Origin of the sequence: Cohnella boryungensis (genome assembly GCF_042651945.1) — a bacterium.
Taxonomy (GTDB): Bacteria; Bacillota; Bacilli; order Paenibacillales; family Paenibacillaceae; genus Cohnella; species Cohnella boryungensis.
This window is the reverse complement of record NZ_JBHSED010000018.1, coordinates 1-43596: the sequence shown is the minus strand read 5'-3', so window position 1 is coordinate 43596 and position 43596 is coordinate 1. Positions and strand designations below refer to the sequence as shown.

Below are 43596 nucleotides of genomic sequence, written 5' to 3'. Positions count from 1 at the left end.
TGCTGCTTTAAATCTTTAGCTCCCCGAGCTTAATAAGCTCGACAACCGCTTGCGAACGACCTTTGACATTCAGCTTTTGCATCACATTCGAGATGTGGTTGCGAACCGTTTTCTCGCTGATAAACAACTGCTGCGCAATGTCGCGGGTCGTCTTGTCCTGTACCAGCAGTTCAAAGACTTCGCGTTCCCGATTGGTGAGTAGGAATTTGCTTTTATGGTCGCTGCCTTTCAACGTTTGTCACCCCTCCTTGCCCGGGAATGTTGTGATTACAAGGTATAGGGATACAGTCAACTTTATCATATGAAAGGGTTTTTCCTCTGGTGCGGAGGTCCGGCAAAATGGGCACAGAAAGATTCCGCGGGCGAGAATAAGCGGATTTGCAACGAGCAAATGAAGGTTGTGATTTTTAAATAAAAGTGCAATTTCTAAGAAATCAGATTTCAACGGAAAACCGTGACAGACGAATACTGAAGATTCATCTAGATTCTGAAGAATCATAAATTGAGATTAAAAACCGATGCTCATAAAATTAAAAATGTAGCCGTCAAAATGAAGGGGGGAACCGTAATCGAATTCGCCTTAAAGGTTGATGAAACCGTTTACCGTGCCCATGAGATTGCCAGCCGGTCAGAGGAAATGGTGCGGCTGAAGGAATGCCGGTTATCGGAAGGGGGCCGAGTGGCGGCGATGCTTCGCCATCCTGCGGACGTTCTGGCGGCGATCCAATATACGCGGGCAAGCGGCGCATCACTCCTGCTGCTGCATGGAGACACGCCGCTTGCGGCTGCGATAGCGTCGGCCGCAAGCGCCGGGTGCAGCGCGCTCGTGCACGGCTCCCCGCTGCAGGCGCTGCGCCTGAAGGGGGTAAGCCTGGCGGCGCCTTCCCCGCCGTCACTGTGCCAATACAGCTCGGGCACGACGGGGAAGCCGAAGCTGATCGTCCGGCCCTGGACGGAGATCGAGCAAGAGATGGACAGCTACAATCAAAGATTGGACCCGTCGGGCAGCGATACGCCGCTTATTGCGGTGCCGGTGACGCATTCGTTCGGATTAATCGCTGGCATGCTTGCCGGATTGGCCAGGGGTACGGTCCCCCGCGTCATCACCGATAAGAATCCGAAATACGCGATGAAGCTGATTCGGGAGAGCGCCGATTCGATCGTCTACGCCGTTCCGTTCCTCTATCAGCTGTTCGGCGCCTTGGGCAAGGGCGACTTGCGTTATCGCAAGCTCGTCAGCTCGGGAGCCCCGCTTACAGAGGCGCTATTGGCGCAGCTGGTTGAAGCGGCTGACGAGGTATGGCAGCAATACGGCTGCTCCGAGATCGGATGCATCGCGCTGGGGTCGCAGCCGACCTTCCCCGATGACGTAGGAGCTCCACTGCCCCATTTGACGGTGACTCTGGAGAGTCTTCGGAGCGAGGCGGCGGATGACGAGGGGGAAGGGTATGCCGTAGATCGGACAGACCTGTCTGTCCGGGAGATCTTCGTCAGCGATCGGGCCAAGTCCCAGTCCATCAGGACGGGAGATATAGGGATGAGAACGGAAGGGGGAAGATTGCGTATCCAGGGTCGTTTGGACGACCTGATCAACGTTTCGGGACAGAAGGTTATGCCTTCGGAGGTAGAGCGGGTGTTGGCCGGCTTGCCTGGCATCAAGGAGGTCGTCGTATACGGGACGAGACATCCCGTATGGGGAGAAGCGGTCAAAGCGATGATCGTAGCCGATCGCAGCCTCCGGGAGGACGAGCTGCGGACGTTGTGCGGGAAGGAATTGCCTGGCTACAAGGTTCCCGCGTTCATCGAGACCGTAGATGAAATTCCGCGTCCCGCCTCAGGCAAGACCAGTAGAAGATATATTCGAGAGCGAGAGGGTGGTTAAGTGATGGAAAGACAGGAAATGGCGGAGCGGATCAGAAGGATCATCGCCGATAATCTGGATGTCGCCGTGCCGGACGTCTTGAAGGAAGAGGATCGGCTGAGCGAGGATTTGAATCTCGATTCCATTATGGTGCTGCAGCTGGCGGTCTATCTGGAGGAAAGCTTCGGCGTGTCGATTCCGGAGGAAGAGGTCGATCCTTCCGTTTTCTCTACGGTAAGCTCCCTGATCGATTTTATCGGGACGCTTCAAGAGGTCGGAGCTGTTAACGGATGAGCGGGCTGAAGCTGGGAATCGTCGGATTCGGAAGAATCGTGGAGCTGACCCACCTTCCTGTGCTGGCGAAGCAGCCGGACGTCGAGGTGAGCGGAATATATGATCTCACCCCGAAGCGATTGGAGCTGGCCGCAAGAAGAGGCTTTCGGACCTTCGAGCGCTTGGAGGCGCTGTGGGCAAGCGAAGCGCAGGCGGTGCTGATCGCCACCCCTCCGAGCAGCCACTACGCGCTTGCCGCGCAGGCGTTGAGCCACGGCAAGCACGTGCTGATCGAGAAGCCGATCGCGCTCGATTCCGGGGAAGCCGAGCGGCTGTCGCAGCTGGCGCGCGAGAATCGGCTGATCGTATCGGTTGTGCACAACAGACGGTTCGATGATGATTTTCGTCTTGTGCGGCAGGTAATCGAGAGCGGGGAGCTGGGCGAAATTTTGTTCGTCGAAAGACGATGCCATCGGTTCGGCTCCGGCGCCTCCTTCGGCGTTCCGTCCTTCCATCCCGGCTGGAGGAACGAGACGGCTTACGGCGGAGGGGCTTTAATGGATTGGGGCGTGCATCTGGCGGATCAGCTCCTGCAGCTTGGACTCGGAGCTTGGCAATCCGTGGAGGCTTCCATGCAGCAATTGCGATGGAACAAGGGAGAGACGGAGGAATGCGTGCAGGCGCGAATCCGATTGGACAACGGAATCTGGCTGTCGATGGACATTCATTTCGGCTCGCATGCGGCATCGCCGCTATGGATCGTCGGAGGCGACCGGGGAACGCTTCGGGTCGAGGAGAACGGCGAGGCGGCAATATACGGGACTGGGCAGCAGCCCGGTCGAGTCGTGCCGGATTTTCCGGTCGGCGGTTATCGGAAGGATTACGAGGGAACAAGACGCATTCATGCCTCCTTCGCCAGCTGCTTAAGAGGGGAAGGCGAGCTGGAGGTAACACTGGAGCAGGCAATCGAGGGGATGCGTCTGCTGGATGCCATACGCATGGCAGCGGCCGATAAGAGGGAGGTTCGTTATGGGGATATTGTTCGCGGCGCCTCAGTTGGAGTTTGATGAAATTCGCGAGCCCTGGGTCGCATCTGTGCTGGAGCTCGCGGCCAAGGGAGTGTTCGTGGGAGGACAAGCCGTCTCGGACTTCGAAGCGGCCTTCGCGCGTTATTCGGGCACAGTTGGAGCGGTTGGCGTCGGAAACGGAACGGATGCGTTGTTTCTCACGCTTAAGGCGTTGGGCATCGGACCGGGGGACGAAGTCGTCACGGCGGCCAATACGTTCGTGGCGACGGTCGAGGCTATTCACCATACCGGCGCGACGCCCGTCCTTGCGGACTGCGATCCCGACAGCTACCTGATCGATCCGGAGCAGCTGAGGGCATGCCTCACGCCCCGCACGAAGGCGGTGATTCCCGTCCACTTGTACGGACAGATGGCGGACATTGAGCCGTGGCTGTCCGAATTGACGGACCGGGGAATATACGTGATCGAGGACAGCGCTCAGGCTGCCGGGGCCCGGTTAAGGGGCAAACCTGCGGGCAGTCTGGGAACGGCGGCGTGCTTCAGCTTCTATCCGGACAAAAATCTCGGAGCGCTAGGGGACGGGGGCGCCGTCGTTTCCGCATCGCCCAACGTCCTGTCGGAGCTTCGGAGACTTCGCAATCACGGGGGAGAAACAAGATACACGCACGAAATCCCCGGCTTCAACAGCCGTCTGGACGCCTTGCAGGCGATCGCGTTGAGGCTGAAGCTGAGCCGCCTTGACGAATGGTCGGCGCACCGGCGCAAAGTAGCCCAATGGTATGAGCAATATTTGGGCGATCTTGACGGAGTGGTTCTTCCTTCTCACCGGGGAGACGAAAGTCATGTTTTCCATCTCTATGTCATTCGATTGCCCGCATCGGCTCGGGACGAGGTTCGCAAGGCGTTGCAGAAGAAGGGCATTCTCACGGCGGTTCAATATCCGCGTCCGATCCACCTTCTGCCGGCTTTCCGTCATCTGGGCTATGGAAGCGGAGACTTCCCGATTGCCGAGTTTTGCGCGGAGCGAATATTGTCCTTGCCGATGCATATCGGGATGGACGAAGCGGCGGTCGCGTTCGTGTGCGGACAATTGAAGGAGGCGTTAGGCCGGAGCCGATCCGGGTCGCAGGCCATATAAGACGTATGAAATGCGTTCGAGCCGACAGGAGGGAAAGGATGACGCATAGCGATCGCAACGAAATCATGAAGCGGCTGAAAGCCAAAATCGCGGAGCTGGTCGACAGTCCCGAGCTGGCGGAACGGCTGGATGTCCATGGCTCTATTCAAGAAGCGGGCGTGGATTCCATACTGACGATCAATCTGCTTGTCTATATCGAGGAAGCCTTCGATGTGACCTTCTGCGACGAGGAACTGGATATCGACCATTTTGCCACGGTGAGCCAGATCGCGGATTGCATTGCGGGCAAGAAAGCCGTGGGCGCCCGATGATTACGCCGCAGGTGCATTGTTTGCTGGACTGCCTGTCGATCGGCTTGCAGGAGTGCAGGGGCATCGATATCAGACCGGCGTACATCGGAGCCTGGAATGCCCCCTTTGTCGCAGACGAGCATGGATTCTCCTATTTCTCGGACACGATTGATCCCGATCTTGAATTGACGAGATTCGAGCGAATCTACGGAAAATGCATCGACCGATGGCAGAATCCCTTCTGGAGCAAAGAGGAGAAGTTCGCGGCAATGGAACGGGCGGCGGAGGAGGGCGGAGCTCGCACGGTCATGGTTCTGGTCGATCTCTATTACTTGCCCTATTCGGCGATCTGTTACGGATTGAAGCATTTTCCCCACATCGTAATCGTAGAAAGACAAGAAGAGCGGGACTGGCTCTTAAGAGACCCGTTCTTCGAATGGGAAGGACCCGTATCGCACACGGTGCTGCTGCAAGCCCTGACCTGCGAGCAGCTTAGCGCGGGAATCTCGCTGCAAGCCGAGGCTGCTCAAGAGCCGGCGCCGGAGACGGTCTCGGCCCTGTTTCGGGAGCAGTTCGACCGAACCTCCAGAAGTCCGCTCATCGAAGGCGTTGACCGCTACATGAAACAGATTGCCGAAGGAGCTGCGGGCTATTCGGTCGAGGCGTTGTTCGCCACAATCGGACAGGTTGGCATCGTCGCGAAAAGATGGAAGGCTTTCGGCGTAATTGCCGGGTACTTCGCCGAGATGAGCGATGCAAGCCCCGATCCTGCGCTTCGCGCTCTGGAGCTGCTGCTGCTTCGATGGGAAAATTTCGTATTGGCCATCGTGCGGCTCGGGGTATTGAACAGGCCGGAACGGCTGCCGGACGCGCAGGACAAGCTGCTGCGTCTGGAAACGCTGGAGACGGAAGTCAGAGCCGAGCTGTGGAAGCTCTTCGAGCGATGGGAGGCGACGTGTCATGAAGTCCTCGCGTGAGGCGGACGGGCTAAGGATCGGCTACATTACCGGACAGGCAAAACGGCTCAACGAGCGGGTGATCGACAATCAATGGGTCGGTTATCTGGCCAAGCATGCCGAGCTGGTTCCGATTCCGCCCTTGCAGCTCTTCCGCATGTTCGGGGGAACGATCGAGCGGTTTCGCCGCTCGTTTCCCCATAGTCTGGAGCGGCTTTCCTCCGGAATCTCGGAGCTGCGGGACAGGTACGGAATTCGAACCTTATACATGAACGTCCCGTCGCTGCTTCCCTACCTGATGATGGGACGGGCCCAAGCTGGAGCCGATCTCGGATTTCTTGGCATTGCGCACTGCGCGGGCTCGGAATCGTGGATGCGCCAATGGCTTGGCATTGCTCCCTTCCTGAGCGAAAGGGATGTGCTGCTCTGCTCGTCGGAGGCCAGTCTGACGGCTCTTCGGCGAATATCCGACCGCTATCGGACGATGAGCCTTATTCCGCTCTGCACGGCGCTGCGCGATCGGGACGAGGCAGAACGGGCGATAGCGGGGAGAAACGGAACGAGACTGCTCTCCATCGGCCGTCTCGAGGATGTCAAAAACATCGATTCCCTGCTTCGTATATTCGCGAAGCTTAAGAAAGAGTTGCCGCAAGCGATATTAACGATCGCCGGGGAGTATACGGGCATGCGGCCCGGCCAGGCGGAACTTTACAAGGAGAGGCTGCTGGAGATCGTCCGCAGCCTGGAGCTGGAAGCAAGCGTGAGGTTCGCGGGGCCGGTAGACGGCGAGGAGAAGGAGCGGCTATTCCGGGCGGCCGATCTGCTGGTGAACCTGTCGACGGATCCGGGCGAGACGTTCGGCTACAATCTGATCGAAGCGAAGGTCTGGGGCGTTCCCGTTCTCTGCGCCAACTGGAACGGATTCAGGGAGGTCGTCTCTCATGGCGAGGACGGTCTTCTAATCGATTGTGAATGGCCGGACGACGGCGGCCTCCCCCGGCTGAGGGAGGATCAGGCTGCGGAATGGGCGGTCCGATTGCTCAGGGACGAACGGCTTCGCGCAGCGATGTCCGGGTGTGCTGCGGAGCGGGCCGGCCTGTACGATTACGAGACGGTTTTTCCGCGCATCTCTGCGGCCATCGCCCGGGCAGAATCAAGCAAAGCGTCCACGCATCGGGCGCAGACGGGGGAATGGATGCTGGGGACGCTGTCCGAGCTGCCCGACGCTTATCATGTCGACAGCTTGCGGCGGCTGCCGTTCTTCGAGGAGCCCCTGATCGACATTGTGTCCGGGGCTTCGACTCTTCCTCTGAGGGAATGGATGCCTGCCATCCGGCCGATCATCGGACATTATGCGGGGAGGTTCTCCTATGCAGAGCTTTAGACTGTTCATGAGGCTGCTGCCTTACGTCAAGATTCGTTGGCGAAGAACGGCTGCGGCTTATGCTTGCGTCTTCGCGATGCTGACCTTCAATCTGCTTCAGCCGTTCGTGTTTCTGCTGCTCATCGACCGCGTACTGGTCGGTCGGGAGACCGAGCTGCTCGGACCGCTTCTCGCCGTTTCCGGCGGTCTGGCGCTGGCTTCGGCGGCGCTGGGCGTCGTTCGGGCCGGCTTGTTCCGCTACCTGGGCATTCGTCACACGCTTGATTTGCGCGATGTCATCCTGGCTCATCTGCGCCGCATCCCGATGACCGAGATCGAACGGGTAGGCGCAGGCAAGTATACGGCGCTGATGGGGATGGACACCGCGACGATGGGCAACTTCCTGAATCACGTTGTCGTGGAGCTGGCTTCGCAAGCCTATTCGCTGGTCTTCGCGGTAGGGGTTATTTTCTACATGGATTGGCGCTTGGGCACGGCGGCGCTGATCTTCATCCCGATTCTGATGGCGATTCCGCGCCTGTTCCGCGAGGCCATTGCCAGAAATACCGGTCACGTACGCGCTCATAACGAAGAGATCGGCACGTATTTGTATGAAAGCATTGAAGGCTCAAGAGAGATTCGCGTTCACGGCTTGGAGCAGTGGGAGCGCGAGCGGAACGAACGGCAGTATCGGCATTTGGTTCGGGCGAGCGTAATGGATACGCTGTATCGGGTCATGTCCGCCAGCTTCGGATCGCTTGCCGTAAGCGCCGTAATCGTACTGCTCTATGCGTTCGGAAGCGGCCGGGTGCTTGACGGTGCCATGACGCTGGGCGTGCTCGTCGCGCTTGTTCAGTACATGAACAATGCGCTGGCCCCCGTGCAGGCGATGAACGGGTTCGTCGGAGAACTGCAAGCGGGGGAGGTTGCGATGGAGCGAATCGAAGCGTTCCTTCGCTCGCCGACCGAGGCGGCTGCGGACGTGTCCGATGACGGGCCGGAAGCGGACGAATGGAAGCCGGAGGTAGCGGCTGCGGGGCTGGAAGTGACGAAGGAAGGCCACGGGATTCTGCGGGGCGTCGATTTCAACGTCAAGTACGGCGAGTTTGCGGCGTTCGTGGGCCGCAGCGGCGCGGGCAAGAGCACGGTGTTCCGGACGCTGCTCGGCTTCATGGAGCCTACGGGAGGGCATATGCGAATCGGCTCGCTGCCGCACGGATGCTGGTCGCGAGGCTTTCTGAGCCGAAGGCTGGGCGTCGTGTTTCAGGAGAGCTTCCTGTTCGCGGGCACGATCGGAGAGAACATACGGATGGGCCGGCTGAACGCCTCTGACGAGGAGGTCTATGAAGCGGCCTGCCTGGCCGAATTGAAGCCGCTCATCGACAGCCTCCCGGAGGGCTTGAACACCTCGATCGGCTATCGCGGCGCGCAGCTGTCCGGCGGCCAGCGCCAGCGAATCGCCATCGCCAGGGTACTGCTGCAGCAGCCGGACATTCTGATTCTCGACGAGCCGACCTCGGCGCTGGATCGGTCTACCGAGACCCGGATTCTGTCCGCGATCGGCAAGGCAATGGCCGGCAAAACGGTGCTGATGTCCACGCACCGGCTCGATACGGTGGAAAGCGCCGATACGATCTATGTCCTGGAGCAGGGGGAGGTCGCATCGGCCGGGAAGCATGCGGAATTGCTGCGGAGCAGCGCCGAATACGGCGGGCTGATCAAGCGGCAGGAGCAGGCGGGACAGGAGCGGGTGCCGGTATGACGCAGATGACGTTGATCCGGTTGTTCGCGGCAACGGCACGGAAGGATCGGGGCTTTCACTATGGCGGAGGAGCGGAAAGAAGCTATATCAGCTACGCCGAGCTGTACGCCGAATCCTTGGAGATGGCGGCTGAACTGAAGCGCCTGCCGCTCCGCCGACGGTTCGTCGCGCCGATCTGGATGGAGCCGACCCCCGCCTGCTTCCGGGCCTTTATGGCCGTCGTTCTTGCGGACGGCATTCCGGTGCCGCTGCATGGCTTCGCTTCGGCCGCCGAGACTGCGGATCGCTGTCTGGGCTTAGAGGCGGAGGTGCTGCTGGCTTCCGGTCGCGGGCTAGAGGCGCTGCGGGCTGAGGGCGCCGAGGAGAGGCTTGCGGCTGACGGAACGCTGCTCTTGAATGGGGAGACGGGGAGGCTGCTTAGCGGCGACAAGGAATTCGCAAGCCTTCGTGCCGCGTCGCGCGAAGCCCGTCGATATACGCCGCCGGACGAAACGGCCGTCGTGTTCCTGTCCTCGGGGTCGACGGGCCGGCCCAAAGGGATTATGCTGAGCGACCGCAATCTGACGTCGAACCTGGATGCCATCGGACGAAGCCTGACGCTAACGGAGCAGGATGCGGTGCTGCTGACCAAATCGTTCGGCTACTGCTCGACGATTACCGGGGAATGGCTGCTGGCGCTCGATACGGGGATGAATATCCGCCTGGAGCCGGGCCTGCTTCATCCGCTGCAGCTTGTTACCGCCATCAGGAGCTCATCATCCACTTTCGTGTGCACGGTGCCCGCAGTCGCGATGGCGCTGGCCAAATCCGAGACCTGGAAGGCGGAGGACTTGGCCAGCCTGCGCAAGCTGCTTGTCGTAGGCGCTTCAATGCCGTCGGACATGCTGGCTCTGCTCCAGCGGAGACTGCCGGACGTCGACATTCGGACCGGCTACGGCTTAACGGAAGCCTCGCCTCGCGTAACCTGTCTTCCTGCCGGCGGGCTGCTGTATAAACCGGGCTCGGCAGGCTGCGCGATTAACGGAGTAGAGATCGCGATCTACCGGGAGCGGCAGCGGGTGCTGACACCGGGACAGCCGGGGGAGATTGTCGTGAAGGGGCCGAACGTGATGCTCGGCTATTACGACGATCCCGAGCGTACGGCTCATACGCTTGCCTCCTACGGATTGCGCACGTCGGACGTGGGCTATCTCGACGAGGACGGCTGTCTGTACCTGACCGGAAGATTGGACAACGCTTTTAACGTCGCGGGTCATTTGTTTCACCCCGAGATGCTGGAGAATGCGCTTCTGACCCACCCCGAAGTCCGGGAGGCGGCAGTCGCGGGCTTGCCGGACGGCTTGACGGGCTACAGGCCTTTCGCCCTGATCGTTCCCGGCATCATGCCCGAGACCGCAGCTGCGGCAGAGCAATTGAAGCAGCGGCTCAATGCGTTTTGTACGAATAAGCTTTCCGCCCCGGCGCGTCCGAAGGATATTTTCCTCGCTGTCGAGCTTCCCCGCACAAATACGGGGAAGCTCGATCGGCCGGGGCTGCAACGAAAGATAAAGGAGGTACGCGATGCATTCCCATACGGAACGATCGGAGTTGGAGCTGGCGACCATCGGAGTGGTGGCCCGGCTCGTCAAAAGGAGTCCCGATGAGATCGGCCTGGACGACTCCTTGCTGCACGACCTGCATCTGGATTCCTTGCATGTGCTGGAGCTGCTGACGCTGCTGGAGGAGGAGTTCGGCTTCGAGACGAGCGCGGAGGATCTGCGTCCGGAAGTGTTCAATACCGTGTCGTCCCTCGTGACATTCGTGCAAAGCAGGCAATCGGCTTGAGGTCGGCCATGGAGCGGCGTCTGGATCTGCTGGCGAGAGAGGCGGCAGACCGCTATCCGTATTACAAAGCGTGGCGCGGGGAGGATCTGCGATTCGGCGATTTGCCTCTTGTGGACAAAGCGACGCTGAACGGCTGTCGGGCAGAATTCGAGTCTCCGATGCGCGAAGAGGGGATTGTGACTTACACCTCGGGCAGTACGGGCACCCCGTTTCGCTGCATTAAGACGAAGAAGGAGCAATTGGAGCTGGCGATGGGAATCCAGCGGAGCCGGAGAAGGGTAGGCATTCCGCTGGGCTACCGTTCGGTGCTGCTCGGCAATTCTGTGCTGGCCGACGCCAGAATGACGGCCCTTTACGCGAATCAGGTGAGCAAGCAAGCGCCGCATCTGATTCAGGGGAGATGCTCGGGACTATACGAGCTTGCCTTGTATTTTGACAAGACGGGCCTGCCGATTCCCGCTTCCTTGCAGGCGCTGCAAAATTGGGGGGAATACGTGCAGCCGGCCCAACGGACGGAGATAGAGCGGATATTCGGCGTGCCGCTGTTGGATTATTACGGCATGGAGGAAATATGGCTCATCGCCTTCTCGAACGGTAGCGGGCGGCTGGAAATCGACGATCAGCTAGTCTACGTGGAAGCGATCGATCCTGCAACGGGCCGTGCTGCGTCGGAGGGAGAAGCGGGAGAGCTGGTCGTGACCTCCTTCGTCATGAAGAGCCTGCCGTTCCTGCGTTATCGAACGGGGGATATGGGACGCATCCTGCCCGGTCCATCTGGCGGAGGTCCCTTGCTGGAGCTGCTGCCGTTCCGCGTGTCGCAAATCAAACTGCCGGGCAGAGCGGTCAACGCTTCAGTGCTGCGTTATCTGGATCGATTCTATCATTCGCTGGCCGTAGACATGGGCATGACGCAATTCCAGCTTGTGCAGGAATCGCCGGCCCTGTTCCGGCTGCTGATCGTGGCCGAGCCGGTGCAGGCTTCCGAGCTGAGCGAAGCGGCGCGAAGGCTGGAGCTGCTGCTGAAGCAGTGCCTACTACTCTCCGAGCTGGAGATCGAGGTGGAGCGGGTGACGCACATTGAGCCTCATCCGGTCAGCGGCAAGTGCCAGCCCTTCGTCAGCAAAGTGCTTTAGCGCGCGGTGGCTGAGATTTCAACGAAGGAGGTTTATTATGAGGGTCAATATCGTCGAGAAGGACGCTCCGTTCCGGTTGGCGGCGTTGGAATGCGCAGCCTCCTGCATCGTGTCGGCGCTTGACATTCGGGGGCTCGACCGCCGGCTGTTTCTCATGGGCTATTGGCATACCGTCTATTACGAAGGGCTGCTTATGTCCGCCCAAAATATCAAGTGGATCGAGCTGGCGTACGAGTATGGCATTCAAACCCGCATGACTTCCGGGCCGCCGGGCGAGGTTGCCGCACTGCTGGAGCGAGGCGACATGGCGATCGTCCTCTGCAGAGCTTCGGAGCTGCGCTTCTTCCCCGCTTCGATGCTGGGCTTCGAGTCGACAGGGTTCTATCACTGCGTATTGGCGTATGGAAAGGGAGAGGCGGATAATAGCTTCCTCGTCACGGATTCCGTGGCCGGCTTCCGAGGGGCCATGACGACGGAGGAACTGGATCGGGCGGGCGTAAGAAGCCAAGAATGGGTGTATTGTCATTTGAGCTTCAACGCCTCTTATCGTCAGCCCGAGCTGCGTGCCTCCTTCCTGCGGGAAACGAACCGAATCCTGGATGAATACGTAAGCGATGGGAGAAGCGCGATCGACAGCTTCCTCGGCGTGCTCGCCGAAAGCGGACAATGGGACCCGGTCAAGAGGCGAAGCTGGACGGATCGGAACAATATCGCCTTAGCCGCTTTGTCCAAAATGAGAACGATCGTATGGCAAAGCTATCTGGATACCGGACTTCTGGGCGCAGAGGAACGGGAGACAGGCTCCCGGCTTGCGGAGAAGATCGTCCGCGGGTGGACGAACGTAAATCTGCAGCTTGTCCGGTATGGCATCTCCGGCGTCCCGCGATCGTCCGATAGCATTCGTTCGGGAATCGAGGAGGTCGTCGCTGCGGAGCTGCTGCTGCTGAAGCTGCTGGCCGGATCGGAGCGTGAGCCGGAATGAAGCTTAGCCTGTGTACGATTTCGTTCCGTCACGAGCTTGTCTCGTTCGACGAATTGATGAGGCTTGCCCAGACCTCAGGCTTCTCCGGGATCGAGCTGTGGAGCGTGCATGCGGCTTCCCTGTCGAGGAGGCTGCCCTTCGGAGGAGCGGGGATCGCCGGAGACATGAGGAGCAGAGGTCTTGAGCTTCCGATGATCAGCGGATACGTCAAGCTGCTTGGGGATTCCGACCAATTCGCCGCCACGGAGCGGGAATGGGAGGAGATGATCGCCAGGGCGAGATTGTTCGGAACGGACAAGCTGCGCATCTTTGCGGGGGACATAGCCAGCGCGTCCGCCGGGGAGCGGGAATGGGCGACCGTGACGCGGCGCTTGCGCCAGCTGGCGGAGGCCGCCTCACGGCAAGGCGTTCGTACGGTCGTGGAGACGCATCCCGGCTCCTTGGCGGATTGCACGGCGTCGACGCTGCGCGTTCTCGAAGAGACGGAGCATCCTTGGCTGGGCATTAATCTCGATTTTCTCCATCTCTGGGAAGCCGGCGATCGGCCGAAGGAGGCCTATGAGGCGTTGAAGCCTTGGACGGTGCATTACCACTGCAAGAACATTGGCGATCGCCGCTTCTTGAACGTGTTCGAGCCAGGCAACGTGTACGCGCCCGGCGGAAGCCGGGAAGGCATGGTTCCGCTTGCCGAGGGCGCCGTCGATTACGCGGAGATTATACGGATGCTGGCCGAAGAGCAGAAGGAGGCCGCCGTCTCTCTGGAATGGTTCGGCGCAGATCCTGTCGGCTACTTGTCGGCCGAGAAGGATTGGATCGACAGCGTCCTCCGCTCAACCTCCGCCGGGCGCGCCGATTTCTAGCGGCGGATTCGATTGCATGGACCGGGAACGCCGGTCTCTGCGATATTCCATCGGCGTCATGCCGACCTTGAGCTTCACCATGTGGGTGAAGTTCCCGGGATTGCGAATGCCGACGTGCTTGCAGATTTCCTGAATGCGAAGCTCGGTTTCGTCCAAGTACCGAAGCGCCCGAAGAACGCGCATTTCGTTCAAATGCCGAATCGGCGAAACGCCGAAAATCTGGCTGAATTCCTGGCAGAAATAATTGGGGTTGTATCCGACTGCCCCGGCGATTTCCAGCAAGGACAAATCCGGATTGGACAGATGCCTGCGCATGTAACGGACGGCATACACGATCGGTCTTCCGCTTTTCTTGCGCTGCGAAGGGCCGGGAGCGGCCTTCGGCTTCTTTTTCGCCGAATCCTCCGCCGGACGGACCTGCATGAAGCATTCGCTGAGCAAGGAGAAAAGCAGGCAGGAGAGGCGGATTCGCAGGGCGGAGTCGAGCGATTGCTGCTTGCAGGAGAGGACGAGATTCAACAGGCGTTTGCCGTAATCGTTAACGGGCAAGGAAATCGAGGACAGCACGGTGCCCGCCGATTGAAGGAAAGCGGCGTCGAAGTTCAGGCATTGAATGTAGGACAGCAGCGAGGATTCGAGGCGCACCGCCTGCATAGGCCTGACAAGCAGGAAACGGCTGCGGGGAATGGAGCGGCGCTGATCTCCGATGACGCATTCGAAGGATTGCTGCTGCGTCCATAGCAATTGGAAATAAGGAGAGCACCACTCCTTCCCCGAGATGACATCGAATTGCTTGAATGTCACGGGAAGCACGTCCGTAATTTGACGTTCGAGCACGTTTAGACCCCCTTCGCAAATGGCTCAATACTAAAGCTTGAGTCGGTTCTCATGGCTTTCGGGTGAAGGCGCGTTCAGAACATTGCATCTCGGGCGATTCCTTGGCGTCCAATCGCGGGGCGCAACTCTATTATAGTCAAAATCTGACGACAAGAGGTGCTGAGGATGTCGAAAACGGCAGAAAGGGATGAGATTGTCCGCTATATAAGGCAAAAAATTGCGGAAATGCTAGAAAACGAGGCATTGGGGGAAATGGATGTTCACGAAAAAATCCGGGATGCCGGTATGGACTCGCTGAAGGTCGTACAGCTAATCGTCCATATCGAGGAAAGGTTCGAGGTCGCGTTCGGGGACGAGGAACTGGTCATCGATTATTTCGCTACGATCGATCAATTCGCCGAGAATGTGGCCGCCAAGCGCGCCGGCCTTGCGAAGCAAGCCTGATGGAGAGCGGGAAGAGTTGTGAAAATAAGGAGGAATTGCGATGAACGGCAAAGTGCTTCCGGTAAGCCAGCACGACTATCGGACTTATCCGAACGTGGCCAATCTGTTCAGCATCATCTCGGGCCATGAGGAAACGCTGCCTTGGGTGTGCAATCATTTTATCCAGCTGGTCTATTTCTCCTCCCTGCGCAAAATCGACTACACGAACAAAACGGACAGCTTCTTCGACCCGTTGCTCTTTGATTGTCCTTGGCTGAATATACAGTACACGCACAGAGACGCCATTGCGCACGTATGGAGGGGCAACTTCACAAGGTTCGCCATCGATGCAGTCGATATGGGCAACTATTTGTATTTTCTGGCCGACCAGTATTATATTCGCGAATCCGAAGCCTACGGCAAGCATCCTCACCACCACGATATGTTCATCTACGGCTATGATCCGAAGGCGGAAATCTTCTATATTGCGGACAATCTGCGGAACGGCAAGTATGTGCAGACGACCTGCGGATTCGAAGAGATGGAGCAGGCCTACGCCCACGCGGACCCGATGAAGGACTGGTTCGATTGCAGGGTCATGTCGATCTCGTTTAAGCCTCGCACCTATTTCCAGTACGAGAGATACCTTTCGTTCGATACGATAGCGGTTGCGGATGCGCTGTCGAGATACGTGAACGGAGTGAAGCCCGCGACGCGCATGTGCATGGAGAACAGCTACGGTCTGGAAGTATACGAGCGCCTGCAGGAGTATTTGACCGAGCTGAAGGAAGGACGGGAGGTTGCCGACATCCGACTGCTGCACGTTCTGCATGAGCATAAGAAGCTGATGCGCGTTAGAATCCGCTATATGCTGGAGCACGGTTATCTGGAGGACGAGCAATGGCTAAGCCGTTACTCCGCTGTGGAGAAGGAGCATGAAGTCTGCGTCGGCGTGATGCTCAAATACAGTCTGACGGGAGACGGCAAGCTGCTGGACCGGATTCAAACCGGCCTGCGGGAAATCGTTCCTCTGGAGAAGGAGCTGCTGCAAGGCATCATCCGGCAGCTTCGCGAAGGCCGTCATGCCACCGGCTTAACGGTGTAGCTGACCCGGGCGACCGGAGCGAGCCGCCGCTTCATCTCAGCCCCCTCTGCTTTCCTGAACGGAAACGGGAGGGGGTGTTTGACGTTAAGCCGTGTCATGCGAAAGCCACCTTTCTGTAGAGGGAAGGAGTGGCTATGGCCTATATGAATACCGACTTGAGCTATGCGTACAAAATTCATTCGTCCCGTCTGCGCAAGGCGAATTGGAGCCTGGACGGCTACGGCGCCGCGGAGGCGCGCCGCAACGGGGAACTGGTTGCGCTAGGGGATAGCCAGGCGCTGCGCTTTATCCGCGAGCTGAGAGGCATCTCCGAGACGGACAAAGCCGACCGCATCCGTCGGATTCGGACGGAGCTGGCCGAGTTGAAGCGGCAGCCCCGAAGCAAAGGGCGCGGGGAACGGATCGCGAAGCTGTACGAGGAGCTTTATTCCGCAGTGACCGTGCGTGATTATTTGTCCATCGTGATGGACAGCATGGCCGATTTCGACCGGCTGAACCACGCGAAGGGCTTTACCGTGAATGGCGTGCCGTATAGGCGCTGGCTTGCGACTCCGGGCGGCGTCAAGAAAAATACGGTTGTGTATGTAAGCGAGGAGCTTTATCCCGCGTTAGCGAGGAAAGTCGAGAACGGCAGAGACTTGAGCGTTCCGCTTGTCCCCGCGAAGTACGAGGCTTACAAAGCGCTGACCTGCTCCGCTTCGAAGCCGGTTCCCGAACCGGCCGGGGTGCTCGTTGTTCAGGATTGCAAAGTGCCGATTGAGGCGAATGTCGTACTCATCTCCGATGAAGGGGACGAGCCTGAAGTTACGGAAATGCGCAGCTACGCGCTGCTTAACCATAACAGCGACGGTTACGGGCTGATTGCGCCGGAGCTGAGCCGACGATGGGCGGAAGCGCTGGGATTGGACTATGTGCCGGGAGGCTTCTGCATTCGCAATGCCTTCATGAAGGGGATGCTGTATACCTTCGATTACCAGGCTTGGAGCAAAGAAATTGCGCAGACGGATGAGGTTGTCGACATATGGGGAAGCAAACGCTCGGTGACGGATAGCGAGATTGTGCTGACGGAATCGATGCTGAAGCTCTGGAGCTCGTACGACAGCATCGAGCAGTATCTGGCGTGCTGCCGGAGCGGCGGGTATACCTTCAGCGTGACGAAGACGACGCCGAAGCGGCTGGATCACGAGCGGGATTTGAATTATCAGTTCCTTCAGTCGCTGGACCTGACCGATGCCGACATCGAGGAGTTGATCGCGCCCACGATTAACGAAATTAAGGAGGTGCTGGGCGGCGATTACCGCAAAACGCTGCTCTTTCTCAAGGGGATGCATATGGACGAGGCGTCCTTCGGGAAGAGCGATTACGATTATGCCAAGGCGCTGATGATCGATCCGGACCTCGTTAGCGATCCTTACGTACGCAGTCACGTCCACAAGCGGATCAGCCGACGCATTCAAGGCGCGAAGATGGGAGAGCTGAGAGCACGGGGCAATTACGCTTTCCTGTCCGGCGATCCTTACGCCCTGTGCCAGAGCATGTTTGGAATGAAGGTGACGGGTTTGCTGGGCTCGGGGCAATTCTACCATCGCTACTGGAGCGATCGCGGCGTTCAGAGGATAGCGGGCTTCCGGGCGCCGATGACCTGCCATCATAATATTCGGATGCTCCCGCTTGCGGATACGGCAGAGATGAGGCGCTGGTATGCCTATCTGGATACGGTGGTCGTATTTAACGCGTTCGATACGGCGGCTCTCGCCATGAACGGCGCGGACATGGACGGCGATGCCGTATTTACGACGGATAATCCCGCGATTCTGCGCAACATTCGGGAGCTTGATGCCATCGTATGCGTGCAGAGGAGCGCGGCCAAGAAAGTTATTGAAGAGACGGATCTCATAAGAGCCAACAAGCTGAGCTTCGGAGACCGGATCGGCAGCATTACGAACCGGATTACGGCGATGTACGACGTGCTGGCGAGATTCGAGCCCGGCAGCGAGGCGTACAGAACGATGGAATATCGTATTCGCTGCAGCCAGAATTTCCAGCAGAATGCGATCGACCGGACGAAGGGCATAGAAAGCCGCCCGATGCCGAAGAGCTGGTACGACTATCGGGCGAATGCCGACGAAGACGGCGATGATGAGGAGACCCTGGAGGCCAAGCGGAGGAATCGAACGATTACGGCGGATAAAAAGCCCTATTTTATGATCTATCGTTATCCCGAGCTGAAGAAGGATTACGACAAGTTTCGAAGCGGAACGAGAACGAACTGTCTGAATCGGTTCGGCTGCACGGTTGAGCAGCTCGCCGAGAAGTCGGAGAGAACCGAAGCCGAGGAGGAATTCCTGACCTACTATAGGTTGAAAATGCCGGTGTCGACGGAAGGCTCGGTCATGAACCGCATCTGTTGGAAGGTCGAGGCGGCATTGGACGGCATAAGGGTATCGGCGGCCAACAGCAAGGGATACGACCATACGCGATTGAAATCGGATTCCGGCTATCGGCCTGCCCGTTACAAGGAGGTCGCCGAATTGCTGGCCGTCTATCAAGCGGAGACGAAGAACTACGCCGCGTTGCAAAGCGCGGGCCTGCTGAGCGAGGACGAGGAGAATTGGTTGGCGGATAGCCGAACGTTCGTGGAGGACGCCTACCGGATTTGCAATGATGAGGACGAGCTCTGCAGCATTGTCGTCGATCTGTGCTATACCGACAAGCGTTCCAAGCAATTCGCCTGGGACATTGCGGGGAAAACGATGATCCGCAATCTGCTGAGGGTTAGCGACAATCGGATTTCCTATCCCGTGCCGGACCCCGAGGGCGAGCTCTATTATCGAGGAGAACGCTTTACGATGCGAACTTGCGAATTCAAAGGAGTCGATTGGGAATGAAGCTGATGACGAATGAGAAACAGGTGCTGGAGCAGGTATTGGTTGAGGGTCAATTCGGTCGCAAGCCGACAGCGGCAATCCGCGTGTTGATGAAGCATTATTTCTCTCAAGGACTGTCCAAGGAGGAGGTGCGGGAGAAAGTCGAAGGTCATCTGGCGAAGCAGACCGGCTATCAGCCCGCCCGATGGGACAAAACGCTGACTGCAATGGTTCGCACGATCGCGATTCAGAGCCATGAGCTGCATGAGGTCGAAAGCGTCGATATTATGCGGCGAGAGCTGGATAACATCGCAGCCTTGCAGGACCGTAATCTGGAGAAGCTGGCGTTTGTCTTGCTTGTGTATGCCAAAGCCAAAAACAAAATGAACCCTGGCAACAAAGGCTGGGTCAGTCAGCCTGCGAAGCTTCTATTGAAGGAAGCGGAGCTTAGCCGTGTGAGAAATAAGGAGCTTCTGCTGCATGAACTGGTCAATCGAGGCTACATTACTCCTTCCCGCATCGTCGACCGGGAGGACGTGCAGGTGAACTTGGTCCTGGATATCGGAGAGGCCGGCATTGTCATTCGCGATTTAAGGGATGTTGTCGCTTATTATTTGCAATGGAAGGAAGGAGGCACCCGTTACGCGCATTGCGCCGAATGCGGGCTCTTGTTTCGAAGAAAATCAAACAACGGAAAGTATTGCGCATGCTGCAAGAAGCAAAAGGAGCTTGCATGGAAGCGAGAGAACATGAGAAGCCGCAGACGGGCTTGCGTGGAGTAGTTGGAAATCCCCGCAGGCCTTGTCCCGCAAGGTGCGCGGGGGTTGGAGGCGATTTTCCTAATATGAAACTGATCTCTGGAGACAGGCGGGTCCCCCACTCGCCTTCTCTCCGGGAAAGTTCAGAGATGTGAAGGAGGTGTATGGAAATAGCCAGGTTAGGAGAAATCATCGCCTACAAGAACCGAATGACCGATCTGATCTTGTCCGATTCCGACTTGTGCAAAGCGCTCTATTATGGCGAGAACGACTTTCTGGATCAGCCTGAACGATCAGATTCCGCAGCGCTGCTGTACAGCAAAGTGTTTCCGTACCCGTTCGTTCCGGGAACGGAGGCCAGTACGGGGATGTTCCTGACCGTATCGGCGGAAGAGTTCGCGAAAGTCCACGATGTCTACAATTCAGGCCTTCTGAGCGTAAGCCTCTTCGCCCATCGAGATTCGCAAGCGACGGCCTATGGCTGTACCCGAACCGACTATGGAATGGACAGGGTGGATCGCCTGCTGAATCAGGCGAAAGGGTCGGGGCTCGGCGAACTGCAATTCAATGCGATGAATTCGCTGACGGTGAACGAGCAATATTACGGGGTCCGCTTGCAGTACAAGTGCGTGGATTTCCGCTGATCGTATGAACGAGACGATCGAGTTAAAGCTGTTGGCCAACGTCCCGATCGAAATCGGAAAGGGGCTGGCGTTCACCGCGCCGACCTTGAAGCAGCTCATTAGCATAGGGGACAGCGAGTACGACAGGATGATCTCAACGCTGTTGATTAACAAGGACTCTTCCAAGGACATGTCGGAGAGCGGCTTGACGAGCTTTGAGATATTCTATTTGAACTGCGGAGCAAACGCGGAATTCTGGACATTGGCCCGAAAGGGACTTGCCGTATTGCTGAGCCAGGAGCCTCGATTGGGCGAAAGCCGAGACGAGGCTTATCTCTCATTCGGCGACGATCCGGAATGTCGATTGGACAATCGCAATTTCGAATATTTTCAAAGCTTGATTCTGTTCTCTCATCATGTAAGCTTCGCCAAGGAAGAGTACAAGCCTGCCAATGCCAAAGCCAAAGCGCTAATCGAGAAGCTTCAGGTAGGGAAAGACGAAATTCTTCGCAAGAAAGAGCAGATTTACAGCCTCGCGAGCAAAATATCGGGAATCGCCTGGAAGTCGAATGCGGTGAATATATTCAACGTGTTCGATCTGACGATCTTCCAATTCCACGATGCTCTGAACCGACTTGAACAAGTCGACCATTATTTGTTCACGATACAAGGCATCTACGCCGGCAACGTGGACGGTAAGAAAGTAAACCTATCCCATCTGCATTGGAGCAGAAAAATCAAAGGAGATTGATCACTTATGGCAACACCTAACCGTTGGGCAATCCGCGATGCGGGCATCGCAACTTTCTATAGCTTGGCAACCGGCAAACCGGTCACGACGCTTCGCACCTTGAAGACAAGCGGTCTCGAAACGACCGGCGAAACGGTCTATTCCCGGGGCGGCCGGGGCAATCCGAAGCTGATCGGATTTTCGAGCAACCGCGAAGCAAAGCTGACGCTGCAGGACGCAGTATTCGACAACAAGGCATTGGCTATGCTTACCGGCAACAACCTTGTCGAGGGCGCCACAGGCGTCGTTTTCATTGACACGCTGACCGTTAATGCCAACGCAGCGGCGCTCTCCAAGACGCCGATCGGAAGCCTGACGGGCGTATACGAATTGAATGCGGACGGCACCCTGGGCGACGAAGTGAAGCTGGCTGCGGGTACCGCTGCATCGGGCGAATATTCTCTGACCGGCAAGAATCTGTCGTTCTTCAGCGGCGAATTTGCGGACGGACAGAAGCTGGCTGCTTATTATACGGTCACGACCGATGCGACGGCGAAATCCCTCAAGGTAACGTCCGACGCCTTCGGCAAAACGTTCAAGGTCGTGCTGGACTGCGTCGTTCGCGACGAGTACTCGAAGGAGGACTATGCGGCGCAGATTACGGTGCCGAACGCCAAGTTCGAGGACGCCTTTAATCTGGCGATGGCTGCGGAAGGCGACCCGGCCGTTCTGGACCTGAAGCTAGAAGTGCTGAAGGACCCGCTCAGCTCGGACATGTGGTCGATGAAAATTTACGACGAAGGCGATATTGCGTAAGCCGGAATCGCTTATCAACAAAGAAGGAGAGCCCGCCGCTCTTCTTCTTTGTTATTTCCTGCAAGCCGTCGATTCCGATTGCGTAGGGAATGGACGGTTTGCAGCAAATAATTACAACAATAGGGAGCGTGCATGAAAATGACCAAATCCAGACCTCTGTCAATGACAACGGTTCATAGGCAGCATCGGACGCAATACGGCAAAACCAAACGCGTACATCTGAGCAACGGATATTACGTAGACGTTCAGGAGAAGTTCAAGCCGACGGATGGCCAGAAGCTTGTCGTGGATTATCAGCAGGTGCTGCAGCAGATGAAGAAGGAAGGCTTGGACGTGAAGACAGGGCGGGATATGCTGTTCGTTTACTACATGCTTCTGCTCAAGCATTTTACAAGCCTGGGAGACGCGATTCCCGAGAAATTGGATCAAATGATTCTTCTATGCGAGAAGATGCTGGATCTGGGAATCATGGAGGAATTGATCGGCGCGTTTCCGGCGGAAGAGCTGGAGAAGCTGACCTTGCTGCTGCAAAGGGCGGCTGAGGGCAGCCAACTGCTCGCCGAGCACTTGAGGAAGCCGGCCCAGGGGGGGAACCACCAATGAAAATTAAGAACGGGCAAATCGACTTCTATACCCGTTGGCTGCTTAACCAGCTTAAGCTCGCGGGCAAGAAAAATCGCATGCGCATGAAGTTTCTCGAAATCCTCGCGGCCAGGGGCGAAGAGCTCCGCAAGTATCATCTTCAATTGCTCAAGGAGCATTGCAGCCTGGATGAGCAGGGGAATCCTGTAATTGTACAGGCTGAGGGGGAGCAGAGGCGTTACGAGGTCATGGATGAGCTGGCATTCGAGCAAGATTTCCGGGAGCTGCTCGAGGAGGCGTTCACGATTGAGGAGAACGAGGAGAATAAGGAGATGCTGCTTGTCTTAAAGGAATCGATCGAGGAATGCCCGGAAACCTGGGCGGGTGAAGCGGCGATTGAATACGAGCAAATCTGCAAGCTGTTCGACACGATTTACGAGGAGTAGACTGAGGGCTCCTCTTTATTTTGCGAGAAAGGGTGATTGGGGTGGCACAGGATTTAAAGATATTGGTTGCCGCGCAGCTGGATGAGAAGACGACTCTTCAAAATCTAAAGTCGGCAATCAAAAAACTTGAGAAACATCCTACGATGCAAGCGGTGCATCTGAAACTTAACGTGGATCATGATTTAACGGGAATTCTACAAAGCGTAAATGCTAGCGTTATAGACGTAAGGCATTCCTTCTCAACAATTACGGCTATGAACGATGAGTTAAACCAATCCTTGCTTGATACAACGAATCAACTCAGAAGTATAACGGATGAAATAAGCTTGCAAACCCAGGCTGTTGTTCAACGTAATCTCGCGCTTCAGCAGAATCGGAATTTATCCCTAAATGCCGATGTCAGATCAGGCGGCAAAGACGGAGCTTCTGCGTCAGACGCATTTTCTAATGTTGTGGACGACGCAGTGACAAATGTGGGCCTTGCCGTTTCATTGTCGTCGATTCCTACGGGAGCGATAGCTTCAGCCGCAACTGCAGGAATAGCCGGTATTTTATTTACGGGACTGACTATGGGAATCGAGTATCTTATTGACGAAGGGGAGAAGAAACTTCAGCAAGAGCAAGTAATGATTGAATCTAGAATAAAAGCTGCTCGAAATTGGACGTATAACGAAGATAGCATTAGACCTCTTGTTAAAGAATACATCGATCCCAATACTGGGGCGGAGCGACAGTTAGAGATTGCTACCGAATTAAACAAGCTCATGCCGGAGCTTGTTTCTTACGTTGATGAACAAGGGCAGGCGCACCTCAAAAACTCGAGATATTTGGAGCAAGAGCTCAACTATGCCGAGAAGCTAGAGGGGCTTCAGAAACCACAACGGGAAAAGCAAACCACAGATCAGTTTAAGAGTTATGTAAAAGAGATGGAAAGCAACGAGAGGAAATTAGAGAAAACCAGAACGGAGAAGGATATTGGCGGATATGCAGTATCTGCGGGCATACAAAGCAGATTTGTCAAGAACTCCGGTTTTCAACAGAATCAGCTTGATATTCAAGAGGCAGACTTTGTAAACAAAGTAGAGAATTCCAAACGCTTAATACGCGAATATATCGAGCAAGTTTCCTTAGAAACTTTAAAAATAAACGATATCGATATCAGCGGCCATTTGGCAGACGAACTTGATACAATTGCTCATTCCTTAGATATTTCCAATCTGGATGAAACTCAATTAAAGGAAAAAACAGATCAACTCGCGGCGTTCTTTCAAACCTTGAGTACAGCCGGGGAGCACAATGATCTGGATTTGACAGGCACCTTCGATCAATTGTACTCCTTGGGGGCGGAACTGGGCATCGGTAAGTCAAAAGTGGATGATTTGATCGTCTCCTTTTATGAGCTTTCACTGGAACAACGTTTAGGTGTCAGTTCAGCTATAGATTTCGAGAATAGTCAGAAAATGATTCGGCAAACGGTGCAAGAATTGGAAGGAGGTCTTAAGCCGTTAAATCAGGCCTTTCGAGATATTTCTCAAGGAAAATCATTGTCTGCGGAAGCTATGAAAAATCTGATCGTGCTATATCCCCAGCTATCCACTCACATTAAGCAAACAACAGACGGCTGGACCATAGAGGAGGGCGTTCTTAAAAATCTTCAAAAAACGGAGAATGAACGCATCCAAAAAAAACTAACGGACGAAAAGAATGCTGCTTCGGAGACAGTAAATGCAACAAAAGAACGAATTACAGCTTACCAAGCAGAACTAAAGGCTCTTCAGATTTATAACGGCGCCAAGAACGGCAAGAAAAACCCCGTTAAGTTTGATCCATATAAGCCCTATGGGGATTTCTTCCCAAACTATCAAGACATGCTAAAGCCAAAATCCTTTTTAGATAACTACAATAACCCCCAAAACTTAGAAAAAAACGCAGAAAGTACAGTGCGGGATCGGGAAATTGAGGCTGTAAAAGAAAGAATAAAACAAGAAGAACAAAACTTGAAGGACGATGAGAAGAAGAGGCAATCCAGTGTAGACGCATTGGATGCGATACTCAAAACGATGGGAGATCCCAGTTATGGAGTATCTGGTGCCCCCAAATCGTCGAAGGGTTTTACAGACGCTCCAAAGAATATTAAAGATACAACTCAGGCAGTCATTAACGGTATCAATAAGGAAGCAAAAGCCAGAGCTCAGCTTAATGATCTTACTTCGAGTCGGGTACAAGAGCTTATTAACGAAGGTAAGTATGCTCAAGGTATCGAGAAAACAAATACTCTTATAAGCGACCAACGCAAAGAAATCAAGTTACTTGAAGATGCTAATAAGAGATTGCAAGATATGCAAAAAAAATCAAATAAAAATCCTAAGTATGATAAGGAAAAGTGGTTGGATAACGATGGAGAAGAAACAAAGGTCTTTATAGATCTCTATAATAATTCTTCAAAAGATACCCAAGAACAGCTTCTAAAAGAGCTAGCTGTATGGAAGCTATTGTCTAGTGCGATACAGACTAATGAAGAAAAGCTGACGGAAGTTGGCAAAGCTCTATCCGAGACGGATAATCTCCTAAAGGATACGAAACTAAAGAATACGCAATTGTTCCTTAATAAGCAAAACAATACGTACAAAGGGTATGACGATGCCTTAGCAACGTCACAAAAAACGCAAAAGTTGTTCGTCGAAGGAAGCAAGGAATATCGGGAGGAAGAACAAAAACAGCTTGAAATTTTGGTTCAAAAAAAGAACTTTATTGAAAGTCAAATTCAGTGGACGAACAAACGGCTGAGTCAAGGCAACCTGGAGAAAGAACAGATTAAAGAGCTTAATGAATATCTGGAAGAAAATAAAGATCGGCTGCTGGATGTTTCAATTGCTCAGCAGGAGCTAGTGGATTCATGGAAAAAGTCCGTGACGGACGCCGCCAAGAACACCATGGACGTTCTGGAGAAATATTACGATAAACAAGCTAAGCTTGCACAAGATACGCTGGATAAACAGCTTAATTCATACAGGGATTTAATTACGCAACAGAAACAATTGCTGCGTGAACAAAGCGCAGCGGAAGATTACGATTCTCAGAGAGGTAAGCTCAAGAATGAAGCGCAGGAGATTCAGAATCGGATAAATGAGCTGGCTTTGGATACGTCTCAGGAAGGCAATTTTAAGAGAGTACAAGCGGAGAAAGAACTTGCACACAAGCTGGAAGAAATCCGCGAAATGGAACTGGATCGCACGCGCGAACTGCGCGACCAGAACTATGACGAGATGCTGAAGGTTAAGGAGAAGGAAGTCAAATCAGCCAAAGAGCTTGTAGAAAAGGAATGGCAAGATCGATTATTTGCGGATAAGACCTATTCCGAATTAAGAGAAGCTCTCTTACAGAATAATGCGGATAAGATGCAAAACATACTAGAAACCTTCTCTGGAAACATTCAGGTGTATTTTGATAACATCGGTAAGAGCATTGATATGAATCTTATAGACAAAATGAGCTTAACGGACAGCTTTAACGCGATAAATACCCAAATCAATAAGATTCCAAATAATCCGAATTCCGTTTTTGATCCGAAGAATAACGATGCCATTGTTCTCGAACAAATGAAGAGAAACAAAGAGTTATGGCATACAGATCCTAAGAATAGGGATACGTATTATCAAGATAACCAGGAGCTAGGACGTAGTATCGGTGCTACTTTTAATTCCAAGACGGGCATATGGACGGGGCGCGACGGCAAACCGCTGAATTTTCATAATGGAGGAGTAGTCGGAGTTGAAGGTTCGACTACAAAATCGTGGCTGGAAAGGTTGAAGACCTCTCTAAAGCAAGATGAGGTCTTCTCCATCCTAAGAAAAGGCGAAGTTGTTCTGGACAAGCCGATGAGATTTATTCAGGATTATACTCGTCATATTGTCGGCAGCTTTGCGGGCGCATCGTATCCTTCCATGAATGGGGCAGTAATGCCGGGCCACACCTATGTCACGATACAAAATCTTGAGGTGGCCGGGGGACAGCCAGGGGTAGACGCTTTCTTCGCAGCGTTAGAGAGAGGCAAGAAAACGAGAAGATAATCGGAAAGAGGATCGGTTGCTCCGGTTCTCTTATTCTATTTATGGGGCGGTGAAACCATGGCAATTCGAGATTCAGAATATTTTATTTATAATGGCGTCCGTTCGGATGCCTACGGCATTCTTAATGTGAACATGGACGGGGGGCTGCAAGCCGAGCCTTTCGCCTCCAGCCGATCAATCCGCGAGCAGAGGATTAAAGGCAATGATCGCCCTTATTTTATGGGGATTGATCGAGAGCCTCTGGACTTTACGGTATCGTTCGCTTTTCAAGATAGCTGGGACAATGAGCGGATCGGCGAGGTAGCCAAGTGGCTTCTGTCGCCGCGTTATTATGCGCCGATGATTTTTGCAGGGGACATGGACCGCATCTTCTATTGTTTGTGCGTGGACAGTCCGGAGCTCATCCATAACTGCTTGCGGGAAGGCTACATCCAGCTGCGCTTCCGTTGCGCCGATGCGTTCACGTATACCCCGGTTTACGAGGAGATTGTCGATCTGTCGAATAATTCGATAGACGGCACCACGTATACGTTCAATAATTTGGGGCATGAGGTTTGCAAACCTGAAGTGTCCATATACAAAATCACGAATGGCGACGTGTCTATCGCTAACCTTTCGGACGGAAACGCCGAGATGAAGCTCTTGGGCTTACTCGATCGAGAGACGGTAACTATCGATTGCGATAATCGGACGGTGACCAGCGATATTTCGCTAACCAATCGCTATGGAAGCCTCAGGGGGGATTATCTTGCTCTTCCCGTTCATCATAATCATTTGCGGATCAAGGGCAAGTGCGTAGTGAAATTCAAGTATCAGCTTAAACGGATACAATAGGCAGGTGAAATATGAGCTTTCATGAGAACAAGTACGATGAACCGGCAGAGCCGCGCATGTTTCTTGCAAGACCGAATCGAACGCTTGTAGGGGAAATTCATCATTACTTTGGATTAAGCAGGGATACGAGCCTTGGTAATCCTTCTACGCTAGATTTTCGCGTGCCCTACCAGATATCCAAATTCAACAAGCTGGTCGACAACCCGATTGCGGCTTTGCTGAAGAATAGGTATATCATCAAAATGGTCGATCGCGATTTCGAAGAGTGGTTTATGATTCGTACTCCCGTAGACCACATGGAAGAGGAGTCGGATTTCAAGACCATTACCGCCTATAGCATGGAAATCGAATTGCAGGACAAACGCCTGATGAACTACAACGTCACGAGCCGCAACGCCTCGCAGATTTTGCAGGATGTTCTGTCCCAGACGATCTGGAGCATTGGGACAGTTCTGGCCGAGTTCGATCTTAAGTATCGATCTCTCGATATCACGAGCAGCAGTGTGCTGGATGCCATCTATGAGCTTGCCAAGACATTCGATGCGCTGGTTACCTTCGATACCGTCAACCGTAAAGTCAGCCTCGTGCAATTTGACAAATACGGCGTGGAAGACGGCTTTGAAGCCAGTTACGGCGTGCTGTTGAAGCATGCAAAAAAGGTCGACAGCGATGAGGAATTCTATACGAGATTCGTTGGGGTCGGCGAGAACGGGCTGGGTATCCAGAGAGAAAACGTAACCGGACAAGCGTACCTTGAAGATTACAGCTACTTCATGTATCCATTTGAACGGGATGCGAACCGTCAAGTGGTGAGTCACTCCGAATATATGAGCGATGAGCTGTGCCACGCTCTGTTAGACTACCGTGCTGTAGTGGACTCTTACAAAGGCAGCTTTCAGGGGTATTTGTCTAGCCTGGCCGCGCAACAGACAACCTTGTCGACGCAGAAGGATCGTCTGGATGAGCTCGATAAGGAGCTGAGAATCATCGAGGATCAGCTTTCGATTGCGAACTCGGCTCAGGAGACCGCTAAGGCGGCGGGGTTAGCACAGCAGAGAGCGGCTAAGCTTGCCCTTATTCAGGCGCAGAATAATGCGATTAATTCAACCGAAGCTGCGATCAAGGTAACCGGAAATCAGATTCGAGCCCTTCAGCAGCAAATGAGTATTGAGTCCAATTTTACCCCGGAGCTGATTGTCGAGTGGAATCCCTACATTATTGAAGGGAGGTACGAGAACACCTATATTACGGATGTCCGGCAGTTGCTGGAAAGCACGATTGCGGAATTCGACAAGGTCAAGCAGCCCAAAATTCTCGTCGAGATCGGGATCGTTAATTTCTACAAGTGCTTGACCGAGACGAACCGAAGATTACGGCTCGGAGATATCATCAAGATTACGAATACGGCTGTCGGAATTAACGTGAAAGCCAAAGTCATCGGCATGAGATTCGATTACGATTCCGACGATATCTCGCTCACGATCAGTAATGTTCAGGAGCTGTTAACGGACAAGGCGAGAGCGCTAAGGGATTTGTACAAGGCCACGACGACATCGGGCACGGTTACAAGCAACCTGTACAAGTGGAATACGGCTTCGACAGACGTTAACGAGGTTCAGTCGGTGCTAAACGGAGTATGGGATGCGGCGGCCAGAGAGATTCTGGCGTCCGGCAACGAAAGCGTTGAAATCTCTCGTAAAGGCATCATTACGAAAGACTTGGAGGACCCTCAGAAATATGTGGTCATGCAGCACGGCCAAATCGCGCTTACCGACGACGGCGGCAACTCGTGGAAATCCGTACTTAATGCTCAAGGATTGTATGCCCAGAGGCTGTACGGCCAAATCCTTGCCGGTCAGAACCTCCAGATTACGAATCCCGCGGGGTCCGTTGTCATTAATGAGAATGGGCTGAGGGTGACGAATATGACGTTGACTTTAGTCAATTCGGCGGTTAACTCCCAGGTGCTTATTAATCCAAATGACGGATTCAAGGTACAGAAAAACACAGGAACAACAACCGCTCCTGTGTGGGCGAATCAAATTTCTCTTGATAGTAGCGGAAATGCTTTGTTTGGCGGCATTCTGAGTATTGGTAAAGATAACAATATTGTAAAAGCGGATGGAAGCACGGGCCTATGGGTTGGTCATGCTAGCTATGGAAGCGCTCCGTTTAGGGTGGACCTGGGCGGTAGAGTCACTGCTTCTAATGTTGCTTTGACTGGCGGTTCTATAGGTTGGGGAAACTTTAACGTAAGTAGCACGGGTATAGTAACTGCTACTGGTGCTAACATTAGTGGTAATATTATGGCTAATGCTTTAGTTGCTGGCGCCTTTATTCAAGCTCCTAATATTAGTGGTGGGACAATTACAGGAGCAACTATTCAAACAAAAAACCTCGGAAGTTATCCGAGGGCGGCAATAAGTGTAGCGGATAGTTACTTTGAGGTTTCTACGAGTATCTATGATTATATTAAAGTTAACTCAATTGGGGATGAGGGAAGGCCTGGAATTCGTTTTGGAAGTGGTTCGGTAAACAATGTAGCATGGATTTCGTATTATAATACAAACTTAGAAATTGGCGCTAGTAATGATCTCACAAGAGGTACAGGAATAAGAATGTTTGCAAAGAAAGATATTTTCCTCGCTGGGGATGAGGAAATTAGATTTGTTACAGGTAGTCTTAATTGGGGAAACCAAGCTATTGCAACACAAGAGTGGGTGCTGAATAATGTAATTTCTAAATGGGGATAAAATAATTTTAACTAATGTTTAATGAGATTATTTTTTTCGAAGTTCACTGTATACCGTGTGAACTTTGAAAGATATGCTTCTGTGTAGAACTGAAGTAAAAACTTCTTAGAGTAATATGTTCTACCCGTTTCTTTATAATAAAAAGAGTCATATTTTTCTATTGTGTATTCTTTTTCATTGAAACTCGCAACTATAATTCCGTCTTTAACTCTTGTATGAAATAACTCTACTTCATCTTTTGTAACTTGTAATGATAATTCAACACTATCAATGAAAATAATATCATTTTGTGTGTTGCTTTGTGAGTTGTTCTGATTTCCGGTATTAGTAGGTTGAGTAGTCGATGAATTGTTTGGAGCTTCAGTAACAATATTAATATTACTCCCATTCAACTCTATCTTCCCATTGACAGCTTCGGCAGCCTTTCTCAATGGGAGATAGGTTGTATTGTTGTACGTGATTGCGGATGCATCTAATGGCTTGCCATTAACGGACACTTTAATGTCTGGACGCAGCTTGGCTTTGATGGTTTTAATGGCCTCTGCTCCATAAGCTGATCCTGCGGTAGCGAAAATGGCTCCCGCAAGAAAAACAGAAGTGTATTTCGAAACTGATTTTAATTTGTTTTTCACTATTTGTCCCCCTCTTTAATTTGAATCTTTAGGTTAGATTTTACCGTAATCTTCAAGAACTTGGAATAGGAAAGCGAGACTACAGGAGGTGATGAAGTATCGCTTTAATTACTTATAGTGGAGCAACAAATAATCAAATAGCAGTTGTTGTTTCGCATAACGGCAGTAGCGTAGATGAATATAAGCTTTTTGTAGACGGTTCCCTTAAGTTTAATGAGAAATTTACAGCTACAACAACTCATAGCACAACCAAGTATGTCACGGGCTTATCGCCAAGTACAAGCTATTTATTTTCCCTATACTACTATAGGAATGGCGTTCAAATAGCTGTAGCGGAGCAGAAGCGATTTTCTACTTTCGCCCCACCGGTACCCGATCCACTGTCTGGATTAAACGTTACTGTTTCGGGAAATGCACCGAACGCATCCGTCACTGCAACCTGGAATGCTTCAAGCGGGGCGACCGCTTATGACTGGTCCTCTTCGGTTGGACAAAGCGGTTCTGTAACGACGACAAGCAAATCAATTACGGTAGCAAGCACTGGAACATTCACTTTTACTGTCTACCCGAGAAATTCAACAGGTCAAGGCTCTGGAAGCAGTAAATCATATACGGTTACTCCTCTTCCGGCGCCTGACCCATTAACAGGCCTTAGTATTTCTGTGTCCGGTTCGGCACCTAATGCATCTGTGACTGCATATTGGAACGCTTCGAGCGGAGCATCGCAGTATAACTGGTCAACGACGGCTTCTACGGCGGATGGCGTTGTGAATGGTGCAGTAACCGGATTAAGTAAAACCATCACTGTCAAATCTGCCGGAACCTATAATTTTACTGTTTATCCCAATAATTCATCCGGCAATGGGGCAGGCAGCAGCAAAGCCTTTACAGTAGACACGCCTGTTCCTAATGCCCCCACTATCGAAGCAAGAATCGAAGGCGGTTTTCAAGTATCTTGGAATTCTATTCCTAATGTTACGATGTATCAGCTTGAATACAAGCCTCACGTCAATTCAGTATGGAATACGCTGACAACATCAGCCTCGACAGCAAGCTTAAGCCTTGGGCAATGGGGGCTTGATTATGACCTAAGAGTCAGGGCAAGCTTGAACGCCGGGTCGACGTATGGAAACTGGTCGTCCACGACCATTGCACTTACTAATCCCAAAAAGCCGACTTTGTCAGGTGTCTATAATAGCGGCAGTTCGACTGTAACATTAACCGTTGGCGGATTAAGCGGATCGGATTCACGCTTCGACATTGTGCTTGTGGAAATGAAAAGGCGTTCTGACAATGCTTTGATTGAGACAAAATCAACAACTGTGAACGGTGGACAGGTTCAATTTGCGCAGTATACAAGCTCTCAGATTAAACTCTACTATTTTAGAGCCTACTCAAGGAAAGAGAGTTTATACGGTGCAGGAACTGTATATTCACTTGGTTATTCGGAGGAGGTGGCTTTTTCTCGGCCTAATAATTTCTCCTGGTCGCATGCTGGAATTCATCCTGTAACCAATGCTATTGTTTCCGGGCCACTCAAGATACAAGGTTACGGATTCTATGCCACTGCGGCTGAGTGGAATAGTCTTATCTCAAGAGTTCTTGAGTTCAGAGAGTATAAAGGACTAGGTGGTTTTTCATACAATTCGGCCGTTCAAGGTGAGCCACCTAGAGCAGCCCAATTCAAGCAAGTTAGAAACGCAATAGCAGCTATGAACAGTTCAGGCCTTCCAGCTGAGAAAAACGCGGGAGATCCGATAACTGCTGCGGATTTCAATGCTTTGGTTTCCTGCCTAAATGCCATCAACTGAACAACTAATTTTCATAGCCATTACGGCTTTTTTTATTTTAAAAGGAGGATTTTTATGGCTTCATTGGATTATACGCTGAGCACATTAACGAAATATCGCGCAGGTACGGCAAGCGATCCCTATATCCCTATCAGTGAATCGAAACAGGTTAACAACCAGCAGATTGTTCTCTCGGAAATCCCTGTTCGCTTGAACAGAGTAAAAATCGAGGGATACGTAGAGCACCGCAAGGTTCCTCTGCAGGGACTTCCGCCGACAGGGTTTATCGTGGATTATAACGAGGCGATGGTCACATTCTCTCCTGAACGAGAAGGAGAAACTGTAGTTGTCAATTATATGGGACGCGGAAATCATTTTGTTAGCAGCCGACGTGTTTGGACAAAACGTTCAGGGGATGACGTGGTCGAGACGCTGCAGGACATTGTCGACAAAGGGGATATCGCGCTGGGGCACCTTGAAGAGGTTGGTCAAGCGCTTGAAGATGCGCAAACAGCTATCCTTGCTGCAAATCAAGCCATTCAAGATGCCGGCAATCTCAATGAGAGCATCCAGTCGGATGAGGCGATTCGGGAACAAAATGAAGCGGCTCGTGAAGCGCATAAAGACTCTTGGTCCTTCAAGGGACAATACAGTCCGGCTACGTTTTATCAGATCAATAATCAGGTTTGCTACAAAGGTGCTACCTATATCGCTATTCAGGATTGTATTAATAAAGCTCCTGATACGGAATCGACTTATTGGTCGGTATTTGCCCAGAGAGGTGAACCGGGTAAGCAAGGCATTCAAGGCATCCAAGGAACTTCAGGGGAGAAAGGCGACCAAGGCGATCAGGGCGACAAAGGGGAGAAAGGCGACAAAGGTGATCCCGGCGAGAAGGGAGAACACGGAGATACGGGAGCACCTGGAGAGCAAGGTATTCAAGGTGTACAAGGCGTGCAGGGGGACAGAGGCGAAAAAGGCGACCAAGGAGACCAAGGGATTCAAGGCTTGCAAGGCGAGAAAGGAGACAAGGGTGACGATGTCCGTTGGAAAGGCGAATACTCTCCTGCGGCAGCCTACCTTCCAAGGGACCTTGTGGAATACAACGGCTCTTCCTATATTTGTGTTCAGGAGAGCTTGAACGAGCTTCCCACGAATTTAGCTTACTGGAATCTGTTTGCCAGAAGAGGGGTTGACGGTACCGGAAGTTTATCGGAGATTCTATCCTCGAATGGCGATTTAATTGTTTCGAATCCGACGACAAATGCCGATTTATCCATTTCTCCTTCTCTAAAAGCAGAGTGGAGCGGAAAACAGGATGCTCTTGGATTTACGCCTGAAAATACGACGAATAAAAACGAACCTAATGGATATGCAGGTCTTGATGATAATGGGAAGGTTCCGACAGCACACCTGCCTCCTATTGCTTCCGACTGGTCTGAAATTTCCGGCAAACCGGAAGAGCTTGAATTTCTTGAAGGCGTGACAAGTTCAATTCAAGCTCAGTTAGATGCAAAGACTCAGGTTGTTTTTCCCGGAGAAGGAATAAACTCTACGATTCAGGGAACTAACACTAGGGCCACAGGGAATAGTTCACAAGCACAAGGAAGGGATACACTAGCGATTGGATCAGCCTCTCGCGCGGAAGGAAGATACACTTTTGCAAGTGGTGGCTCTGCATATGCAATAACAAGTACTGACAATAACACTAAAACGATCACTCTGGATAGACCAACTACCCATTCTAGATTATTTATCAAAACACAAAACTCAGTACCCATTGAAGTTAAAGTACTTTCAATTGATGGTCTGAATGTTAAGTTGGATACTACAGAATATGTAGGCTCACATTGGCTTTTTGCTGTCACCACGCCACTCGGAAATGGCTGTGCTTACGCAGGAGGATGGGATACACTTGCAGGAGGTCTATATTCGCATGTGTATGGACGATGGTCTGCAGCATTAGGTACATCGTCTCAAGCACAGAATGAAGGAACAATTGCAAAAGGCTATGCACAAACGGCAATGGGAAAGTATAACGTTCCCCAAAGCAATGACGGGACAATAAGCCCGACTGACCTTGCCCTTATTGTGGGAAATGGAACAAATACAGAGAGATCCAATGCAATGACCTTGGCGTGGAACGGCGACCTATGGACTGCTGGAGAAATTGTGGATGGAAACGGAAATAAATTATCAGAAAAACAAGATGATCTTGGATATACGCCTGAGAATACTGTTCAAAAAAACCAACCCAATGGATATGCAGGGTTAGATGAAGATGGGAAAGTTCTTGCAACTCAATTGTCGCTGGCAACGCAGATTGAAGCCGAAGAAGGTACTACAACAGAAAAGCTTATGACTCCGCAACGGGTTTCACAGGCAATTAGCGCCCTAGCAAAATCTATACGTTCATCGACACTTGTAATAGCTGCATCGAATAGTTCACAGAAGTCTAAAGATGGAGCAGACTTGGTTTGTACAGGGACGAACGATGGAGCAGCCATAAATACTTTGATTGCTACGATGACATCAGGGAAGATACTTCTAATGGAAGGAGATTACTTTATTGGTTCCACAGCCATAACTGCAAAGTCTAATGTGACAATTGAGGGAATGGGGATGAACGCAACTAAAATTACAGGCGTGAACCTCTCCGGCTATTTAAACTCAGGTATGATTAACGGAACTGGAGTGTCAGATTTCCATGTTCGTAACCTTTCTTTATCTGGAGATAGCCCTATGAGTAGTAAACTTGCAGGTGGTATTAGCCTTACAAATTCAATGAACTGCACTATCGTAAACGTAGGCATTGTTTCGTTGTCTATGCGAGGCATAATGTTAGAGGGTTGCCGGAAATGTTTAATAAGCGGCTGTCATATTAATGGAGTTGGGGCGTGGCAGTTAAGTATACAATCTGGCGCTTACCCAATAGGGATTCATGTTTTGGGGACATCATTCGATACAATAATCAGCAATAACATTATAAGCAGTATAGTGTCTACTGGATACGGTGTTGGACATGGAATTTCTGTAACTGGAACCAACCACATAATAACTGGGAATAGAATAACTGACTGTATAGACCCTGGGGCTGTGGCTGGAGTAGGGATAGGCGTAGCCTTGGACGGAGCAAAGCATATTTTTAGTAATAACTCTATCATTGGGTATAACACAAATGCGATGACTGTAAACGGAACGGAACACAGTATTCAGAACAACATCATGAGAATGTCGCCAGTTTCTAGTGCAGGAATGGGCACACCAGCCTATGGAATATCTATATCGTCAACCGCCACAAGAAACATAATCGCAAACAACGATTTGTATCAAAGCGGCGGAACTAAAGAAATGAATAATTTAAGCGCAACATCTCTCATATTTAACAATCGTCTTAACGATGGAAGCTTAGGTTTACCGAACGATTATGTGCGTTTGTCAGGGTATGGTACAACTGGCGGTTCAGGAAATGACTTTACGCTTAATCTAGACCCTGCTCCTATTAGTTATGTTGACGGTATGTGTATATCGTTTAAAGCAAATCGCGCAAATACGGGTGGCAGTAATATGAATATCAACGGTTTGGGCAATAAAGCTTTGCTAGATTCTAATGCGGCTGCGCTTGCGTCTAATGCAATAAAAAATGGGTCAATTTATACATTCCGTTATAATGGAACAGGTTTCATTATGCAGTAAAGTCAATGCAATTGATAAGAGTTAGTAAGCCCATAGGGAGGCCCGCCATGTCCCAACCCGTACACGAAGTCATTATCGATCTTCTCATCAGCTACAGCACCAAGGAGGAGAGGCCTTCCGCCACGGAGATTCTGTCTGTCGAAAATGCGCTGCCGTATGTGGAGGACCATCTGGAGAAGTCTGTATATGACTCTTATGTAGACTGGGTCAATCGCTGCAAGCAGCGCCATGACGGACATTTCTAGGCGGGAATGCAAGCGGACGAAACGGCCCTGAGCGTGACTCCAACAAACGTTGTGTCAAAATTGTTACGTTGTGAAACATGTCACATTCGTCTGCCCCTTCTCGTATTATGATGATCCTGATCATGATGTTATCGATGAAGGGAGCAGGTCTAGATGAAAAAATGGATCATGTTGAGCAGCTTGTTGTTGGCGGCAATGCTGCTGGCTGCGGGCTGCGGCGGAGGCAAGAACAATAAGGAAGAGTCCAGCGCGTCGCCATCGGCGGCAGCGGGCGGCGCGGCTAAGGCAGTCACGATAGATGCCACGAACTTCAAGTTCGAACCGGGCGAGATCAAGGTGAAGCAGGGGGAAGAGGTCAGCATCACTCTGAAGAACAGCCAAGGCAACCACGCCCTGAAGGTAGAAGGCTATGATAAAGAAGTGAAAGGCAATGCTACGGTGACGTTCGTTGCGGATAAGACGGGTGAGTTCAAGTTTATTTGCTCGATCTTCTGCGGCAAAGGCCACGAAGAAATGATCGGCAAGCTGATTGTAGAATAAGCATGATCCACAAGCCCCTCGGCGATGTTGCCGGGGGGCTTTTTTTGCGCGAATCCTGTCTGACGCATCCCGAGCAAGACAGCCTCGCCCACTGCGAAATTCCCGGCCGTTCGCTTTCCCAGCCGCCGACTTGACAACGGAGTTTTTTTCTATCCTCATGTAACAAATCGTCCACATCAGCCGAACTTTCCCGTGACAATTGTCACAGTGCGACAGGCCGCAAGCCCTTACAATGAAAGCAACTTAAGGACAGGAGGAACTCGGAATGTGCGATGACCGGTCGGCGTCAAAGCCGCACGAACAAAGTTCTGCCCCCAAGGAGAAGGAGCAATCGCTCAAGGGGACTTTCGCATCCGTCATGCTGCTTGGAGCCTTTTTGGCGATTACTTGGATCGGGGTTTTCATTTTATTCGTAGCACGTGACTAGAGAGGGGTAGAAGTCAATATGCATATGCACCGGCTAGAGAAAGTATGGCTAAGCATCGGGGTGTCCATGCTGGCTGTGTTTTTGCTCGTGTTGGGGATTATGACCTTCGGAAGAGGGATCGCGCCGCCCAACGAGCACATCCACCACATCGATCCGACCAAGGTGAGCGAGACGCCGCCGTTCGACAAGCCGCAAATTACAAAAATCGGGGAAAACACCTATAAAGCGGTCATGGTCGCCTACGCATTCGGATACGATCCTATGCCAATGGAGGTTCCGGCGGGGTCGACGGTGCACTTCGAGATTACGTCCTCCGACGTCGTTCACGGCTTCGAGATTCCGGGGACGAACGTTAACGTCATGGTGACGCCGGGCGAGATCAGCCACGTCTCCCATACGTTCGACAAACCCGGCGAGTACTTGATCCTCTGCAACGAATATTGCGGGATCGCCCACGAAATGATGAAAACCACCCTCGTGGTGAAATAGGAGGCCGTGTCTCATGACTGAATCCAAACTCTCGACATTCGACCGCCAGGACGGCCGACTGGTCATCGCCCACATTCTCTTCGCCTTCGGCGCGCTGCTGATCGGCGGGATCGCAGGCATGCTTCAAGGGATGGTCAAGGGCGGGACGATCACCTTACCCGCCAATATCGGCTACTACGAGCTGTTAACCGCCCACGGGGTGTTGATGGCGCTTATCTTCACCACCTATTTTATCGTCGGGTTTCTATACTCCGGCGTGTCGCAGACATTAGGAGGCAAACTGCTTCCTCTGGCCAGGAAGCTAGGCTGGATCGGATACATCCTGATGTCCATAGGTACCGTCATCGGCGTAATCGTCATCCTGCTGGGCAAGGCGAGCGTACTCTATACGTTCTACGCCCCGATGAAGGCCTCCCCGTACTTCTACATCGCGCTGGCGCTTGTCGTCATCGGCAGCTGGCTGAGCGGATTCGGCATCTTCTATCAATACCGCCATTGGAGAAAGAACAACTCCGGCAAGCTCTCTCCGCTGTTCGCTTATATGTCGGTTATTACGATGCTGCTCTGGCAGATCGCAACAATCGGCGTAGCGCTTGAGGTTGTCGTGCAGCTTATTCCATGGTCCTTCGGCTGGGTAGATACGATTAACGTCGTGCTCAGCAGAACGCTGTTCTGGTTTTTCGGTCATCCGTTGGTTTACTTCTGGCTGCTTCCTGCCTATATTTGCTGGTACGTGATTATTCCGAAGATTATCGGCGGCAAAATTTTCAGCGATTCGCTGGCCCGGATGTCCTTTATTCTATTCCTGCTCTTCTCGATTCCGGTCGGCTTCCACCACCAATTGATGGAGCCGGGCATCAGCCACTTCTGGAAATACCTCCAAGTGGTCTTGACCTTCATGGTCGTTATTCCTTCGTTGATGACCGCCTTCTCCCTGTTCGCGACCTTCGAGCTGTACGGCAGATCGAAAGGGACGAAAGGACTGTTCGGTTGGGTTAAGGTGCTGCCTTGGAAGGACGTACGCTTCTTCGCTCCGTTCATGGGGATGCTGATCTTCATCCCGGCTGGCGCGGGCGGCCTTATCAATGCAAGTAACCAGATGAATGCCGTCGTTCACAACACCTTGTGGGTTACGGGCCACTTCCATCTTACCGTGGCGACGAGCGTCGCGCTTACCTTCTTCGGTATCGTCTACTGGCTCATTCCCGTCGTGACGGGAAGAACTCTGACGCCAAAGATGAACAGGCTCGGCATCATTCAAACGCTCATCTGGTGCGTCGGCATGTTCCTGATGTCCGGCTCGATGCACACGGTAGGCTTGCTCGGCTCTCCGCGACGCACCGCCTACAACACGTATGACGATCATCCCGACGCCATTATGTGGATTCCGTATCACGTAGCCATGGCAATTGGAGGCATCATCCTGTTCATTGGCGTCATCCTCATTATCTACAACATCATTTCCTTAATGCGCGCTCCGAAAGGGGAAACGCAATATCCGATCGGCGAGGTGTCCGACGCTTCGGAGCCGACGCCGAAGTTTCTGGAAAATTGGAAGCTGTGGATTACGATTGCCGTTATTCTGATCGTCATCGCGTACACGATTCCATTCATCGACCTGATCGGCAACACGACGCCGGGGTCGCCTGGATACGTGACCTGGTAATACGGATTTAATGAAAGCGAGCCTGCCTCCCTAGCCTATCAAGGCTTAGGAGAGCAGGCTTTTTTTGACGATTCAGACCTTATAAGTTTCGCGCTTATTCATACCAGTATCGTCTCCGCGAAGCTTCTCCGGCTGTTTTTGCATGTGAGGCCGAAACCCCTTGACGGGCCATAGCCAATCGGATGTACAATGTCCGAAGGAGTATACGGGAGGTGCGGGAATGGGCAAAACGGCGTGCGTAACGGGAGCGGATTACGGATTGGGCATGGAGCTGGCTGCCGGGCTGTTGGCTCGGAATTACGAGGTATTCGCAGGCCGATATGAGCCGACGGACGGGAAGGGACTGACGGAGCTGAAAGCCCGCTATGGGGGGCGTCTGTCGACCGTTCGAATGGATGTCGGGGACGATGCGAGCGTGGCCGAGGCCGCGAGATGGATCGGCGAGCGGACGAACGGGATCGATCTGCTTATTAACAATGCCGCCAGGCTGGGAGATATCGAGCAGACGCTGTTCGGGACGCCGCGCTTTCAGGAAATGCTGGACGTCTACAATGTGAACGCTGTCGGAGCGCTCAGAGTGACGCACGCTTTGATTCCTCTGCTGCTGCGCTCCCAGGACAAGCTGCTGCTGAACATTTCCTCCGAGGCGGGAAGCATCGGGGACTGCTTTCGAACGAACTGGTTCGCGTACGCGATGTCCAAGGCCGCGCTTAATATGCAAACCGCTTTGCTCCATAACGAGCTCCGGCCGCGCGGAGCAACGGTTCTGTCCGTACACCCCGGCCATGTGGCTACCTATATGCAGGGCAAGCTGGACGAGGCGGCGGCCTATACGGCTGCAGAAGCCGCCTCGCATATTCTGAGGCTGGCGGAGCAATTCGAGCAGCAGGCCCCCGATACGCCTGCGTTCGTCGACCTGCTGGGCAATCGGCTTCCGTGGTAAGCGGCAAGTGAGCAAGAAAGCACATGAAAACGACAACTCCGTTGGTTTACAAGCACGCGAAAATGATTGAAGATGGGTTCATTACATCCTAATAAGCGCTTTCTTAAGGAGAGGACAACTTGCAGACCGCCACGATGAACAGGAGCGATTCCCCCTCCTATGGAATTGAGCCTTTGCTGAACGACGATTCGTTGACCGACCGTAAGCCCCTTCGTTTGCTCTTTCTGCTGTATCGCCAGCATTGGAGCAAGCTGCTGCTGTCGGTCTTGTTTTTCCTAATTAAGCATTCCCCGGTCTATATTTTGCCCATTGTAACGGCGAATTTGATCAATATGGCGGCCTCCCCCGACAAGTACGGGATGGCTTCTCTGTGGTGGAACATCGCGATTCTGGCCGTCGTCATCGCCCAGAACATTCCGACGCAGGTGCTGCATATTTCGTACATGAGCAAGGCGATTCGTTTCGTCGAAGCGGGACTGCGAAGCACGCTCGTGCGCAAACTGCAAAGGCTGTCCATGTCGGCGCACGGGGAGCTCGCGGCGGGCAAGCTGCAGGCGAAGGTGCTTCGGGACGTCGAGGCGATCGAATTTCTGTCGAAGCAATTTATGCTGTCCGTTATCCCGGCCATTCTCAGCGTAATCGTCGCGATTGGCATCACCTCGTCCCGGAACCTGTCGGTCATGGCTTTTTTCGCCTTGACGATTCCGACGGCTCTGTTCGTCGTGACTGCCTTCCGCAAAAAAATCCAACAATCGAATATGGAGTTCCGCAAGCAGATTGAGACGATGTCGGGTCAGGTGTCCGAGATGGTCGGGATGATGCCGGTGACGAGAGCGCACGGACTGGAGCAGACCGAGATCACGAAGATCGACAGCACCTTGAGCCGCCTGCGCAAAAAAGGGTATCGGCTGGATATCATTGAAGCTTACTTCGGCTCGTCGGCTTGGGTCACGTTCCAGCTATTTCAGGTATTATGTCTCGGCTTTACGATCTGGCTGGCTTTCGAGGGCCGCATTCCCGTCGGCGACGTCGTGCTGTATCAATCGTTCTTCACGATGATTCTGAACTCGATCTCGCAGCTCATTAACGTCTATCCGAACATCGCCAAAGGCTTCGAATCGATCTACTCCGTTACTGAAATTCTGCTGTCGAAGGATTTGGAGGCCTATCAGGGCAAGCGGAAGGTGGATACGGTCGCCGGACGCTTCCAGTTCGAGCGTGTCCGGTTCGGGTATCCGAATTCGGATCGCCACGTGTTGTCCGACTTTCAGCTCGACGTTAAGGCCGGGGAGAGCATCGCGCTGGTGGGCGCTTCCGGCGCAGGCAAATCGACGGTGCTTAATCTCGTGATCGGCTTCAACCGACCGGTCGAGGGACGGGTTCTTATTGACGGCATAGCGATGGATGAGCTGGATATGACCTCTTATCGCAAGCATATCGCAGTCGTGCATCAGAGCACGGTCCTGTTCTCGGGAACGATCCGGGAAAATATTACCTACGGGCTGCCGACGGTCAGCGAGGAGCAATTGCTGGAGGTTGTCCGCATGACGCACCTGGAGGACGTGATCGCACAGCTGCCGGACGGTCTGGATACGAAGGTCGGGGAGCATGGTAGCCGATTGTCCGGCGGGCAGAAGCAGCGGATCGCCATCGCGCGCGCGCTGATCCGCAATCCGAAGGTGATATTGCTGGACGAAGCGACTTCCGCGCTGGATAACGAATCCGAGTTCTATATCCAGCAGGCGATGAAGAAGCTTACGGAGGGCCGGACGACATTTATCGTCGCGCATCGGCTTTCTACGATCCGCGATGCCGACCGCATCGTCGTCATGAAGCAGGGCCAGTGCGTCGAGATCGGCACCTACGAGGAACTGATGGCGCGAAAGGGAGAATTCTATCAGCTGAAAAAGCTGCAGAATTAAAGGGCTTTTGGAGTTTATGTCGAATTTGGGGGGAGCAGGGATGGATCCCTGAACCTATTGAAGGAGGAACGAGTCACATGTCAGATAAGGAGCACAATCAGCCTGATCTACATAAAAGAGAAGGAACAGAACCGGGAGAAGCGCAGGCAGCCCCCTCCGCCGAGCCGTCTCCGCAGCCGCCCTACACAGGAGCCGCCGGATCGGGTCAGAGCCCGTCTTCGGTATCGTCTGCAATGGCAGGCGTGGAGTCCGGCAAGCTGATCGACCTGCTGCGCAATCCGTCGTCGGCGTTGAATCTGCAGCCGCAGAAGGATTGGATGTACGGCGCGATCGGCGCCATCGTTGGCGTCATCGGCTTTTTCTTCTGGATCTGGTGCTTCCAGGAGGCGATCAAGCAGAAGCTGTTCAGCGTTCTGGGCAATTTGTTTCTGTACAGCATTCTGGGTATGGCCACGCCGGGCAAATACTTCCTCATCGGCTTGTTTTCCGTCGTGCTGCTCGTGGGCACGCTGACGGTGCTGGGCAATTGGCAAGGGGCGCGAAAGAGGAACTGGATGGAAGTTGTTACGCTGCAGGGAAGCTCGCAATTGCTCTTCGGAGCGGTATGGATCGTCTCCGGTCTGCTGGCGTTCATGTCCCTTCAGCTTTCGATGCTGCTTGGCGCTGCCGCCTTGCTCATCAATCTGCTGCTCCTTGTGGCGCAGGCTCAGGATTTCCACGAGGTGAGCCGCGAACGCAGGTTCCTGTACATCGTATACGCGATGGGAATCTATATGCTGTTGCTCTTCTTCGTTTATTCTATTATTGTCTAATCCAATGCGTCGAAAAGGGGCTGGCTCAAACCACCATGGCCTAGAGGCCACCACCATGAATGAAAATGTACTAGGCCTGTGAATCTGTGTACTCCATAATGGAGTTGCAGGTCACAGGCC

At 53.0% G+C, this 43596-nt stretch carries 38 protein-coding genes; 35 read left to right on the top strand and 3 right to left on the bottom strand.

What is annotated here, in order from left to right:
- Nucleotides 1-7: 7 nt before the first annotated feature.
- The gene (locus tag ACFO1S_RS11800) at nt 8-232 is read right to left on the bottom strand and encodes a helix-turn-helix domain-containing protein (RefSeq protein ID WP_019422432.1); all 225 of its coding nucleotides are present in this window, start codon (nt 230-232) and stop codon (nt 8-10) included.
- Nucleotides 233-502: 270 nt separating this feature from the next.
- On the opposite strand from ACFO1S_RS11800, the gene ACFO1S_RS11795 reads away from it, so the two are divergent.
- The 13 genes from ACFO1S_RS11795 to ACFO1S_RS11735 are packed head-to-tail and all read left to right on the top strand — an operon-like array spanning nt 503 to nt 13470.
- Nucleotides 503-1882 carry an AMP-binding protein gene (locus ACFO1S_RS11795; protein ID WP_378126820.1) on the top strand — a complete coding sequence of 460 codons (1380 nt, stop codon included), beginning with the start codon at nt 503-505 and terminating at the stop codon, nt 1880-1882.
- Nucleotides 1883-1885: 3 nt separating this feature from the next.
- On the top strand, nt 1886-2155 hold the full coding sequence (locus tag ACFO1S_RS11790; RefSeq protein WP_204604755.1) for a phosphopantetheine-binding protein: 270 nt from the start codon (nt 1886-1888) through the stop codon (nt 2153-2155).
- The gene (locus tag ACFO1S_RS11785) at nt 2152-3201 is read left to right on the top strand and encodes a Gfo/Idh/MocA family protein (RefSeq protein WP_204604754.1); all 1050 of its coding nucleotides are present in this window, start codon (nt 2152-2154) and stop codon (nt 3199-3201) included. Before ACFO1S_RS11790 ends, ACFO1S_RS11785 begins: the two co-directional genes overlap by 4 nt.
- The gene (locus ACFO1S_RS11780) at nt 3164-4300 is read left to right on the top strand and encodes a DegT/DnrJ/EryC1/StrS family aminotransferase (RefSeq protein WP_204604753.1); all 1137 of its coding nucleotides are present in this window, start codon (nt 3164-3166) and stop codon (nt 4298-4300) included. Before ACFO1S_RS11785 ends, ACFO1S_RS11780 begins: the two co-directional genes overlap by 38 nt.
- Nucleotides 4301-4338: 38 nt before the next feature.
- The gene (locus tag ACFO1S_RS11775; protein ID WP_204604752.1) at nt 4339-4611 is read left to right on the top strand and encodes an acyl carrier protein; all 273 of its coding nucleotides are present in this window, start codon (nt 4339-4341) and stop codon (nt 4609-4611) included.
- On the top strand, nt 4608-5567 hold the full coding sequence (locus tag ACFO1S_RS11770; protein WP_204604751.1) for a DUF6005 family protein: 960 nt from the start codon (nt 4608-4610) through the stop codon (nt 5565-5567). The genes ACFO1S_RS11775 and ACFO1S_RS11770 overlap by 4 nt, the downstream gene beginning before the upstream one ends.
- Nucleotides 5551-6930: a glycosyltransferase gene (locus ACFO1S_RS11765; protein ID WP_204604750.1), complete on the top strand. Its 1380-nt coding sequence runs from the start codon at nt 5551-5553 to the stop codon at nt 6928-6930. The genes ACFO1S_RS11770 and ACFO1S_RS11765 overlap by 17 nt, the downstream gene beginning before the upstream one ends.
- On the top strand, nt 6917-8671 hold the full coding sequence (locus ACFO1S_RS11760) for an ABC transporter ATP-binding protein (RefSeq protein WP_204604749.1): 1755 nt from the start codon (nt 6917-6919) through the stop codon (nt 8669-8671). Before ACFO1S_RS11765 ends, ACFO1S_RS11760 begins: the two co-directional genes overlap by 14 nt.
- Complete coding sequence (locus ACFO1S_RS11755) at nt 8668-10314, top strand: class I adenylate-forming enzyme family protein (RefSeq protein WP_204604748.1); 1647 nt, start codon at nt 8668-8670, stop codon at nt 10312-10314. The genes ACFO1S_RS11760 and ACFO1S_RS11755 overlap by 4 nt, the downstream gene beginning before the upstream one ends.
- A complete protein-coding gene (locus ACFO1S_RS11750; RefSeq protein WP_204604747.1) occupies nt 10232-10495 on the top strand; it encodes a phosphopantetheine-binding protein in 264 nt (87 codons plus the stop codon). Before ACFO1S_RS11755 ends, ACFO1S_RS11750 begins: the two co-directional genes overlap by 83 nt.
- Nucleotides 10492-11628: a phenylacetate--CoA ligase family protein gene (locus ACFO1S_RS11745; RefSeq protein ID WP_378126817.1), complete on the top strand. Its 1137-nt coding sequence runs from the start codon at nt 10492-10494 to the stop codon at nt 11626-11628. The genes ACFO1S_RS11750 and ACFO1S_RS11745 overlap by 4 nt, the downstream gene beginning before the upstream one ends.
- Before the next feature lie 37 nt (nt 11629-11665).
- Complete coding sequence (locus tag ACFO1S_RS11740) at nt 11666-12610, top strand: hypothetical protein (RefSeq protein ID WP_204604745.1); 945 nt, start codon at nt 11666-11668, stop codon at nt 12608-12610.
- Nucleotides 12607-13470 (top strand): sugar phosphate isomerase/epimerase family protein, encoded by an 864-nt coding sequence (locus ACFO1S_RS11735; protein WP_204604744.1) that lies wholly within the window; start codon nt 12607-12609, stop codon nt 13468-13470. The genes ACFO1S_RS11740 and ACFO1S_RS11735 overlap by 4 nt, the downstream gene beginning before the upstream one ends.
- Here the strand turns inward: ACFO1S_RS11735 and ACFO1S_RS11730 are convergent.
- The gene (locus ACFO1S_RS11730; protein ID WP_204604743.1) at nt 13441-14307 is read right to left on the bottom strand and encodes a helix-turn-helix domain-containing protein; all 867 of its coding nucleotides are present in this window, start codon (nt 14305-14307) and stop codon (nt 13441-13443) included. The two genes, ACFO1S_RS11735 and ACFO1S_RS11730, sit on opposite strands and share 30 nt — an antisense overlap.
- A gap of 165 nt (nt 14308-14472) precedes the next feature.
- On the opposite strand from ACFO1S_RS11730, the gene ACFO1S_RS11725 reads away from it, so the two are divergent.
- From ACFO1S_RS11725 to ACFO1S_RS11670, 12 genes are all read left to right on the top strand, one after another.
- Nucleotides 14473-14751: an acyl carrier protein gene (locus ACFO1S_RS11725; protein WP_204604742.1), complete on the top strand. Its 279-nt coding sequence runs from the start codon at nt 14473-14475 to the stop codon at nt 14749-14751.
- A gap of 40 nt (nt 14752-14791) precedes the next feature.
- The gene (locus ACFO1S_RS11720) at nt 14792-15835 is read left to right on the top strand and encodes a hypothetical protein (RefSeq protein ID WP_204604741.1); all 1044 of its coding nucleotides are present in this window, start codon (nt 14792-14794) and stop codon (nt 15833-15835) included.
- A 134-nt stretch (nt 15836-15969) separates the two neighbouring features.
- Entirely contained in the window at nt 15970-18723 is a 2754-nt protein-coding gene (locus tag ACFO1S_RS11715; protein ID WP_204604740.1) for an RNA dependent RNA polymerase, read from the top strand.
- Nucleotides 18720-19484 carry a hypothetical protein gene (locus ACFO1S_RS11710; protein ID WP_204604739.1) on the top strand — a complete coding sequence of 255 codons (765 nt, stop codon included), beginning with the start codon at nt 18720-18722 and terminating at the stop codon, nt 19482-19484. Before ACFO1S_RS11715 ends, ACFO1S_RS11710 begins: the two co-directional genes overlap by 4 nt.
- A gap of 140 nt (nt 19485-19624) precedes the next feature.
- A complete protein-coding gene (locus tag ACFO1S_RS11705) occupies nt 19625-20104 on the top strand; it encodes a hypothetical protein (protein WP_204604738.1) in 480 nt (159 codons plus the stop codon).
- A 4-nt stretch (nt 20105-20108) separates the two neighbouring features.
- The gene (locus ACFO1S_RS11700; protein ID WP_204604737.1) at nt 20109-20834 is read left to right on the top strand and encodes a hypothetical protein; all 726 of its coding nucleotides are present in this window, start codon (nt 20109-20111) and stop codon (nt 20832-20834) included.
- A 6-nt stretch (nt 20835-20840) separates the two neighbouring features.
- Nucleotides 20841-21629, top strand: a complete 789-nt coding sequence (locus ACFO1S_RS11695) for a hypothetical protein (RefSeq protein WP_204604736.1) — start codon at nt 20841-20843, stop codon at nt 21627-21629.
- Between the two features lie 138 nt (nt 21630-21767).
- On the top strand, nt 21768-22232 hold the full coding sequence (locus ACFO1S_RS11690; RefSeq protein WP_204604735.1) for a hypothetical protein: 465 nt from the start codon (nt 21768-21770) through the stop codon (nt 22230-22232).
- Complete coding sequence (locus tag ACFO1S_RS11685; RefSeq protein ID WP_204604734.1) at nt 22229-22657, top strand: hypothetical protein; 429 nt, start codon at nt 22229-22231, stop codon at nt 22655-22657. The genes ACFO1S_RS11690 and ACFO1S_RS11685 overlap by 4 nt, the downstream gene beginning before the upstream one ends.
- 41 nt (nt 22658-22698) lie before the next feature.
- On the top strand, nt 22699-26727 hold the full coding sequence (locus ACFO1S_RS11680; RefSeq protein WP_204604733.1) for a hypothetical protein: 4029 nt from the start codon (nt 22699-22701) through the stop codon (nt 26725-26727).
- 57 nt (nt 26728-26784) lie between these two features.
- A complete protein-coding gene (locus tag ACFO1S_RS11675; protein WP_204604732.1) occupies nt 26785-27561 on the top strand; it encodes a phage tail domain-containing protein in 777 nt (258 codons plus the stop codon).
- Nucleotides 27562-27572: 11 nt separating this feature from the next.
- Complete coding sequence (locus ACFO1S_RS11670) at nt 27573-30314, top strand: phage tail protein (RefSeq protein ID WP_204604731.1); 2742 nt, start codon at nt 27573-27575, stop codon at nt 30312-30314.
- Between the two features lie 11 nt (nt 30315-30325).
- On the opposite strand, the gene ACFO1S_RS11665 is transcribed toward ACFO1S_RS11670, so the two are convergent.
- Complete coding sequence (locus ACFO1S_RS11665) at nt 30326-30946, bottom strand: stalk domain-containing protein (RefSeq protein WP_204604730.1); 621 nt, start codon at nt 30944-30946, stop codon at nt 30326-30328.
- Nucleotides 30947-31713: 767 nt separating this feature from the next.
- Between ACFO1S_RS11665 and ACFO1S_RS11660 the strand changes: the two genes are divergently transcribed.
- The 10 genes from ACFO1S_RS11660 to ACFO1S_RS11615 all read left to right on the top strand — a co-directional run bounded on the left by ACFO1S_RS11660 (nt 31714) and on the right by ACFO1S_RS11615 (nt 43476).
- Complete coding sequence (locus tag ACFO1S_RS11660) at nt 31714-32757, top strand: hypothetical protein (RefSeq protein WP_204604729.1); 1044 nt, start codon at nt 31714-31716, stop codon at nt 32755-32757.
- A gap of 54 nt (nt 32758-32811) precedes the next feature.
- Nucleotides 32812-36432, top strand: a complete 3621-nt coding sequence (locus ACFO1S_RS11655; RefSeq protein WP_204604728.1) for a hypothetical protein — start codon at nt 32812-32814, stop codon at nt 36430-36432.
- A 47-nt stretch (nt 36433-36479) separates the two neighbouring features.
- Nucleotides 36480-36677, top strand: coding sequence for a hypothetical protein (locus tag ACFO1S_RS11650; protein ID WP_204604727.1), 198 nt, complete (start codon nt 36480-36482; stop codon nt 36675-36677).
- Nucleotides 36678-36830: 153 nt separating this feature from the next.
- Nucleotides 36831-37217, top strand: coding sequence for a cupredoxin domain-containing protein (locus ACFO1S_RS11645; protein WP_204604726.1), 387 nt, complete (start codon nt 36831-36833; stop codon nt 37215-37217).
- A gap of 265 nt (nt 37218-37482) precedes the next feature.
- Nucleotides 37483-37644 carry a cytochrome c oxidase subunit 2A gene (locus tag ACFO1S_RS11640; RefSeq protein ID WP_204604725.1) on the top strand — a complete coding sequence of 54 codons (162 nt, stop codon included), beginning with the start codon at nt 37483-37485 and terminating at the stop codon, nt 37642-37644.
- An 18-nt stretch (nt 37645-37662) separates the two neighbouring features.
- Complete coding sequence (locus ACFO1S_RS11635; RefSeq protein WP_204604724.1) at nt 37663-38133, top strand: cytochrome c oxidase subunit II; 471 nt, start codon at nt 37663-37665, stop codon at nt 38131-38133.
- A gap of 13 nt (nt 38134-38146) precedes the next feature.
- Nucleotides 38147-39799 carry a b(o/a)3-type cytochrome-c oxidase subunit 1 gene (locus ACFO1S_RS11630; protein ID WP_204604723.1) on the top strand — a complete coding sequence of 551 codons (1653 nt, stop codon included), beginning with the start codon at nt 38147-38149 and terminating at the stop codon, nt 39797-39799.
- A 220-nt stretch (nt 39800-40019) separates the two neighbouring features.
- Nucleotides 40020-40742, top strand: a complete 723-nt coding sequence (locus ACFO1S_RS11625; protein ID WP_204604722.1) for an SDR family NAD(P)-dependent oxidoreductase — start codon at nt 40020-40022, stop codon at nt 40740-40742.
- A 119-nt stretch (nt 40743-40861) separates the two neighbouring features.
- A complete protein-coding gene (locus ACFO1S_RS11620) occupies nt 40862-42664 on the top strand; it encodes an ABC transporter ATP-binding protein (RefSeq protein WP_378126811.1) in 1803 nt (600 codons plus the stop codon).
- Between the two features lie 77 nt (nt 42665-42741).
- On the top strand, nt 42742-43476 hold the full coding sequence (locus tag ACFO1S_RS11615; protein ID WP_204604720.1) for a hypothetical protein: 735 nt from the start codon (nt 42742-42744) through the stop codon (nt 43474-43476).
- The last annotated feature ends 120 nt before the right edge of the window (nt 43477-43596 follow it).

Excerpts from the sequence above, each read along its gene's own strand:
- ACFO1S_RS11615 (WP_204604720.1), top strand. The coding sequence starts at position 42,742 with ATGTCAGATAAGGAGCACAATCAGCCTGATCTACATAAAAGAGAAGGA.
- ACFO1S_RS11735 (WP_204604744.1), top strand. The coding sequence starts at position 12,607 with ATGAAGCTTAGCCTGTGTACGATTTCGTTCCGTCACGAGCTTGTCTCG.
- ACFO1S_RS11790 (WP_204604755.1), top strand. The coding sequence starts at position 1,886 with ATGGAAAGACAGGAAATGGCGGAGCGGATCAGAAGGATCATCGCCGAT.
- ACFO1S_RS11760 (WP_204604749.1), top strand. The coding sequence starts at position 6,917 with ATGCAGAGCTTTAGACTGTTCATGAGGCTGCTGCCTTACGTCAAGATT.
- ACFO1S_RS11640 (WP_204604725.1), top strand. The coding sequence starts at position 37,483 with ATGTGCGATGACCGGTCGGCGTCAAAGCCGCACGAACAAAGTTCTGCC.
- ACFO1S_RS11655 (WP_204604728.1), top strand. The coding sequence starts at position 32,812 with ATGGCTTCATTGGATTATACGCTGAGCACATTAACGAAATATCGCGCA.
- ACFO1S_RS11765 (WP_204604750.1), top strand. The coding sequence starts at position 5,551 with ATGAAGTCCTCGCGTGAGGCGGACGGGCTAAGGATCGGCTACATTACC.
- ACFO1S_RS11700 (WP_204604737.1), top strand. The coding sequence starts at position 20,109 with ATGAACGAGACGATCGAGTTAAAGCTGTTGGCCAACGTCCCGATCGAA.
- ACFO1S_RS11630 (WP_204604723.1), top strand. The coding sequence starts at position 38,147 with ATGACTGAATCCAAACTCTCGACATTCGACCGCCAGGACGGCCGACTG.
- ACFO1S_RS11625 (WP_204604722.1), top strand. The coding sequence starts at position 40,020 with ATGGGCAAAACGGCGTGCGTAACGGGAGCGGATTACGGATTGGGCATG.
- ACFO1S_RS11710 (WP_204604739.1), top strand. The coding sequence starts at position 18,720 with ATGAAGCTGATGACGAATGAGAAACAGGTGCTGGAGCAGGTATTGGTT.
- ACFO1S_RS11720 (WP_204604741.1), top strand. The coding sequence starts at position 14,792 with ATGAACGGCAAAGTGCTTCCGGTAAGCCAGCACGACTATCGGACTTAT.
- ACFO1S_RS11650 (WP_204604727.1), top strand. The coding sequence starts at position 36,480 with ATGTCCCAACCCGTACACGAAGTCATTATCGATCTTCTCATCAGCTAC.
- ACFO1S_RS11635 (WP_204604724.1), top strand. The coding sequence starts at position 37,663 with ATGCATATGCACCGGCTAGAGAAAGTATGGCTAAGCATCGGGGTGTCC.
- ACFO1S_RS11775 (WP_204604752.1), top strand. The coding sequence starts at position 4,339 with ATGACGCATAGCGATCGCAACGAAATCATGAAGCGGCTGAAAGCCAAA.
- ACFO1S_RS11690 (WP_204604735.1), top strand. The coding sequence starts at position 21,768 with ATGACCAAATCCAGACCTCTGTCAATGACAACGGTTCATAGGCAGCAT.
- ACFO1S_RS11675 (WP_204604732.1), top strand. The coding sequence starts at position 26,785 with ATGGCAATTCGAGATTCAGAATATTTTATTTATAATGGCGTCCGTTCG.
- ACFO1S_RS11645 (WP_204604726.1), top strand. The coding sequence starts at position 36,831 with ATGAAAAAATGGATCATGTTGAGCAGCTTGTTGTTGGCGGCAATGCTG.
- ACFO1S_RS11705 (WP_204604738.1), top strand. The coding sequence starts at position 19,625 with ATGGAAATAGCCAGGTTAGGAGAAATCATCGCCTACAAGAACCGAATG.
- ACFO1S_RS11715 (WP_204604740.1), top strand. The coding sequence starts at position 15,970 with ATGGCCTATATGAATACCGACTTGAGCTATGCGTACAAAATTCATTCG.
- ACFO1S_RS11785 (WP_204604754.1), top strand. The coding sequence starts at position 2,152 with ATGAGCGGGCTGAAGCTGGGAATCGTCGGATTCGGAAGAATCGTGGAG.
- ACFO1S_RS11770 (WP_204604751.1), top strand. The coding sequence starts at position 4,608 with ATGATTACGCCGCAGGTGCATTGTTTGCTGGACTGCCTGTCGATCGGC.
- ACFO1S_RS11685 (WP_204604734.1), top strand. The coding sequence starts at position 22,229 with ATGAAAATTAAGAACGGGCAAATCGACTTCTATACCCGTTGGCTGCTT.
- ACFO1S_RS11670 (WP_204604731.1), top strand. The coding sequence starts at position 27,573 with ATGAGCTTTCATGAGAACAAGTACGATGAACCGGCAGAGCCGCGCATG.
- ACFO1S_RS11725 (WP_204604742.1), top strand. The coding sequence starts at position 14,473 with ATGTCGAAAACGGCAGAAAGGGATGAGATTGTCCGCTATATAAGGCAA.
- ACFO1S_RS11780 (WP_204604753.1), top strand. The coding sequence starts at position 3,164 with ATGGGGATATTGTTCGCGGCGCCTCAGTTGGAGTTTGATGAAATTCGC.
- ACFO1S_RS11695 (WP_204604736.1), top strand. The coding sequence starts at position 20,841 with ATGGCAACACCTAACCGTTGGGCAATCCGCGATGCGGGCATCGCAACT.
- ACFO1S_RS11750 (WP_204604747.1), top strand. The coding sequence starts at position 10,232 with ATGCATTCCCATACGGAACGATCGGAGTTGGAGCTGGCGACCATCGGA.
- ACFO1S_RS11755 (WP_204604748.1), top strand. The coding sequence starts at position 8,668 with ATGACGCAGATGACGTTGATCCGGTTGTTCGCGGCAACGGCACGGAAG.
- ACFO1S_RS11740 (WP_204604745.1), top strand. The coding sequence starts at position 11,666 with ATGAGGGTCAATATCGTCGAGAAGGACGCTCCGTTCCGGTTGGCGGCG.